Raw genomic sequence first — 55,341 nt, forward strand, 5'->3', positions numbered from 1 at the left:
GGCGCCGCGGCTGGCAAAGCCGGTGGAGGTTTTCACGAAGTCGGCCTCGCCGGCCACGCACAGCTGGCAGGCCAGCTCTATTTCGGCTTCGGTGAGCAGAGCCGTTTCAATGATAACTTTCAATAAGGCCTGGTGTACATGGCACAGGTCGGCCAGGTCCAGAATTTCGGCCTGAATGGCCTCGGTCCTCCCCGACTTCAGGGCCGAAATATTGATGACTACGTCCAGTTCGGTAGCGCCGTCATACAGCGCCACTTCCGCTTCCTTAAACTTGACGCTGGAAGCCGAATACCCCAACGGAAACCCAATTACGGTGCAAATGCCCACCGCTGTCCCGGCCAGCTTTTCGGTAGCCAGTACCACGTAGCATGGGGGCACGCACACGCTGGCAAAGCCGTGGGCGGCGGCTTCTTCGCACAGGTGCACTATCTGTGCTTCGGTGCAATCCGGACGCAGCAGGGTATGGTCTATTTGGGTGGCAAGGGTCATGGGGCAAAGGTAGCGGGTAAGTCTGGCCTACTCCACCACGAGGCGGCAGGTTGCGGCCTTGCCACCGGCGCTTACCTGCACAGCGTACAGCCCGGCGCGTAAGCCGGTCAGGTTTAACTCCAGTCGGCGTTCTGACGCGGGCAGCGCTACGGTTTGGGTATGCACCGCGCGTCCCAGAGCGTCGAGCACGGTGAGCGTGGCCTTGGCAGCCCCAGCAATGGGCGGCAGCTGCACCGTGACGCTCGTGTGCGAGGGATTAGGGAATACCGCCAAGCCATCGGGCAATGCCGAAGACAAAGCGCTTAGACCGGTAATTGTGCTAATGCTGGCCAAATAAGCAACATTGGCCGTAGAGGAAAGCCCCGAGATGCTTTGGCTACCGAAGCTAGCCGGCGGGTTAACGGCGCCCGTCACGTAGAGGGTGGTAGTGCTCAGGGCCACGCTGGTGGCTATATCGGCAAATGCCCCGCCGGCCTGCTGCGCCCAAACGAAGGTGCCCGCCGAACCCGCATCGGTGAGCTTGGTTACAAAAATGTCGGGGTTGACGCCATTGAAACCTACGTTGGTTAAAGCAGTGTTGCCGAAACTGGCAATATCGCTGTTGAACCGGCCCACTAAGTACACACTCGGGCCACTCAGTACCATGTCAGTGACAAAGTCGTCGCTTTCGCCCCCCGCCTGGCGGGCCCAGGTAAAGGTGGCGCTGGTGCCGGCGTCCGTCATTTTCGTCACAAATGCATCGGTGGCAATGCTGCCCGCAGGCGTAGCATTGGTTAAGGCAATGCTGCCAAAGCTGGCTGTGCTTTCAAACGTTCCGGCCACGTACACATTTGGCCCACTTACTTCCACCGCCACGGCGCGGTCGTTTCGCACCCCACCGGCCTGCTGGGCCCACACGAAGCTTGCGGTGGCGCCGGCATCAGCAAGTTTGGCCACAACTACGTCGCTTAGTCCGGCAGTGGTCAAGGTGACGCCGCCAAACGCTGTGGTCGCGCTGTTGGAACTACCAGCTACGTATACGTTCGCCCCGCTCACGGCTACCGCTTGGGAATAGTCGTCGCCGGGGCCGCCAGCCTGCTGAGTCCAGGCAAAGTCAGCGCTCGCGCCCTTGTCAGTCAGTTTGGCCACGTATAGGTCCTGCCCCCCGGCACTACTCAGACGCGCAGTGCCAAAATTGGCCTGCGGCCCTGAAAAATCACCGGTTGTGTACACGCTGTTTCCGATTACAGCTACTGCCTGGGCGTCATCGTCGGTGGCCCCGCCTACCGCCTTGGCCCATTCAAAGTTTGCAGCAGTGCCCCCATCGGCGAGCTTAGCCACGAATCCATCACTTCCGCCGATACTGGTCAGGCTGATATTGCCAAAGCTGGCGGCGTTCCTGAACGAACCCACCAAATACACGGCATTCACTCCCACGGCCACCCCCCGCACCAAAAAGCTACCGCCCCCACCAAAGCGCTGCGCCCAGGCAAACCCGGTGGCGCTATTCCACCTGGCTACAAAGCCGTCTATTTCGTTGCTGGCACCACTGGTTAAAGCAATGCTGCCAAACTGAACCGTGCCGCGAAAAGCCCCGGTGATGTACACATTACCAGCAGCATCGGTTGCAACCGCTCTGGCAGTGGAAAAGCTGCCACTAGCTTGATTGGCACTCACCACTGTTTGCCAGACCGGCGCTTGCCCGCGAGCAGTTGGCCCCATGGCCAGGACCAATAATAATGCGGCAAATTGCCAGCCACGCACCCAAGTGCACATCGTTTTCATCCAAAAAGGGCTTTCCAGCCACGGTACCCGTTTATTTCGGGCTCGGTAAATATACTCTGCCGGCCTGCTCTATCTGGCCCCACCAACAAAAACGCCCCGACCACTTGGCCGGGGCGTTTCCACGTTTATGTCTGGTGTCGTTCGTTAGTCCACCAGCACCGCGCGGCCGCTTTCCACGTCCTGCTCCACGGACTTGTACTTCACGTCGCGTTTCACGGTGCCGTCCATGTACTGCACGTTCACTTTTTCGTTGCGGTTGGCCACTTTCTGGCTGCGTACGGGCACCTGCTTCTCAGCCACCTGGGGCGACTGATAGTCGGGACCCATGTCTTCGGGGCCAGCGCCCAGGCTGTCGAGGTTGCTTTCGTGCTCCACGGTGAGCTGCGGGGCGGGCTCCTCGTCTTCGAGGTAGTAATCCTGCTCCTCGTTGGTGCCCACCATGCTCTGCTGCACCGGCACGTCGGCGTGGAACAGGAACGAAGTTGTTTCCTCGTTCACCTTGCCAATCATGCGCTTGAACAGCTCGAACGATTCGAACTTGTACACCAGCAGCGGGTCCTTTTGCTCGTACACGGCGTTTTGCACCACCTGCTTCAGGTCGTCCATCTGGCGCAGGTGCTGGGTCCAGGCCGTGTCAATCACGCTCAGCACCACCACCTTCTCCATCTGGCGCAGAATGTCGTGGCCGCCGGTGGCCTGGGCACGCTTCAGGTTGGCAATGGCCTGCACCTGCTTCTTGCCATCGGTGAAGGGCACGGCGATGTTCTCGTAGGGCGAGCCGTTGTTCAGCAGGTCGTTCACCAGCGGCAGGGAATTGCTGGCAATGTGCTCGTTCTTGCTCTGGAAGTAGCCCAGGGCTTCTTCGTACAGCTTTTGGGTGAGCGCGGGCAGCTGCAGACTGGTCAAGTCCTGCGCCGTGAGGTAGGTGTCGTAGCCGAACACCCTGATGACGGCCAGCTTGAAATCCTCGAAGTCGCCCGTGATTTTGTGACCGGCGGCAATGTCCTCGCTCACGTCGTAAATCATGTTGAGGATGTCCACCTCCATGCGGTCGCCGTGCAGGGCGTTGCGGCGGCGCTTGTACACCACTTCGCGCTGGGCGTTCATCACGTCGTCATACTCCAGCAGGCGCTTACGGGTGCCAAAGTTGTTTTCCTCCACCTTCTTCTGAGCGCGCTCAATGGAGTTGGTAATCATGGAGTGTTGAATGACTTCGCCCTCTTCCATGCCCATGCGGTCCATCAGCTTGGCTATGCGGTCGGAGCCGAACAGACGCATCAGGTTGTCCTCGAGGCTCACGAAGAACTGCGAGGTGCCGGGGTCGCCCTGGCGGCCGGCACGGCCCCGCAGCTGGCGGTCTACCCGGCGGCTTTCGTGGCGCTCCGTGCCGATGATGGCCAGGCCACCCGACTCTTTCGACGTTTCGCGCAGCTTGATGTCGGTACCACGGCCGGCCATGTTGGTGGCAATGGTTACGGTGCCAGGGAAACCGGCACCGGCCACAATCTCGGCCTCGCGCTGGTTCTGCTTGGCGTTCAATACCTGGTGCTGGATGCCACGCAGCTTAAGCATGCGCGACATCAGCTCCGAGATTTCCACGCTGGTGGTGCCCACCAGCACGGGGCGGCCGGCTTCCACCAGCTTCTGGATTTCCAAAGCCACGGCGTTGTATTTCTCACGCACTGTTTTGTACACCTGGTCGTCGGAGTCTTTGCGCGAAATCACCCGGTTGGTGGGAATCACCACCACGTCGAGCTTGTAGATTTCCCAGAACTCGCCGGCTTCGGTTTCGGCCGTGCCGGTCATGCCGCACAGCTTGTGGTACATGCGGAAGTAGTTCTGCAGCGTGACGGTGGCGTAGGTCTGGGTGGCGTCTTCCACACGCACGTTTTCCTTGGCTTCAATGGCCTGGTGCAGTCCGTCGGAGTAGCGGCGGCCTTCCATGACGCGGCCGGTCTGCTCGTCCACAATTTTCACCTTGCCGTCGTCGCTTAGGATGTACTGGTCATCCTTCTCAAACAGCGTGTAGGCTTTCAGCAACTGGTTCACGGTGTGCACCCGCTCGCTTTTCTCGTTGTAGTCGCTCATCAGCTTTTCCTTCTGATGCAGCTTCTCTTCGGCCGAAAGTGCGGTTTGTTTCTCGATGTCGGCCACGGCCATCCCGATATCGGGCATGATGAACAGCTGCGGGTCTTCGCCCTGAGCCGTAATCAAGTCAATGCCTTTCTCGGTCAGCTCAATCTGGTTGTTCTTCTCGTCAATGGTGAAGAAGAGCGTTTCATCAGCCTTGGGCATCTGGCGCGAGTTATCGGCCAGGTAATGGCTTTCCGTAGCCAGCAGCACAGCGCGGATGCCGGGCTCCGACAGGTACTTGATGAGTGGCTTGCTCTTGGGCAGGCCGCGGTGAGCGCGGAACAGCATCAGGCCGCCCTCGCCGTTCTTATCGCCGGGCTCGGCGCCGGTTTTGCCGGCTGCAATCTGCTTGCGGGCCTCCACGAGGTAGGCTTGCACCACCTTTTTCTGCTCGTCCACGATGCGCTGAATGCGCGGCTTGAGCTGGTAGAATTCGTGCACGTCGCCGCGGGGCACCGGGCCGGAGATGATGAGCGGCGTCCGCGCATCGTCAATCAGCACGGAGTCCACTTCGTCGACCATGGCAAAGTGGTGCTTGCGCTGCACCAACTCTTCGGGGTCGCGCGCCATGTTGTCGCGCAGGTAATCGAAGCCAAATTCGTTGTTGGTGCCGTAGGTGATGTCGGCCTGGTAGGCGGCGCGGCGTTCCGGCGTGTTGGGCTGGTGCTTGTCGATGCAGTCCACGGTGATGCCGTGGAACTCGAACAGCGGCGCGTTCCATTCGGAGTCACGCTTGGCCAGGTAGTCGTTCACGGTCACCAAGTGGACGCCGCGCTTCGACAAAGCGTTCAGGAACGATGGCAACGTCGAAACCAAGGTTTTGCCTTCGCCCGTGGCCATTTCGGCAATTTTGCCCTGGTGCAATACCACGCCGCCAATGAGCTGCACGTCGTAGTGTACCATGTCCCAAACGATTTCAGCGCCAGCGGCCAGCCATTTGTTCGACCACGTGGCTTGGTCGCCCTGAATCACGCAGTTGGCGTGCGTGGTGGCGTACTCCCGGTCGTGGTCGTTGGCCGTCACCACCAACTGGCCGTTTTCCTTGTAGCGGCGGGCAGTGTCCTTCACAATGGCGAAGGCCACCGGCAACACCTCCAGCAGCACAGCTTCGAGGTCTTTGTTGCGCTGCTTTTCCAGCACGTCAATCTGCTCGAAAAACACCTCCTTCTGAGCTACATCGAGCTGGGGCTGGTTGTCAATTTGCGCATGCAAACCGCCAATCTGCTCATCAATGCCAGCCAGACGCTCGGCAATGCGCACCCGGACACTTTGGGTCTGCTCGCGCAGCTGGTCGTCGGTCAGGCCGGCCAGTTTGGCATATTCGGCATTAATGAGCGCCACGTAGGGCACGATTTCCTTTAAATCGCGCTCCGACTTGGAGCCAAATATTTTGGCGACGGTCTTGCCTAGGAAGTCTAACATCAGGTGATTTTTATAGCGAAAGGCGCTGGCGCGCCCCTCAAATTTACGGAGCGTTCCGCTAAAACCGTCCCAAAACAAAAAGCCCCGCCAAATTGGCGGAGCTTAGTTGGACGTCGTGCAAAGCAGGGCGAAGCGACTTTACCATGCAACTAACTCAATTGAAGGAGATAGTATCGATGCAACGGTGCTTCGCTTCGCTCTGCACGACGTTCTGCATTTATCGTTTAGGCAACAGATAACTACTCCTGCTTGGGCGAGCGGCTCACCAGCTTGTCAACCAGCGCCGTGCTGCCCGAGATAGTGGGCAGCACCGGCTTGGCGGCCTTCTCCTTCTCAGTCAATCTCTTATAAAGCGTGAGGGCCTGGGCTACCACCTGGTCCATGTTATAGTACTTGTAGGTGGCCAGGCGACCCACAAAATGCACGTTGGGCGTCTCGTCGGCCAGCTTCTTGTACTTGTTGTACAGCTCGGCATTCTCCTGCATCGGAATGGGGTAGTACGGGTCGCCCTCGGCCTGCGGGTACTCGTATACGATGGCCGTTTTGGGGTGCTCCTGGCCGGTGAGGGCCTTAAACTCGGTGATGCGCGTGTAGAGGTTGTCGTTGGGGTAGTTCACCACGGGCGCGGCCAGGTGTTTTTCCTTGCTCAGCGTCTCGTGCTTGAACTCCAGCGAGCGGTAGGGCAGCTTGCCAAATTTGAAGTCGAAATACTCGTCCACGGGGCCGGTGAAAATCATTTCCTTGAAGGGGATAAAGTCCATTACCTCGTGGTAATCGGTGTTGAGCATCACCTTGATGTTGGGGTGGTCGAGCATTTTCTCGAACATCCGGGTGTAGCCGTGCAGGGGCATGGCCTGGTAGGTGTCAGTGAAGTAGCGGTCGTCGCGGTTGGTGCGGGTGGGCACGCGGCTGGTCACCGACTTGTCGAGCTGCGAGGGGTCGAGGCCCCACTGCTTGTTGGTGTAATTCTTAAAGAACTTGTTGTAAAGTTCGCGGCCTACTTTGCTCACCACCACGTCCTCCGAAGTTTTCACGACGTCCACTTTCTCGGCCACCGACTCAAAAAACTGCTCCACCTCAAAGCTGGTCAGGCTCAGGCCGTAGAGCTGGTTGATGGTGTCAAGATTGATGGGCATGGGCACCATCTGGCCGTCTACCGAGGCCAGTACGCGGTGCTCGTAGGGGCGCCAGTCGGTGAAGTGGCCGAGGTAGTCGAATACGTCCTTGGAATTAGTGTGGAAGATGTGCGGGCCGTACTTGTGCACCAGGATGCCGTCCTCGTTGTAATGGTCGTAGGCATTGCCCGCAATGTGGCTGCGCTTGTCAATAATGAGCACCTTCTTGTTGCTGCGGGTAGCCAGCCGCTCGGCCAGCACGCTGCCGGCAAAACCGGCCCCGACGATGAGGTAATCGAACATAGTATGTGGAAGTATGGAAATGTAGAAGGACTTATTAACTGCGTAGGACTAGCGGGGCGCAGGCGCCACCGGGGTCGTTATTTCAGATACCTTGCTGGCCATCGTGGTGCCCGCGGCGGTGGCCGCATCGGGCGCCTTGGCAGCCAGGCGCTGCTGCATCAGGTTCACCATGTCCTGCCAGGTTTGGTCCCAGGAAATGGTGGCCAGGTAATCGTCGGTGCGCTGGCGCCAGTCGGCGTCGGTGCGCTGGGTGAGCGCCGTGGCAATGGCCTTGCCAAAATCGGCGGCATTGTCGGCAATGTGCACCAGCTTCAAATCGCCGTAGGGGCGCACCACATCACGAATTGGGGTGCTTACCACGGGGTTGCCAGCGGCCAGGTATTCGGGGGTTTTAGTCGGCGAAATGAACTTGGTGCTTTCGTTATCGGCAAATAGCAATGTTGCTACATCCCAACCCTTTAAATAGGCCGGTAGTTCCTTGTAATCTTTGCCCCCGAGGTAATGCACGTTGGCGGTGCGGGGCAAGGTGGCCGGGTCAATCTTAACCACTGGCCCGATGATGACAAATTGCCACCCCGGATGGTTTTGAGACAGCTCACGTAGCAGCTCAATGTCCAGCCGCTCATCCACCACCCCAAAGAAGCCAATGCGCGGGTACGCAATGCCGGCCTGGTCGGCGGGCTCGGGCAGGGGGCCACGGGCCTGGCCGAAGTGGGCCTTGTCGATGCTGCTGGGGAAGGCGTGGGCATCGGGGTGCTGCTCGCGCTTGGCTTCGTAGAGCGTGTGGCCCCCGGTAAATACGAGGTCGGCCTTCTGGAACAACTCCTGCTCGCGCTTCTTCAGCTCGGGCGGGGCAAATTTGAAGTTGGCCAGCTCGTCCATGCAGTCGTACACGGTGAGCAGGGGATGGAAATGCCGCGACTTGCCCAGGGCCATGGGCGTGTAGTACCAAAAAGCGTACTTCGTGACGCTTTGCTCGGCAAAAAAATGGCTGAGCACCTCAAACTGGGCTTGGTCGCTGGCATCTTCGTCGTTGCGGAAGCGCTGGGGCAGGTGCACCACCACCACTTTCACGCCGTTGTCGCGGTCCTTTACTTCAACGTGCGGCTCAACCTCGTCGTCGTTGTGGTAGAAAGCATCTTCAACGTAAAACACCCGGCCGTGCTGGGCAAACCGCGACAGCAAATGCTGTGGCCGCTGCCACACGAAGTCCCAATGCAAGTGCGCAAAGCAAACAAGGTCCGGTAGGGTGTAGGCAGGGGTTTCGGTAGCTGATGCGCTGGGCTGGACAGCGTTGGCGGAGGCACGCAGGGGTGCTTCCGCCGTCGAAGATGGGGGCATGAAAAACAACAAGAAGGTAAGGTTTCGCGCCGCGCCGACACAACAAGCGGGATACACAGCCGGGGCGCTTGCCATCCTATACGCACCCTCTCAACCGAAGGATATAGTTCAGCTTATCCTGCCAATTGCCTCCTAACACCCGCGTTCGTCCTGTTGCTATAAAAGTAAATTATTGTAATAAAGCGCAATTACGTTAGAGCAGGCACTGCCACTCCACGGCATCTTGCCAGCCGCCGGGCGTGCGCAACCACTGCTGCCGGGTGCCTACCCGCCGGAATCCTGCCGCTCGAAACAGCCTCATACTGGGCTGGTTATCCACTCCCACGGTGGCATAGAGCTGGTGCAACCGGAGTGCCTGCCGGGCGTGTTCTCTTATGAGCGCCAGGGCCTGGCGCGCGTAGCCGTGGCGTCGCTCGGTGGCCAGTACGGTGATGCCAATTCCGGCGCGCTGGTGCAGCGGGTCGTATTCAAAGAGGTCGACCACGCCCACGGGCACGCCGCCAATTTCAGTAGTAACCACAAGCCGCAGTTGCCGCACTACGTAGAAATCGGCGGTGGCGTGCGCCAAGTATTCCCGCAAGGCGTGGCGCGACACCGGCGCCATGGTATCCGACACGCCCCAGATGTCCGGGTCGTTTTCCAGGGCGTAAAGAAATTCGAGGTCTTCGGGTTCGAGCGCGCGCAGGTGCATGGGGTAAAGGTATCGGGAAGCGAGTTTAGGTGCAGCCGACTGCGGTGCTACACCTGATTCCGTGTAGCCTGCATGCTTCGTTTCTGCTCTTCCAATAATCATTACAAAACTCACAGCCTCGAGAATACATTGTACACAATTAAACATTACGCAACCATTATCGGTATACTTTATAGAAATCACATGATGCATCCCCCTACCTCTTCTGCTAAGAACTCGCTCCTGAAGCTGGAAAACCAGTTGTGCTTCCCGTTCTATGCCGTGTCGCGGCTGCTCACCAAGGCTTATCAGCCCATGTTGCAGGCCCTCGACCTCACTTATCCGCAATACCTCGTGTTCCTGCTGCTTTGGGAGCACCAGCAGCTCACGGTGAAGGAACTGGGCGAAAAACTGCTGCTCGACTCGGGAACGCTCACGCCGTTGCTCAAGCGCATGGAGCAGCGGCAGTGGCTGAACCGCCGCCGCGATCCACGCGACGAGCGTTCGGTTATCATCGAGCTGCTGCCGGCCGGCCGGAGCCTGGAGGCCCAGGCCTGCGCCATTCCCCAGCATATGCTTGAGAGAGTGCACATGTCAGACGAAGCAATTGCGGCACTGCGCCTTCACCTCACCCACTTACTTACCCAGCTGACTTAAGTGTCGGCTTATTTTTCAAGTTAGCATCTTAACCACTCTGATGAAAATCGAAAAAATCTTCACTGCCCAGGCTTTAGCCAAAGGCGGCCGTGATGGCCATGTTACTTCCAACGACAACGTACTCGCTCTGGCCCTGAGCACGCCCAAGGAGATGGGCGGTCCCGGCAAAGCCGGCGCTACCAACCCCGAGCAGCTGTTTGGCGCTGGCTATGCCGCCTGCTTCGAAGGAGCCTTGGGCGTAGCGGCCCGCCAGGCCAAAGTTCGTTTGACCAATGTGACTGTGGAAGCCCTCATCGGCTTCGGTCAGGCGGAAGACGGCGGCTACGGCATCTCGGCCGATTTGCACGTAAACCTGCCCGGCATTGAGCAGCAGCAGGCCGAGGAACTGGTGGAAGCCGCCCACGGTATCTGCCCCTACTCGCGCGCTACCAAAGGCAACATCGAGGTGAGCCTTACCACCACGACCAACGCCTAAAACGCGGCGGGCTTTCGAGTCAGCCACCTTGGAATAGCCGTGCCGTGACCACGGTGGCACGGCTATTTTTTATTTCTGAACGCAACATTCCCTCCTATGAAAACGCAGGCCATTTTGCTCGCCAGCCGCCCCCAAGGCACGCCTACACCCGAGCAATTTCAGTTCGAGACCCGCGAAACACCCGCCCTCACTACCGGCCAGGTTCTGCTGAAAACGCGCTACGTGTCCGTAGACCCCTACATGCGGGGCCGGATGAGCGCCGCGAAATCGTACGTGGCCCCGTTTGAGGTAGGCCAGCCCATTGCGGGCGGCGTAGTGGCCGAGGTGATTGAAAGCCAGAGCGACAGCCTGCCCGTGGGCAGCACCGTGGTGGGCAACCTGGCCTGGCAGGAGTTCAATGTAGCCGATGCCCAGACCCTAAATTCCGTGCCCGTGGACAAAGCGCCCGCCAGCTACTTCCTGGGCTTGTTGGGCATGCCCGGCCTCACGGCCTATTTTGGCCTGCTCGACATCTGCCAACCCAAAGCCGGCGAAACGGTATTGGTGTCTGGTGCGGCCGGGGCCGTGGGCTTGATTGTGGGCCAGCTGGCCAAAATTAAGGGCTGCCGCGTGGTTGGCACGGCGGGCACCGACGAGAAAGTATCCCACCTCAAAGCCCTGGGTTTTGACGAAGCCATCAACTACAAAACCACGCCCGACATTGCGAAAGCCCTGGCCGCCGCCGCTCCCAACGGCGTGGATTGCTATTTCGACAACGTGGGCGGCGCCATTACCGACGCCGTATACGACCTGCTGAACAAGCACGCCCGCATCGCCCTCTGCGGCCAGATTTCGACTTACAACGCCACTGAAACGCCCACCGGCCCCCGCCCCGAAGGCAAGCTCCTTAAAACAAGCACCAAGCTGCAGGGCTTCATCGTGAGCGACTACCTGAGCCGCTGGCCCGAGGGCATAGCCAAGCTCACGGAGTGGTACGCCGCCGGCCAGCTGAAAGGCGAGGAGACCGTCACCGAAGGCTTCGACCATATTCCGGCTGCTTTCCTGGGCCTGTTTAAGGGTGATAACACGGGCAAGGCCGTGGTGAAAGTGGCTTAAGGGCACATCCCATACAACGCCATGTGTAGCAAATCGGGCCACTGCTGGCCAAGCGCGCCGAGACTTTTTACCAACTGCTGGACTAATTCCGGCATCACTTTTTTCTACAACCACTAAAACCAAAGCACCATGAAAATTGCAATGATTTTGACCTCGCACGATGAACTCGGCAACACCGGCCAAAAAACCGGTTTTTGGCTCGAAGAATTCGCCGCGCCTTACTACACCTTCATCGATGCCGGCGCCGATGTTACGCTTGCCTCTCCCAAAGGCGGCCAGCCGCCCCTCGACCCCAAAAGCGACGACCCCAGCGCCCAGACCGAGGCTACCAAGCGTTTCAAAGCCGACACTTCCGCCCAGAAAGCCCTGGCCAGCACGGTGAAGCTCGACACCATTAAAGCGGAAGATTTTGATGCCGTGTTCTACCCCGGCGGCCACGGCCCCCTGTGGGATTTGGCCGAAGACAAGAAGTCCATCGCCTTTATCGAAGCTATGTACAACGCTGGCAAGCCGGTAGCTGCCGTGTGCCACGCCCCCGGCGTGCTGCGCCATGTAAAAGCCGCCAACGGCGAGCCGCTGGTAAAAGGCAAGTCGGTAGCTGGCTTCACCAACACCGAAGAAGAGGCGGTGCAGCTGACCAACATAGTGCCCTTTCTGGTAGAAGACATGCTGAAAGAAAAGGGTGGCAACTACTCGAAAGGCGCCGACTGGCAGTCCTACGTGGTATCGGCCGGCAACCTGATTACGGGCCAGAACCCCGCCTCCTCGGAAGAAGCCGCTGAGAAACTGCTGGCGATGCTGAAGAAGTAGGGCTTTTTGCCTTTCAGATAGAGCCCAGCCGGACGGTCAGCTATTTCGTTGACTTTCTGGGCAGCCTTATCACAAAAGAGCCTGGCGCGATGCGCCAGGCTCTTTTGCTTCCAAAGAATATGCCCGGAGTACCTCCGGCATCTTTCTATTGGCGGCTTGTGCCAGGCCAAAGGCTATAGCTCGCCGCCGAAGACGCGCGTGGCGGGTCCACTCAGCCACACGTTTTCGAAGCCGCCATCGGGTTGCTGCTCAAAAGCAACCTCTAACTCGCCGCCCATGGTTTGCAACCGCACGGGCGAAACGGCCCCGCGCTGCGAGGCGGCCAGGGCCACGGCCGTCACGCCCGTGCCGCAGCTTAGGGTTTCGCCCTCCACGCCGCGCTCGTAGGTGCGCACGGGCCACGGCTGGCGGGGGTCGGCGGGCACTTCCACGAAGTTTACGTTGGTGCCGGCGGGGCCATAGGCTTGGTGGTAGCGAATGGCCTGGCCAGCAACAAAGATGTTGAGTTCAGCCAGCGACGGCAACTCTGCGGGGCTGAGGAACTGTACGTGGTGGGGCGAACCGGTGTGCAGAAATACATCGCCCTCCCCTACCGCCGCGCGCCGGGGCACGGCCACGTCCTGCATTTTGAGGCGCACGGTGCCGTCGGCTTCAATTTGCGCATCGTGCGGGCCGTCCACGGCCAGGAAGTGGGCCGTGTCTTCCACAATGCCCAGGTATTTGGCGAACGCCACCAGGCAGCGCCCCCCGTTGCCGCACATGGAACTGGGGTGGCCGTCGGCGTTGAAATATACCATTTCGAAGTCGTAGCCACTCAGTTCCCGCAACAGCATCAGCCCATCGGCCCCAATGCCGAAGCGGCGGTGGCAGAGGTGGGCAATGCGGGCGTGGTCGGTTTCGTCGAACTGCATGGCGCGGTCGTCGATGATAACGAAGTCATTGCCGGTGCCTTGGTATTTGTGGAAAGTCATCGCGGGGCTAAACTACTGGCATTATACTTCCCGCCGGTCGGCGGAGCAGCCCGACGGAAGCAGGCGCAAAGGTCGGTAAGTTTGAGCTGTTGCCCTACCTATGCTCACGCTGGTAGCTGGCGGTGCGGTATTTCATGCGCTGCTCCGAGCTTTTGCGCTTGGGAGCAATGTTACCGCGCAGGTATTTTTCGATGACCAGCGCGGCGACGGGCGCGGCGGCGGTGGCCCCGAAACCCGCGTTCTCCAAGTACACGGCTATCGCAATTTTGGGGTTTTGAGCCGGGGCAAATCCCACGAAGGTGGCGTGGTCGTCGCCTTCGTCGTTTTGCACGGTGCCAGTTTTGCCGGCTATGGTAATGCCCACATCGGCCAGGCTGGAGGACTCGGCCGTGCCCCCGCGCTGCATCACGGCTATCATGCCGGGCACCAGGGCTTCCAAATTAATACTGTCGATGAGGGTGTAGCGCTTTTTGGTGAAGCGGGGCAATGGCCCATCGGTGCCCACACTACGCACAAAATGCGGCGTGTAGTACCAGCCGCGGTTGGCGATAATGGCCATCATGTTGGCCATTTGCAGGCCCGTGAGGTTTACTTCGCCCTGCCCCACGCTCAGCGAGTAAATGGAGCGATACTTCCAGTTGCGGGTGCGCCGGGCCTTGTCGTAGTACGCCGGCGTGGGCAGAAAGCCGGCCTGCTCGCGGGGCAAATCCACGCCCAGCAGCGAGTCGAGGCCGAATGAGCGGGCGTAGCGCCGCCAGGTGGCTAGGTTGGCGTGGCGGGCGGCCACGGTATCGGCCACCAGGTTGTCGGGCACGTGGTCGATGAGGTTGCGCATCACCTGGTAGAAATAGGGGTTGCAGCTGTACTGCAGGGCTATAGTCAGGTTGCTGGGCCGGGGGTGGTGGTGCACGCAATTGATGAGCGACTGGTCGCACCGGAAACCGGTAGTAGGCTGAATGGCACCCACCTGCAGCGCAATGGCCGCATTCACCAGCTTAAATACCGAGCCGGGCGGGTTGGCCAGGGTGGCGGGGCGGTTGAGCAGGGGCATGTCTTCGTTTTCCAGCAGCTGCCGGCGCGTACCGGCGCGGTCGGGCGCAGTGAGCGCGCCGGGCGCGAAAGTGGGGGCCGACACCGCGCAGAGCACCTCGCCGGTGCGCGGGTCCAGGGCAACGAGGTAGCCCTTGCGGCCGCCCAGCAGGCTTTCGGCATAAGCCTGCAGCTTGGTGTCGAGGCTCAGGTGCAGGTCCTGTCCTTGCTGAAACGCGGTGTCGGCAGCCCAGCTGCCGCGCTCCTGGCCCATGGAGTCAAGGAGCGGATGCCGGATGCCGCGGCGGCCGTTGAGCAGGCCATTGTAGTAGCTCTCGACGCCGCCGTTGCGCAGGCGGTAGAACCGGCCCCGGCGGTAGCGCTGGGCCGAGCTCAGGAAAGCCTGCGCCTGGTCGGGGGCATAGCCAAGCACGGGCGCACCCGTGCTGGTGGTGTAAGTGCGCATGGTTTGCTGCGTGAGCTTAAGCATGGGCCACTCCTTCTGGCGCTTGCGTATTTTCTCGGCTTCAACGTTGGTTAGCAGCAGCTTCACGCCTGCTTTGGGGCGGGCGCCTTCGTAGGGCAGAGCCGCAGCAATGCGGTCCCGGAGGGCACTCTCGCGCCAGCCCAACAGGCGGTTGAGCCCGGCCGAGTCCAGCGGCGGGCGCACCGGCAGGGTGAGCAGGTACACCGACCGGGTGGCGACCAGCACGGAGTCGTTGCGGTCGAGCACGCGGCCCCGCCGGGGTGCTTCTGAAAGGTCGCGGCGCGGGGTTAGGGGCCCCAGGGAAGAATCCGCCACCAACACCTCGGGCTGCTGGGCCGGCGATGAACAAGCCGTCAGCATTAGCACGCAGGCAAAAAGATAGGTTTTCCAGGGGGCAAGAACCATTAACATCTGCTAAAGCTAGGCGGTAACTGCACGGGTAGCTGATGCTTTTCGATAAACGAGGCCAGCGGCCCTGCAGATGAGGCGTAATTGCCACGTACCATCTTTTGGATGGTTGTACAGGTAGCGGCGCAATATCTTGCGCCGCTACCCCTCGTATTCAATTTTCGCACCGGACTCAGTAGCCGCTGCACCTGACCACAACGGCGGCAATGACAGCCACGGCGAGCAGCGAACCCAGTCGCAGGGCCAGGAACACCCAAGCCGGTAATTCAGGGTCTTTTTGAATTTTGAACATCTGTTTTTCACGCGGAACCAACAACTAATCAGAAGCTGGTTGCAGCCCTATACGGCCCCAAACCCTAAAAGGCTCCGTCTGAGCTACCGCCCAATTAGCTGGCCCTGCCGGGCACGGGCACGGCCCCTACCTTTGCGCATTCTATGTACGATTTCCTCACCACCTCGCCCTGGCCCGATTACGAGCTCATCGACTGCGGCAACTTTCAGAAGCTGGAACGCTTTGGCAAATACGTGCTGGCCCGGCCCGAGCCCCAGGCCATCTGGGACCCGCACCTGCCCCTGAAGGAATGGGAAAAGGCCGATGCCGCCTTCGCCCGCGCCCCCGGCAGCACCGAAAAGGGCCAGTGGCGCCTCAAGCCCGACATGCCCGAGCAGTGGGTGATTGGCTACGAGCGGCCCGACGGCCTGAAGCTGAAGTTCCGGCTGGGTTTGTCGTCGTTCAAGCACGTGGGGCTGTTTCCGGAGCAGGACCCCAACTGGCAGTTCATCTACAACCAGACGCGCCTGCGTCGGGCTAAATTGCCGCGAGTGCTCAACCTGTTTGCTTACACGGGCGCGGCCACGCTGGCTGCCCGCGCCGCCGGTGCCGACGTTACGCACCTGGATTCGGTGAAGCAGGTCAACTTCTGGGCTCGCGACAACATGGAGGCCAGCCAGCTCGACGGCGTGCGCTGGCTGGTGGAAGACGCCATGAAGTACGTGCGGCGCGAAGTGAAGCGCGGCAGCAAGTACCAGGGCCTCATCCTCGACCCGCCCGCTTACGGCCGTGGTCCCAACGGCGAAAAGTGGCAGCTCGAAGACGAGCTGAATGAGCTGCTCAAGCTCAGCCAGCAGCTGCTGGACCCGGAAGACCATTTTTTCGTTGTGAACTTGTACTCCCTGGGCTTCTCGGCCCTGATTCTGGACAACCTGACCACGGCCATCTTCCCGGGCCCGAAAGCCGTGCGGGAGTTGGGTGAGATTTACCTGCACGATGCGGGCCAGCGCAAGCTGCCGCTGGGCACCTTCTGCCGGTTTGCTAACTAATTTTTTCTGTTATCCTCAGCTTGCGAAGGACTTTATCACGCCAATGCCGTTGGTGTTGGTCATGATAGCGCGAACGCGATAAGGTCCTTCGCGAGCTCAGGATGACAGACAAGTAAAACAGCTTTTTTATGCACACCGCACACACCCATCCCCGCCGTCTCGCACTTATTGATCTGGGCACGAACACCTTCCACCTCCTCATTGTGGAGATGCCCACCCAGCCCGGTGAAAAGCCCGTGCCCCTGCTACGCACCAAAGCCGGCGTGCGCCTGGGTGAGGGCGGCATTAGCCAGGGCATTATTGCACCCGAGGCCTACGCCCGGGCCCTGCACACGCTGGCGGGCTTCAAGGAGGAAATTGAGCTGCACGAGGTGACCGAAACCCGCGCCACGGCTACCAGCGCCATTCGCGTCACGAGCAACGGCCCGGACCTGGTGCGCGATATTTTTGTGCAAACCGGTATTCGGGTTGACGTCATTGCCGGCGAGCGGGAGGCGGAGCTGATTTGTGCCGGCATCCGCCAGGCCGTGGCGCTGGGCGCCGAGCCGCATTTGCTCATGGACATTGGCGGCGGCTCCGTGGAGTTTATCATTGCCGACGAGGCTACCATCTTTTGGAAGCAAAGCTTTGAGATTGGCGCCCAGCGTCTGCTGGACCAGTTTTTTCCCAATCCCGAAGGCGTAATGCCTGCTGCGGCGGTGGCCGCCGAACAGCAGTATCTCAACACTGTGCTGGCACCGCTCACCGCGGCCATTGCGCACTACCAACCCGTGGGCCTGGTTGGCGCTTCGGGCAGCTTCGACAGCCTGGCCGACATGCAGCTGGGCGAGCTGCGCACCGAAGCGCAGCTGCCGCCGCACACCGAGCTGGCGATGGCCAGCTTCCAGCAGAGCTACCGGCACCTGCTCAGCGGCAACCACGAGCAGCGCATGGCCCTGCCCGGCATTTTGCCCATGCGGGCCGACATGCTGGTGGTGGCAGCGGTGCTCATCGATTTTGTGCTGGGCATCTCTGGCATCACCCGCATCCGCACCTCGGCCTTCGCCCTGAAAGAAGGCCTGCTGGCGGAAATGCTGGCCGCTTAATCCCTTCCTATGACGTTTTCCTACAACCAGCTTTTCACCTTCACCGAGGCGGTTTTCCGCGGCATTGGCTGCCCGGAGGACGATGCCACGCTGGCCACCGAAACCCTGCTCTCGGCTGATTTGCGCGGCATCGATTCGCACGGTGTGGCCCGCTTGGTGGGTTACGTGCGTCTTTGGGAAGCAGGCCGCATCAACCCGACTCCCCGAGTGGGCGTGACGTACGAAACGCCCAGCACGGCCGTGGTGGACGGCGACGGCGGCCTGGGCCTGGTGGTGGGTCCCAAAGCCATGCGCGTGGCCATCGAAAAAGCCCGGCAAGTAGGCACCGGCTGGGTTTCTGTGAAGAACTCCAACCACTTTGGCATTGCCGGCTACCACGCCATGCTGGCCCTGGCCCACGACATGATAGGCGTGGCCATGACCAACGCCTCGCCCCTGGTCGCGCCCACCCACTCGCTCGACCGCCTGCTGGGCACCAACCCCATTGCCGTGGCCGTGCCCGCCGGCGAACAACCCGATTTTGTGGCCGACCTCGCCACCACCACCGCCGCCAACGGCAAGCTTGAGATAGCCCAGCGCAAGCAGCTGCCCGTGCCCGAAGGCTGGGTACAGAGCGCCGACGGCAGCGCCTCGACCGATGCCAACGCCGTGAAAAATGGCGGCGCCCTGCTGCCCTTGGGCGGCGCCACAGGCTCGCACAAGGGCTACGCCCTGGGCGCGGTGGTTGATATATTTTCGGCGGTGCTTTCGGGCGCCAACTATGGGCCGTGGGTGCCGCCGTTTGTAGCGTTCCTGCAACCACCCACTGACCCCGTGGGCCTGGGCCTGGGCCACTTTTTCGGAGCCATGCGCGTCGATGCTTTTCGGCCCGCCGACGAGTTTAAAGCGCACATGGACAACTGGGTTACCACCTTTCGCAACGCGCAGGCCATTGAGGGCAAAAAGGTACTCATTCCCGGCGACCCGGAGCGCGCAATGGCCGCCGTGCGCCTGCTGGATGGCATCCCGTTGCTGGACGCGGTAATCAAGGACTTAGAAGTCGTCGGGCAGAAATTTGGCGTGAAGCTGTAGCAAAAAACCCTGTCATGCTGAGCGCGAAGCATCTTATCAGGGTAAAACAGGTCGTTTAGCGGGGAAGGATGCTTCCCGGGCTCAGCATGACAGGGACGTTAAAAGCAGTCCAACCCCCAAAGAAAAGGCCCGTCTGGATATCCAGACGGGCCTTTTGTATTACAGCAACTTTATTGACTAGCTGTGGGCGGTGGCCGTGGCCGTGGACACCAAGGCAGTCATGGCCGTTTTCTGATTCAGGTACTTCGAGTCATAGCCGGCATCGGACTTGTTGATAAACAAGCAAGTGCCGCCGTTCACGGCTTCGATGATTTCATCTTTCAAGTCCATGGGCAACGCGGGGCAGCCGAGGCTGCGGCCCAGGCGGCCGTTCTGCTTGATGAAAGCCTCGCTCACATAGTCGGCGCCGTGCATCACCACGGAACGGGCCGCGGCATTAGTATTAAAGCCCTCGTCGAGGCCCTCCAGGCGCAGGCTACGGCCGTGTTTGCCCTGGTACTCCTTGCTGGTAGCGTAGAAGCCAAGGCTGCTCATGTTGCTCTCGTCGGTGTTGGAGAAGTTGGTGGCTTCGTTCTCGCCGGAGTTGTGGCCGTGGGCCACGAGGGTGTGAAACTTGGTTTCGTTGGTGGCCAGGTCGAACACCCACAGGCGCTTTTCGGTAGAAGGCAGGTCGAAATCGACCACCGTCAGCAACTGCTTGTCCTCGGTGAGTTGGCCGGCTTCGCGCAGGTTGAGGTAGCCGGTCATGGCCTTGGCAAACGTTTCGAACTTGAGGCCCTGCTCCTTGGCACCAAGGGCTTCGTAGCTGGAACGCAGCTTCTGGTCGAGCATCGCGGTTGACGAAGTGGACACCTTGGGCATGCGGATTGAGTTGCCCGTGTTACCAGCCATCGACTTGGTTACGGGGGTCGCCATCGGAGTGGCCAGAAACAACGACGCGAGGAAAGGCAACACCCGACGTGCTAATCGGGCCCGTTGCATCTTGCGTTTGCGCTGAATTACGCTGGTCTGGTGCATAGTTTCTTGGAATTGGCAGGTGAGGCAAGCCGAACCAGTTGGCTCGTGCGTAGCTGTTGGTCCGCAACCTTATACGAAGCTTGCGGACTGGTGGCTCACTTATTAACAACTGAGTTGGCCAAAAGATTCCGTTTGGGCTATATTACTTCCCTCCGGCCAGCCTGCCTTTTTCCAGTTTCACTCCCAGCCCCGCGCCAGGAAACGCTTGCCGGCGGCCGCGCCATCGAGCCAACGCGAAGCCAGCCCTGGACCGCTGATTAGCAGCATGCTGCCCACTCGCACCGAGGCAATAATGGCCTTGTACTGCTCGGGTGGCAACGCGGGACAGCCGCGGCTGTAGCCCAGGCGGCCATGCTGCTTGATGTACTTGGGGCTGGCGTAATCGGCGGCGTGCAGCACCACGTAGCGGTTGAAGGCATTGGCGTTCTGGCCCTTGTCGAGCCCCTCGATGCGGCGCGAGTAGCCGTGAATGCCGTCGTACGTATCGGCGGTGCGATAGAAACCCAACGACGTGCAGGCTGACTTCTCCAGGTTGGAAAAGCGCGTGGCGCGCAGCTTGCCCGAACCCTCGCCGTGGGCCACCAGGCTGTGGTGCAGCACCCGGCCCGCGCGCAGGTCCAGCACCCACAGGCGGGGGGTGGTGTTGGGCAGGTCCATGTCGGCCACGGCCAGCAGGCCGGCGCGCTCAATGCGGCCGATGGGGTGCAGCGTGAGGTAGCCCACGCAGGCTTGCTCAAGCACTTCGGGGCGCAGGTTAGCCGCAGCGGGGCCCAGAGCGGCGTGCAGGCGCCGGATGGCTTGGCGCAGGGTATCGGACAGGTGGGGCACTACCGGCACCGGCGTGAGGGCCAACGAATCGGGAAGCGCACTGGCTACCGTTGGAGCCGCATGAACGCTGGTTTTCGGCGGCATGTGCGCAGCGGCGCGGCCGGGCACATCGACGCGGCGCTGGCAACCCGTTATGCTTAGCGCGACGGCCGCAGCCAGCCATTTCCAGTTAACCGCCGTCTTACTCGCGGCCTTCTTCATTTTGTTCAACCAAACCATTGCCTGCAAAGTACGGTGGCTTGAAGCATTACGTCCCCTTGGAACTGCAAAAATCACGTTGCGAAGGCACTACAGGGCCAGTCTTCGCCCCGGCCGCGCTGGCTTACCTTCCGGGAAGCTGGGCTCTGTTCTCTGCCCACAAAAAACCAAGGAGTTCCAGGCGAGAAAAGAGCTTAAAAGATTATGGCTTGCGGGCAGTAAAAACGCGATAAAACAATACCTTACAAACCTCTAAGGCTCAACCAGGCCGGGTGTATCTAGAAAAAGTAAAATAGATGCATTTTGTTCTTTTTTTTATCTCAAATCAATCCTCCTACATGAAGCTTTCTACAAAATTTTCTTTCACCCGCCCTTTGCTACTGCTGGCCCTTTTCCTGGGGCTTGGCACGCAGGCGGCCCGTGCCCAGCAAGTCGTGCTGCAGGGTTTCTGGTGGGACTACTGGAACAGCAACTACCCCAACGGCTGGGCCAACTACATTGCCGACCTGGCCCCGCGTCTGAAAGCCATGGGCATTGACGCCGTGTGGATGCCGCCCACCATCAAAAGCCCCAACCAGGGCAATGGCTACTCGCCCTTCGACAACTACGACCTGGGCGATAAGTACCAGAAGGGCTTCCTGGCTACCCGCGTGGGCAACAAAGACGAGCTGTTGCGCGGCGTGGCCATTCTGCACGCCAACGGCATCGACGTGGTGCAGGATATCGTGCTGAACCACAACGACGGGGCGGGCTCTTCCACCGGGGCAGGCGGCCAGGACCCGGCGGCGTACGAAGACTTCACGACCAGCAAGTACAAGAACTTCCGCTACGTGAGCTACGCCACGCCGGCCACCGCCGAAACCTCGGCCAACTACCTGGCCCGCAGCGGCCGCTTCTCTAAGAACTGGCAGAACTTCAACCCCAACCCCGGCAATAACACCACCAGCGGCGACCTAAACCAAGTACTGTTCGGGCCTGATATCAGCTACTACAATGGCTCCTACGGCCAAAGCTCCAACGCCACCTTCAACCCCGTGCAGGGCGCCGACTACATGCGCAACAAGGAGCGCGAATGGTTGATTTGGTACAAGAAACAGGTGGGTTTCGACGGCGTGCGGCTTGATGCCGTGAAGCATTTTCCGTCCTTCGCCATGGAGGACTTTCTTTACAACATGCAAAGCAGCGCCGGCTGGGCCAACGGCGGCCCCACCATGTACGCCGTGGGCGAATGGGTGGGCGGGGCAGCCCAGCTGGACCAGTGGTGCACCGAGGTGCAGGACCGCGCCGGCACGTTTGACTTTGGCATGCGCGACGGCATCTACTCCATGGTGAGCGGGGGCGGCAATTTCAACATCGGCAACCTGCCCGGCTACCAGCAGGGCCGGCGCGTGGTGCTCACCAACGGCACCTATGTGCACCGCACGGTGCCCTTCGTGAACAACCACGACACGTTCCGGCCGCAGGTAGACGCCACCGGCAACTACACCGGCTGGAACACCGGCTCGGAGCTGGCCCCGCACATCGACCCCTTCGACCCACGCCTTTCGGCAGCCTACGCCGTGCTGCTGTCTGTAGACGGCTCGCCGCAGCTGTTTTTCGAGGACTTGTTCAACATTGGCAGCACCGGCAAGCGCTACTCGCACAGCCCCAAAAGCACCGTGGATTTGCCCGTGCGCTCCGACATTGAAAACCTGATTTGGTGCCACCAAAACCTGCGCTTTAAGGAAGGGGCCTATAAGGTGCGCTGGCAGGCTGCCGACCACCTCGTGATTGAACGAAGCACCAAGGCCATCATCGGCATCAACGACAACTTCAGCACCTGGCAGAACAGCACCGTAAGCTGCGACTTCGCGCCCGGCACCGTGCTCAAGGACTACTCCGGCGCCAACGGCACGGCCACCGTTACGGTAAGCGGCTCGCAGACGGTGGTGATTAACACGCCGCCCTGCAACGGCACCGCCGCCGGCGGGCGCCGCGGCTACTCGGTGTGGGCCCCCACCACCGCCGTGACCAACTACGCCAAAGTGGGCCGCGCCACCACCCAGGAATGGGAGCTGGCCGACGACCTGGGCGACTCCGACGCCCGCTCCCTGCAGCAGGGCGGGCAGCTGCCGGCTTCCTCCACGGCTTACCGCACGGCGGGCCGCATCTACGTGGCCGCCAACAAGAGCATCAGCTACACCCTCTTTCCCACCGATGCCACCCGCAGCCTCACCGTGGCCGTGCTGAACAGCGCCGGCACGGTAGTGAGCAGCAGCACCGGCACCGGCAACCGCGTGGGCACCTATACCCCCATCGCCGAGGGCTGGTACACGCTCAAAGCCAAAAACGCCGTGACCACCAACCCCGCCCAGCGCGCCTTTGTGAAGGTGACCTACACCGCCCCCACCGTGGTAACCGGCGCCATGACCGGCCGCCGCGACGCGGTGGTAACCAAGGCCGCCGAAGAACTGACCGCCGCTGAGGTTTCGGTGTTTCCTAACCCTACCACGGCCGACCGCATCGACGTGGTGCTGCAAACCAACCGCCAGCAGAACGTGACCGTGCGCCTCCACGACCTCACCGGCCGCCTGGTGCACGAAGAGACCCTGCGCCTCTACCCCGGCTCCAACGAAGCGCGCCTCAGCGTGAAGCGGGCCCTGGGAACCGGCCTGTACCAGCTGACGGTGCCAGAGTTCAAAATCAGCCGTAAAGTGGCGCTGCGGTAACCTCAGCAATTTCCTTACAAATCAAAAAGGCCTCTTCATAATAATGGAGAGGCCTTTTTCGCACATTCACTTTGCCTCGACTGCGCTCGGCATGACGTTTTTGCAGGAAGCTTTCGGAGGTTATAATTTAGAAAAACACGCTGGCATTCAGCTTAATGAAAAACGGCGTGCCGGGCGTGAAATGCAGCTGTTCCTCTACGGGCGTGGTTTGGCCGCGCAGGCGGCTGGGGTTGGCAAACTGGGCCTCATTCCAATCCACGTTGAGCAGGTTTTCGGCGGTGGCACCGATTTGGAAACGAGGTTGGGTGTAGTTCAGCACGCCGTCGAACAGGAAGTAGCCGCGGGCGCGGATGGAGTTATCCTCGTTGGCCGCGCGGCTGTCGAGGTGGCGGTAGCGCAGGCTGGCGCTGAAGCCCTGCGGGTTTTTGAGGGTGAGGCCGCCCACGCTGGTGAAGCGCGGTGCCAGGGGAATGAAGTTCTGGCCTTCGGCTACGCCCACCAGGCGGCCGTGATTGTAGTTCAGGTCCACATCGGCAAACAGGGCGCGGGTGAGTTGGTAGCGCACCGACAGGTCGGCACCATAACGGCGGGTGCGGCCGGCGCTTTCCACCACGGCCTCATCGCCCACGTACACCAGTTCATCTTCCAAATGCAGGGCCCAGAGCACGGCGTTCACCACCACGCTCGGCAGGGGCTTGAAAGTGCTACCCGCTTCGTAGCCAATGGCACGGGGCAGGGCGTTATCGTTCACCGTGCCGCGCACCACGCCGCGGGCGTCGTTGGAATGAAACCCAAAGCCGGAGCGCGCAAACAGCTGCACCTTGGGTGCTAGCTGGTAGTACAAATTCAGCTTGGGCGATACGCGGGCGCGGATTTTGCGGCCCCGCAATGGCTCTAGGTTGCCATCGTCGTTGGTGGTGATGCCCCGGAAATCGAACACGAACACGTCGGCCCGCACGGCGGCGTTCAGCGTGAGGCGGTCGGTTAGGGTCAGGGTTTCGTCGAGGTAGGCGTTGAAGTTGCGCTCCTGTACCCGGCCGGCCGTGGTGGTGTCGGTGATGGTGCGGCGCACGGCGCGGCGCAGGGTAAGGTCCGTGTCGTCGATGCGGGTGCCCACGCCGAAGGTGGTGTGCACATTGCGAGCGCCCAGTTGGTCGTCGCGGTCGTAGGTGCCGGTGTAGCCGTAAATGTTGCGGTCATCGGTCTGGTTGATTCCGTCTCCGTTTTCCTGGTCATTCAGAAAAAAGGTAAAGTTGGAAAACAGGTTGAAGTTGTAGCGCGAATAGTAGAGCTGCTGGCGAAGCACGGCGTCGCCGGGCAGGCCCGTGGCGAGTACCGCCGAGGCATTGGTGCGGTTGGTGTTGCCGCCCTCACTAGGGTCAATGCTGCCAAAACGCGAGATGATGCCCTCGCGCACCGCGCTTTCGGGAATCTGGCCGCTGGCGTCCCAGCTGGAAGTAAAGTGCGAGGCCAGCAGCGTGAGCGAGGTGCGGTCCGATAGCTGGCCGGTGTACTTGGCCAGGCCATTGAAGCGCCGAAAATCCTGCTTTTGGTCGAAGAAAGCGTTGGTAAAGTTGTACTCGGCGGCCACGTAAGCGCTTTCGGGCTTTTTGGAAAAGAGGTGGCGGTTGTTGTTTTCCAGCAAGTCCAGCATCACCAAGGCGCGGTAGGTGTCGAAGCGCCCCACTTCCAGCTTCACCTGGCTGGCATCGAGGCGGGCTTTGGTGCTAAACTCGCCCGCGCCGGCCGTAGCAAAATCGCCAAACCGCGCCGTGTACGGGCCTTTGTACACCTTCAGCTGCTCCACCGTTTCAGGTATCACGAAGTGGAAGTCGGCGTAGCCCTGGCCGTGGGCGTGGCTCACCATGTTCACCGGCAAGCCGTCTACGCTCACCGCGAAATCGGTGCCGTGGTCCACGTCGAAGCCGCGCAGGAAAATCTGCTCAGCTTTGCCGCCGCCCGCGTGCTGGGCAATAAACAGGCCCGGTACCAGCCGCAGCAAGTCCTGAGCCGAGTTCACGGGCCGCAGCACTTTATCAATCTGACTGATAGCCGCCAGGCTTTGGTTGGGGTCGCTCGGCTGGCTCACGGTTACTTCCGCAAGGCTTAGGGCCACGGGCGCAATAGTGAATGGCATGGCGCGGGTTTCGCCGGGCGCCAGCGTCACGGTCTGGCTGGCGGCGCGGTAGCCCAGCGCGCCCACGCGCAGCGTGTAGGTGCCGGGGGCCACGCTCGCGAGCCGGAAGTTGCCCAGCGCATCGGTGGCAGTGCCGCCGGGCTGGCCTTGCAGGCCCACGCTCACGCCCGCCAGTGGCTGGCCGGAGAGCGAGTCGGCCACGCTGCCGCGCAGCGTGGCCGTGCCCTGCGCGTGCACGAATTGCCCCATCAAACACAGCCCCAGGAGCAGGCTGCACGCAGCTTGTTGAGCGGTAAGTAGAAATTTCATCTATAAGGAAAGAATGCGGAGTATTGGAACCTGGCCGTAGCAAGGCCCCAATCAGCAAGTCCGGATTGATAAAAGAGGGTTCGCCAGTGCCAGCCGGCTTAGAAGTTTGCCTTGCTCATGCAGTTGGCCCGGCACTGGGCGCGGTGCTGCGCCCGGTGCCGGGCCAGGCCGGTGCGCTGGCTGCTGCCCGATGGCGCCGCCTGGCTCAAAGGCAGGCCGCGAACATTGGCTAGGCAGGAAACGGCCAGGCGGCCCGCAGCCGGCAATTGCACGCGGGAAGAAGCGCCCGTAGCGCCTGCTACGGATTGGAGGGAATTGGTCCAGAAATGCATAAATAATCGGGTACAGACGCGACGGGGCTCGTGGCCACGCCGGCAGCGTCAGGTTGTGGATAAGACGAAACGGCCCGAACGCAGGGCGCCCGGTACCACCCGGGCCCGCAGGCCCGCGCGCGACTTATCCCCGACAGGGCGGCAACTCAATCTGGCCGTGGTGGCCCATGGGCACAGCAACCTCACAGACGGCCACTCGGGGCTGCGGGAGCCGAAAAACAGGCGCACTCGCCACCATCCGCGCTTCGGGCAGGCAGTGCTTGTCAAGGCCTTTAAGCGTATTGAGCAGCTGTTGTAGTGGCGGCCGCGCGCCGGTCTTTTTCACTTGGTACTGCACGCCGTTGCAATCATCGAAGCAGGCCAAACGCAGCGTGTGCTGCAATTGGCAGTCGTGGCTGTGCACGTAGGCAAAAGGCCGGTCGATTACCCGCACCGGACGCTCCACGAGGCCAACCCCAATCACCAGCAGGTAATTGAGCAGCAGTAGCAGCGTGAGATGCGAGCGGATGGCCACGGGTACAACTAATTATTCGGGTTGTTCAATTTACGGGTAGCAGCCAGCGTTGGATGCCGACTACGCTTAGCAATTTGCTTTATTTTAAGGGCTCTATGTTGCTATTATTTTTCAGGTAAAAAATACGCGCTCCACCGTCCAGTACGCCGCTACCAGCCCGATGACCACGGACGCCGGAACTACCACGCGTTGCTTGTACCAGGTTTTGTGAGCGGCCCAACGCCCCACCAATGCCCAGCACAGCAATATTACCGCAACCTGGCCCAGCTCCACGCCCACATTAAAAGAAATAAGCGAGCCGAAATAGTCCTTGGCCGGCAGCCCCAGCCCCGTGAGGGCGCTGGCGAAGCCCATGCCGTGCACCAGCCCGAAGCCGAACACGATAGCCACGCGCCACGGATTCAGCCGGTCGGTGATGATGTTTTCGATGGCCACAAACAGGATGGACAGCGCAATGATGGGCTCGATGATGTGCGAGGGCGGTGAAATCAGCCCGTACATGGCCAGTCCCAGCGTGATGGAGTGCGCCACCGTGAAGGCCGTGGCTTGCAGCAGGACCGGCTTGAGGCGCGGCTCCAGAATATACAGGCTGACGATGAACAAAATGTGGTCGAACCCCAGCGGGATGATGTGCGTGAAGCCCAGCTGCAGATACGTCCCGAATATTTCGGTGCGCGAAAGCTTGCTCAGGTCCGTGTTGAGCACGTGGCCCGCGGCAGGCACGGCCAGCAGCACCAGCAGCGGCAGCACCGCCAAGCTGCGGCGGGCCGCCTTTCTTACCCAAACCAGTGGGCCAGGAGCGGGCATACTAGCGCGCAGCAAGCAGCTTTCTGCCTTCCGCTTCAATTTCCGGGTCGAGGTAAGCCGCGGTTTTGAGCGAATTCTCAATCAGGGCCTGGCCTTCGGCCAGCTTGCCCATTTTGGTCAGGATAAACCCGGCCCGACCCAGCAGCACGGGATTCTTGGAGCCGGTGCGGCGGGCCACCTGCATGTACTTGTGCGCCTCGGCGTAGTTGCCGCGTTTGTAGAGCACCCAAGCCATGGTTTCGTTCACGTCAATGTTGTCGGGTCGGCGGTCGTACTCAATTTTGGCGTGTTCCAGGGCCTTGTCCAGCTCATTGGTTTTGAGGTAGGCGTACGCCAACTCGCGGTCGGCGTAGTGGCCCATCTGCTCGTCAGCGTCAGCTTCTTCGGCAGCGCTGGCGAGCATGGCAATAGACTCCCGAGCCATTTTCTTTGATTCCTCGGCCTGTCCGTTCAGCCGGTACAGGTCGGTCAGCTCGTCGGTGAAAGCGTAGTCCTTCACCGTGGCACGGGCCTGCTCGTGGAATTTGATGGCGGTAGCGTAGTCTTTCCGAGCGGCGGCAATGCGGCCTAGGCCGGCAATGGCGTAGGCATAGCCGGGCCGCGCCGCCAGCGCCATTAGGTAGTAGCCGTGGGCACTGGCTGTGTCGCCGCTTATCTCGTGCAGACGACCCAGGCCCACGCGGGTCCATTCGGTTTGCTCAAGGCCGATAAAGCCTGCTTTGGTGGCCATGTCCATGGCCTGAATAGCGCCGGGCACGTCGCCGTAAATCTCCCGCAGATAGCTTATGCGGGCATAGGCGGGCAGGTCGGGGCGCACGGTGTTCATCTTGTCAGCCATTTTCACAGCCTCGTCGTAGTGGCCCATCTCTACGTTGGCGTCCGTCAGCAGGCCATACACGAAGCCACTGCTGGGGTTGATTTTCTGGGCTTGCTGAGCAATGCCGAGGCCCTGCGCAAAATGGTGTTGCGTGAGGCTCAGCGCGGCTTTGCAGCACAGGGCTTCAAAGTTTTCGGGGTCGGCCTGCAGCACTTCTTCCAACAGGCCCATGGCGGCCCCGTCGTAGTACGGGTGGTTGCCGGTTACGCGGCCCTCCTGCATGTAGGCCTGCGCCAGCAGCAGGCGGCTCTTCTGGTCGTTAGGATTGGAGCGCAGGTTGGCTTGCAAGCCTCCAATGGCCGCTTTGGTATTTAGCCATTCGCCGCCAGCGGCCAGGTCGCCGTTGCGCTCCATAAGCGCAGGAACGCGCATGTCAGGCTTTTTAAATAGAAAGATGGCAGCCGCCAAACCGGCGAATACCACAAGCAAGGCCGGATATAAGTACTTTTTCAAAGCAGATGAAGCGTAATAGTTAAAAGTAGATGTGAAACAGCAGTAAGTGGAATGGTAAGGTCGAACGGTGAAAATAAGTTGCCGTTCAGCAAGTAATGCGTTGTTGGTTATTGGGTAAATTATTGCCTGCATGTAGATAACGGGCAATTACCAACAACTAAAAGAGCCGCCGCCGGACCTGACAGGACCAACCGGCGGCTCTTGTTAGCATTCAGTCATTTTAGCGACGCTCAACCCGCGTCGAAGTCACCATTGTTGTGCCGCTATACAGCGTCACAATGTACTGTCCGGGGACCACATCGCGGCCGGGCTGCCACACAATGTCGTGCTGGCCAACGGCAAACCGCTTAGCCGAAGCGAGGGTAGCCACCTTGCGGCCGGTTGCGTCGCTCACAATCATGCTCACGTTAGAAGCAAGTTGCAGGTCCATCCGCATGGTAATGCGGTCCACGAAGGGGTTGGGGTAGCCCTGCACCGAGGCCAGCTTGGACTGCATGCCCAGGCCGCTGCCGCTACGCTGCGCCAGCACCTGCTTCTGAGCGTTGGTACCGCTCCAAGGCGTCTGGGAGTACGGGAACGCGGCTTTGAAGGTCGTGTCGTTGCGCTCGATGTTGGTGGTGAAACCAAGCACTTTGCCCAGTTGGGCGGTTACGGGGTTGGCACCACCGGCAGGATAGTCGTCGTACCACAGGCCGATGGCGGCCAGTACCACACCGCCCACGGCCTGCAACTCAATGCGGGTCACGTCATCCTCGAGGCGGCGTCCGTTGGGGAAGCCGTCCATGTTCGGAATGAGCTGTAGGTTGGCATTGGCGTTGTAGCGCGGGTCGGTCAGGCCGAGCACGGCGGCGGCCAGTAGGCCTTCCGAGCTGAAATCAGCCGAGTTGCGGGGCGTAGGGGGCACGGCCATGTTCAGGCGCAGCATGTCGCCAAAGGTGGGCAGGAAGTTGTTGATGAACGGCTTGCCAGCGGCCAGGGGGTTGCCGGCTTTGCCGGTAGCCAGCTGGTAAGGAGGCAAGTTGGGCACGCCCGTGTGGAAGATGGGCAGCAGGTCAACCGAACGGGGCTTGCCGGGACGCAGCAGGTACTCGCCAAAACCATTAGGAGCGGGGGCCAGGGCAGTGCCCGTTACGGCCGAAGAACCAGCCAAACCAGACAAGCCAGCGGCGCCGTTCCGGAAGTCGAAACCACCGGCGGGCAAGCCAGCCGTACCAGCCAGCGACTTCGTCTGTATGCGCAACGGACCGAGGCCGGGTACGGCTTCGCCGAAGTACGTCTGGCCAGCGGGCTTGGGAGCCGCGCCGTTTACCGGCGTGTTGTCGGCCATGTACAGGCCCAGTTCGGGGTTCATCAGGTTCTCGTCGAAGCGGAACTGCTGCGAGCCGGAAGCGGGCAGCGCCACGCCGTAAGGCGAACCGGCGTTCCACTCGTCTTTCTGACCAATGGGAATAACCACCTCGTTGGTGAGGGGCATGCCCAGGCGCGACACCTGCACAAAATTGCCGGTGTGCGTCCGCGTGCCATCGGTGTTGATGACGCGCATGGCCTGGCGGCTGGCTGAAGCCCACACGCCAATGATGAAGTTGGAATCAAGAATATTGGTGGCGGCCGTCAGCGCGGGAGCACTCGTCTTTGCCAGCAGCGCAACCGGAATCTGCATGGCAATAGCATGCGTGTTTTTGCGGGCCAAACCGTCGCGGGCAGTGCCGTTATTATTGCCCGTAGGCGTTTGGCGGCCGCGCACACCACCCAAGTCAAAGATGGCACCCAGGTCCGTGAAGAACGGGTCGTCAGTTGGGCCGCAGAATACTTTGATGCCGTTGCTCAGCGTCCGCACGGCGCTGGCCATATAGGCGGTGTAGCCGGCAGCCTGGTTCAGGCCAGCAGCACCTTCAATAGAACGCGGGCCGATGTTTGGCGCGGGCACTATGCCCCCCGTAACGAGGTTGGTAGTATTACCCCCGCGGATTACGTCCATGCGGTAGGTAGTCTTTTGGTTTTCCTTACCCAAACGCACCCGGAAAAAGGTGGTGGGGTCCTCGTTCGTTTTGGTGAACGTAAACCGGTAAATGATATCATCACCAGTCGTTGTCGCGTCGTTCTTGACGTGGATGTCGTACTGGATATTCTCGCCGAACGTGTTGTAGATAGGGCCGCCCTGGGGTAGCTCCAACGGCACATAGTTGGCAATGATGGTCACCGAGGCGTTGGCGTCGTTGGCCAACGCGTCCGGGCTGCGGAAAGCGTAGACGTCCACGTTGTCAGCCAACGGGTCGTCGGCGATGAGCGGCGCTTCGCGGTGGCTGGAGGCCTCCAGTGTGTTGTGCTGGCCACTCCAGGCTAGCATTCCCCCTACCGAGGTTGCGAGTAGCGCAACGTGGAACAGAGGACGAGTAAGCAGATTTTTCATAAGAAACAGAATGGGGTTGAAAGGAAAAAAACGAAACACAGCTTCTCAAATCGGCACACAGTAACGCCAGGAAAATCTGACAAATACCAATTGCTACAGTGGCTGGTAGCTTCGTACGAGAGTAAGCATCTTTTCGGTTTTAAAAATCAGAATATTAATTTAAAAACATTCTGGCATGCGGTAGCCATCCATTTCCAATCCGCACTGTTCTACTCCCACGGGGGTTTAACAACTACTTTTGTGGTGCGAGGCCGGCCGTTCTTTTTTATCCTTTATTCCTGAGCTGCCACGCTGCGCAGCTCCTACTCCAGACCATGGCCACTGTCGCTATCAATCTTGCCACCGGCACGTTTCAACAAGAAGAAATCATTGTCGGCATCGACCTGGGCACCACCAACAGCCTGGTGGCCTACGTGCACCCCGACAGCCGCCAGCCCCTGGCCATCAACGACCAGGGCCGCGGTAGCATAGTGCCCTCGGTGGTGCACTTTCCCACCGACGGGGCCGACCCGCTGGTGGGCAACGACGCCCGCGAGTTCCTGCTCACCGACCCGCAGCGCACCGTGTACTCGGTGAAGCGCCTGCTGGGCAAAAGCTACCGCGACCTGGGCAGCCACGCCGACCAGCTCGGCTATAAAATCATCGACGACAACTCCGAAGGCCTGGTCAAAATTCGCGTCGACGACCGGTTCTACTCCCCCATCGAGCTATCGGCCGATATTCTGCGGGAGCTCCGTGCCCGCGCCGAGCACGCCCTCAAAACGCCCGTAAACCGCGCCGTTATCACCGTGCCCGCCTACTTCAACGATTCCCAGCGCCAGGCCACGCGCGACGCGGGCCGCCTGGCCGGCCTGGAGGTGCTGCGCATTGTGAACGAGCCCACTGCCGCCGCCCTAGCCTACGGCATCGGCCTGGACCCCAGCGACGAGAAAACGGTGGCCGTGTACGACCTCGGTGGTGGCACCTTCGACATCAGCATCCTGCGCATTCAGCAGGGCATTTTTGAGGTCCTGAGCACCCACGGCGACACCTACCTTGGCGGCGACGACCTGGACCGCGTAGTGGCCGAGCACTGGACCAGCGCGTTCCAGCTGCCCGCCACGTTCCACTCCGACCCGCACCTGCAGCAGCAGCTGCGCTTGGCGGCCGAAATGGCCAAGAAGTACCTCAGCCAGCACGACGACTTCACCACCCACCTCACCGTCGAGGCTGGCCAGAACATCTCCGTCACGCTCACCCGCCTGCAGTTCGATGACCTCATCCGGCCGCTCGTGGAGCGCACCATCGCGGCCTGCCGCCAGGCCCTCACGGATTCTACCCTCGCTGCCACTGACCTCGACGCTGTGCTGCTGGTGGGAGGTTCCACCCGCGTGCCCCTGGTGTACGATTCGGTGTCCGAGTTCTTTGGCCAGCCCGCCAACAAGTCCCTAAACCCCGACGAAGTGGTGGCCCTCGGCGCGGCCATTCAGGCCGACATCCTGGCCGGCAACCGCCGCGATGTGCTGTTGCTCGACGTGACCCCGCTCACGCTGGGCATCGAAACGCTGGGCGGATTGCTGGACCCCATCATCCCGCGCAACTCCAAAATCCCCACCAAAGCCGGCCGCCAGTATACCACCAGCGTCGATGGCCAGGTCAACCTGAAAATTGCCGTGTACCAGGGCGAGCGGGACCAGGTGAGCCAGAACCGCAAGCTGGGCGAATTCGTGCTCACCGGCATTCCGGCCATGCCCGCGGGCCTGCCCAAAGTCGACGTCAACTTCCTGCTGAACGCCGACGGCATCCTTCAGGTTGAAGCCGTCGAGCTGCGGTCCAACACGCGCCAGCAGGTCGAAATTAAGCCCCAGTACGGCCTCACCGACGAGCAAGTAGAGCAAATGCTGATGGATTCACTGGTGAATGCCAAGGAAGACGTGGCCGCTCGCCTGCTCATCGAGGCCCGTACTGCCGCCGAGCAGCTGCTGTACCAGGTGGGCAATTTCACCCGCAAAAACCAGCAGCACCTCACCGAAGAGGAGCTAACCGCCACCGAGGCCCAGGTAGCAAAAGTCCGCAGCGCCCTCACCGGCACCGACCGTGACCCTATTCTGAAAGCCATGGACGAGCTCGACGAGCTAACCCGGCCCTACGCAGAACGGGTGATGAACATATCCATCCAGCAAGCAATGGCGGGCAAGAAAATCAGCTAAAGCACAGCCGGTGAGCATTTCCCCAGCTCACTGGCTGTGCTTCCTTCCTGGCACGGTCCCAAACCTGTCAGGTTTTTGCTCTTTGCTCACGCAGCAGTGTTTCATTCTGGTTAACCTGACGTTATAGGCAAGCTTACCTGCTTTAGCGCCGCAGTTTTGTGCGATTACCCACCGGGGCCAGGTGTGCCGGGGCCTTGGTTGGCCCTGGCCGCAGGCCGAAGCCAAGGACCACTCGTGATGTGGTATCCCTAAACGTTACCTCCAGCACCGCCGGTGGCGGAGTAGTGGCTGAGTCGGAGGAGAAGGTGAACGCATAGAACAAGCGTGAAGAAGGGCCTGCCAGCCGCACGCCCAGCTTGTAGAGCTCTATGTGCTGCCCACGCCGCTGTCCGCTGCGCCACAAAGGCCGGGCAGCAACCTCGAAACGCTCCCGGGTCACGGCCCGCCGCACCTCCGGCGCTAGGCGCGTGTAGGCCGCAGCATAATCCCCGCGCAACACAAACCGGAGGAACTGCCGGGCCACCTGGGCCTGGCTGGCCTTGCGCGGCACCGGAGCTACCTGCGCCTGTCCCGCTCCAGCAACCAGTAGCCAGAGCAGCATCGCTACCCCAAATGCCGGCCCCCATGCCCACGCTGCCCGAAATGAGCAGTGGCCAGCTTCGGAAGCCGCCATCAGTGCGAATGCTTATCCATACGCTATTCCTCCGTGGCAGGCACCAGCACGAATACGTCTTCGCCGGGCCGCTTCATCAGGTACTTTTCCCGCGCAAACTTCTCCAGCAGGGCCGGCGAGCTCATCAGCTCGGCCCGCTCCCGTTTCACCACGTCAATATTGTCGAGGTAATACTGTTTCTCGTTGCGCAGCTCTTTCCACTTTTGGTAGATGTCGAACTGCTTGCTCAGGTCATTGGCATCAAACACCACCATCCACACCACGAAGCCCATGCCCGCAAGGAAGTAAAAGCTGCGGACCACGCGCAGCACAGGGCTAATAAAAGTCGGTAATTGCATCAGGGTAAAGGTAATACAAACGGCCAATTCTGCTGGTGCAAAATTGGCGTTTGGCTGTGCTGCTTTAGTTCAGATTACATCTTGCGGCCGGGGTAGTAGGCCACTTCGCCCAGCTCTTCTTCAATGCGGAGCAGCTGGTTGTATTTGGCCATCCGGTCCGAGCGCGAAGCCGAGCCGGTCTTAATCTGGCCGGTGTTCAGAGCCACGGCCAGGTCGGCAATCGTGCTGTCCTCCGTCTCACCCGAGCGGTGGCTCATGATGGATTTGTAGCCGTTGCGGCGGCCCAGGTTCACGGCTGCGATGGTTTCGGTCAGAGTACCAATCTGGTTTACCTTGATGAGAATGGCATTGGCGATGTTTTCATCGATACCGCGCTGCAACCGGTCTACGTTGGTCACGAACAAGTCGTCGCCCACCAACTGTATTTTGTTGCCCAGGCTCTCGGTGTGCAGCTTCCAGCCGGCCCAGTCGTCCTCGTCCATGCCATCCTCAATGCTGATGATGGGGTATTTGCTTACCCAATCGGCCCAATAGTCGGCCATTTGCGAAGAGGTCAGCTTATCGCCGGTGCTTTTCTTGAAGTGGTACATGCCATCCGAGTAGAATTCCGAAACAGCTGCATCCATGGCAATCATCACGTCCTCGCCGGGGCGGTAGCCGGCCACCTCAATGGCCTGCAGCACCACCTTAATGGCTTCTTCGTTCGATTTAATGTTCGGCGCGAAGCCGCCCTCATCGCCCACGTTGGTGCTCAGCCCCTGCTTCTTCAGCACCCCTTTCAGCGTGTGAAAAATCTCTGAGCCCCAGCGCATGGCCTCCGTGAACGACGAAGCGCCCACAGGCATAATCATGAACTCCTGGAAGTCAATCGAATTGTCGGCGTGCGAACCACCGTTGAGGATGTTCATCATGGGCACGGGCATGGTGGAAGCACCCACGCCGCCCACGTAGCGGTAAAGTGGCATGTTGGCATCCAACGCAGCGGCGCGGGCCGCCGCCAGGCTCACCCCCAGAATGGCATTGGCCCCCAGGTTAGCCTTGTTAGGCGTACCATCCATCTCCAGCATAATCTTGTCGAGCAACGACTGCTCGTATACCGAGAAACCCACCAATTCTTCAGCAATGCGGGAGTTGACGTTTTCCACGGCCTTCAGGACGCCCTTGCCCATGTACTGGGTGTTGTCCTCGTCGCGCATCTCCACGGCCTCGTGCTTGCCCGTGCTGGCACCAGAAGGCACTGCGGCCCGGCCCATCACGCCCGAATCAAGCGTTACATCCACTTCTACCGTGGGGTTGCCACGGGAATCAAAAATCTGGCGGGCGTGAATCTGCGAAATGAAGCTCATAGCGTCTCGGTTTTTAAATCAGGTTACGTTGCCACAAACCTACGGGAATCAACCGGCATAAGCACGGTTTTCCAGCACATTCATCTTAGTTCAAGCCAGCCCCAATTGGTAGTGCCGATAACCAACCCCATTAATTGGCTTTGTAAATGCGACGCAAAAAAAGGGGACACACCTCGCGGTGCGTCCCCTTTTTTTTACCAACAGGCGATGTTACTTAAGCGTCAGCCTTAGCTTCATCACGGCTCTCGCCATCTTTGACAGTTTCAGTAGCGGTATCAGCCGGTGCCGACTCCTCTACAATGGCAGCAGGAGCAACCGCTTCGCCTTTAATTTCGGTAGCCGAAGTAGCAGCTTCGTCGGTCGTAGCCTTCTTACCACCACGGCTGCGCGAGCGGCGGGTAGTAGTCGACTTCTCAGCAGCCGCCGATTTAGCCTCAAGCATGGTCTCGTTGAAGTCCACCAACTCAATGATGCACATCTCAGCGTTGTCACCCAGACGGGTATCGCTCAGCTTGATGATACGGGTATAACCACCGGGACGGGTAGCAATTTTGCTCGAAATATTACCGAACAACTCTTTGATGGACTCCTTGTCCTGCAATGAGGCGAACACCATACGACGCGAGTGCGTCGTGTCTTCCTTCGACTTGGTCAGCATCGGCTCCACGTACTTGCGCAGGGCTTTGGCTTTGGCAACCGTAGTCGTAATGCGCTTGTGCAGGATGAGCGACGAAGCCATGTTCGACAGCATCGCGTGACGGTGGGCGGTAGTCCGGCCCAGGTGGTTGATTTTTTTTCCGTGTCTCATTGGACGTTTGAAAAGATGTGCACTTGCGGGCGGCGACCACGGCGGGCCAAAATGGCCTCATTAGAACCGCTGCCCCTGGGGCGCACTGTGGGTAAAATGTGAGAAATGTATTCAAAAGAAATGTGGAGATGTGAAGCTGAAAACCGAGCATTAAAGCTCACATTTCCATACCATCACATCTCCACATTACAAACGCTAGTCTTCTTCGAGGCGGTACTTGCCTAGGTCCATGCCGAACTCCAGGCCACGCTCCTCAACGAGGTTTTCCAATTCAGTGAGGCTCTTCTTGCCGAAGTTGCGGAACTTCATCATGTCCGCAATTTCCAGCGTCACCAGTTCGCCCATCGTCTTAATGTCGGCTGCCTTCAGGCAGTTCTTAGCGCGTACGCTGAGCTCCATGTCCTCCAGAGGAGTCTTGAGCATCTTGCGCATCTGCATGGTTTCCTCATCAATCGGCTCGTCTTCGGTCACGCGAGGACCTTCGAGGGTCATCGTGTTATCCGAAAACAGCATGAAGTGCTGAATGAGAATATTGGCCGCACCTTTCAGTGCTTCCTCCGGGTGAATCGAGCCGTCCGTCTGAATCTCGATAAGGAGCTTCTCGTAGTCAGTCTTTTGCTCCACACGGGTATTTTCAATGCTGTACTTCACGTTTTTGATAGGCGTGTAGATAGCATCAATCGCAATCTGACCGAAAACCTGGTCAGCTGGCTTATTCTCATCGGCGGGCACATAACCACGGCCACGAGCAATGGTCAACTCAAACTCCAGCTCGGTGCTGGGGTCCAGGTGCGCAATCACATGGTCGGGGTTCAATACCTCGAAACCACTGGCAAACTTGCCAATGTCGCTGCCCGAGAAGGTCTCCTGACCTTTCACGCGCACCGTAATTTTATCAGCAATGGCGTCGCTGGTCTTCTTAAACCGGACCATTTTCAGGTTCAGGATGATTTCGGACATGTCCTCAATCACACCTTCGATGGTCGAAAACTCGTGCAACACGCTGTTCGTGCGAACCGACGTGATGGCGAAACCCTCCAGCGACGACAACAGAATGCGACGCAGCGCATTGCCGATGGTGACGCCGTAGCCCTTCTCGAGCGGCTTGAATTCAAACGTCCCGGTGAAGTCGTCGGATTTCTCCATCACCACTTTCTCCGGCATCTGAAAAGCTAAGATTGACATATGTGGGGCGTAAAAAATTTGAAAAAATGAGGTGAAGTATAAGCACAAGAGCGGCCCGACAAACTGCCGGGCCGCTACCAGTAGCGTTACTTACTTCGAATACAGTTCGACGATGAGCTGCTCGGTGATTTTCTCCGGAATCAGCTCACGGGCGGGAGCGTTGATGAACTTGCCGGCCATTTCCTTGCCGTCCCACTCCAACCAGGAAAACTGGCGCGAGTTGCGAACTGACAGGCTGGTAGCAATAGCTTCCAACGACTTCGACTTCTCGCGCACACCCACCACGTCGCCAGCCCGCAGGTGGTACGAAGGAATGTTCACAACTTCACCGTTCACAGTGATGTGCTTGTGACCCACGAGTTGGCGAGCTGCGCGACGCGTCGAGGCAATGCCCAGGCGGTACACGGCGTTGTCCAGACGAGCTTCCAACAGCGCGAGCAGGTTGTCACCGGTGATACCGGGGAGGGCTGCTGCTTTGTGGAACAGGTTTTCGAATTGCTTCTCCAACATGCCGTACATGTATTTCACCTTCTGCTTCTCCATCAGCTGGACGGCGTACTCCGACTGCTTCTTGCGCCGGCCGCGGCGTGCTGGCCCGGAGGATAAGCTTTCTTGTTGAGCGCTTTGTCGGGGCCGAAAATCGGCTCGTTGAAGCGACGGGCAATTTTTGAGGTAGGGCCGGTATAACGTGCCATCTTAATCTACTATCTGAAGTGAAAAACTAAACGCGACGACGCTTGGGAGGGCGGCAGCCGTTGTGGGGCAGCGGCGTTACGTCGCGGATGGTGGTCACCTCAATACCCACGTTACCGAGGGCGCGGATGGCCGACTCACGACCCGAACCCGGGCCTTTTACGAATACTTCGGCTTTGCGCATGCCCAAGTCGTGGGCTACTTTACCGCAGTCGCTCATCGCCATTTGGGCGGCGTAGGGCGTATTTTTCTTCGAACCACGGAAGCCCATTTTGCCGGCCGAAGCCCACGAAATAACTTGACCGTTGTTATTGGTAATGGAGATGATGATGTTGTTGAACGAGGCACGAATGTGTACCTGGCCCACCTGCTCCACCACGACAACGCGCTTCTTGGCTTTGTCTTTTCTTTTTTGTGCCATTTGGTTATCGCAAAAAATGCGGGAGGTGTTGGCGCTTGCCGCGCAAGTACATTACTCGCAGCCGCCAGCGCCGATTCCCGTGTGAGATTATTTAGTTGCCTTCTTTTTGCCGGCCACCGTCTTACGCTTGCCCTTACGGGTACGCGAGTTGTTCTTGGTACGCTGACCGCGAACTGGGAGACCTTTGCGGTGACGCAAGCCACGGTAGCAACCGATGTCCATCAAACGCTTGATGTTGGTGGTTACTTCCGAGCGCAGAACGCCTTCCGTCTTGTGCTCAGCAGCAATGATGGCGCGGATAGCACCCGACTCTTCGTCGGTCCAGTCCTTAACCTTCTTGTTGATGTCAACCCCAGCTTTAACTAGGATTTTCTGAGAATTGCTACGGCCAATGCCGAAGATGTAAGTCAGGGCGATTTCGCCGCGCTTGTTGTCCGGGATATCAACCCCTGCGATACGAGCCATTGTGTGTGGTTATGTGTTTGCGGACAGAAACCCGGCAACTGCTTGGAAGGCGGGAAGAAGGCTTTTAACCAGCTTCTCAGTACCCAAGGTTCCGGGATTCTAAAAATTAGGATTAACCCTGACGCTGCTTGAAGCGGGGGTTCTTCTTGTTGATGACGTAGAGCTTGCCATTACGGCGGACCAGTTTGCAGTCCACGCTACGCTTTTTCACCGAGGTTTTTACTTTCATGACCTGTGAAGGAAAACGGGTTTATTTATAACGATACTTAATCCGGCCCTTCGACAAGTCGTAGGGCGACATTTCCAGCTTAACCTTGTCGCCGGGCAGAATCTTGATGTAGTGCATCCGCATCTTACCCGAAATGTGGGCAATCAGCTGGTGGCCGTTTTCCAGTTCCACGCGGAACATGGCGTTGGAAAGGGCTTCGAGGATGGTACCGTCCTGCTCAATCGAGGCTTGTTTTGCCATAAGGGCTACTGCTGCAATGCTTTTTCTATGTACTCAAAGGAGGTGAGAATCTCCGCCTTATCTTTTCTAACAACAATTGTGTGCTCAAAGTGCGCCGAGGCCTTGCGGTCTTTGGTGCGAATAGTCCAGCCATCCGCTTCCTGCACCACATCCTTCTTGCCAAGGTTAACCATCGGCTCAATGGCCAACACCAACCCGGTTTGAAGGAGCGGCCCGGAACCCCGCTTGCCATAATTAGGCACTTCGGGCTTCTCGTGCAGCTTTGCACCCACACCGTGACCAACCAACTCCCGAACCACTCCGTAGCCCAAAGAGGCCACGTGGTTCTGAATAGCGTAGCTGATATCGCCAACGCGGTTGCCGCTCACGGCTTGTTCAATGCCTTTGTACAGCGACACTTTGGTTTCAGCCAATAGCGTCAGTATTTCGGGCGCCACCTCCCCTATTGGGTAAGTGTATGCACTATCTGAATGAAAACCATTCAGAAAAACCCCGCAGTCTACCGAAAGAATATCGCCACTTTGCAATGGCTCATCGGTAGCGAATCCGTGCACCACCACCGAGTTAGGCGAAAGGCACAGGCTGAAGGGAAACTTATTATAGCCTTTAAAAGAAGGTACTCCACCATGGTCTCGGATGAATTCCTCTGCGCGCTTATCAAGCTGTCGCGTCGTCACTCCTTCCTTAATCATACTCGCGACTTCGCCGTGAGTCTTAGCCAGCACAAGCGCGCTGGCACGAATGAGGTCAATCTCTTCTTCGGTTTTGTATTGAATGCTACCGCTTGCCATTGCTGGTTACGAGGCTACCGAAATGGGCTGGGCCGTGCGACCGCGCAGCTTGCCCGATTTCATCATGCCATCGTAATGCTGCATCAACAAGTAGCTCTGTACCTGATTCACAGTATCTAATACCACACCCACCATGATAATGAGGGACGTGCCACCGTAGAAAGCAGAGAATGGACGAGTTACCCCAAGCAACAAAGCAATAGCTGGGAAGATGGCAATCAACGCTAGTGCAACAGCACCAGGCAAAGTTATGCGGGTCAGGATTTCATCAAGATACTCCGAGGTATCGCGACCTGGCTTTACACCCGGCACAAAACCACCGCTACGCTTTAAGTCATCAGCAATCTGATTAGGATTGACGCTGATGGCCGTGTAGAAGTAAGTGAAGATGATGATGAGCAACGCAAAGGTAACATTGTACTGCCACGAGGTATAGTCAGAAAACTTCACACCGATGTAGGTAGCCAAATCACTCTGATTCTGCCAAACGGAAGCCACAATAGCAGGCACAAACATCAACGACTGAGCGAAGATGATGGGCATCACACCGGCAGCATTAACCTTGAGAGGAATAAACTGACGCTGAGCATCAAGTTGCGTGGTGCCACCTACTTGCTTAGCATACTGTACTGCAATGCGACGTACAGCTTGAGTCAAGACGATAACGGCCATAACTACAAGGAATAGAACCACCATTTCCAAGAGGAAAATGAGCGACTTATTTACTCCTTTAGCGGCTGCTTCACCGATAATAGCGCCAGGTAAACGGGACACGATGCCAATCATGATTAGCATCGAGATACCGTTGCCGATGCCTTTATCGGTAATTTTTTCGCCCAACCACATGCAAAACAAGGTACCAGCCGTCACGATAATCATTGACGATACCGTGAAGAAAGTACCCGGATTGATAATAGCATCCGCGTTGATAGTAGCGATGAAGCCAACCGACTGCGCCAACACAATTGGAATCGTGAGAATGCGCGTGTACTGGTTAATCTTCTTCCGACCTGACTCTCCTTCTTTCTGCAGTTTCTGAAAGTATGGTACGGCAATGGTCAACAGCTGAAGCACAATACTCGCCGAGATGTAGGGCATAATACCCAAAGCAAATATTGAAGCATTGCTGAAGGCACCGCCAAGCAACGTATCCAGGATGCCAAACAGACCTTCGGCACCGGTCTTCAGGCGCGTCGGGTCTACACCCGGCAACACCACGTAGGAACCGAGGCGGTAGATGGCAATGAAAAAAAGCGTATTGAGGATTCGCGTACGCAAATCCTCAATCGCAAAAATGTTTTTTATCGAAGTGATAAACTTATTCATTGCCGAAGGTAGGCTTTAAAGCGTTACGGCTTTGCCGCCGGCCTTCTCGATGGCTTCAACAGCCGACTTCGAGAACGCGTGAGCGTGCACTTCCAATGCCGTGGCTACTTCACCACGACCGAGGATTTTGATTTTGGCGTTCTTGGACACCAAGCCATTCGAGATGAAGTAAGCAGCATCCATAGTGGTAGCGCTGTTCTTCTCGAGCAGGGTAGCCAACACATCAAGATTGATGGCTTTGTACTCTACACGGTTGATGTTCGTGAAACCGAACTTAGGCACACGGCGCTGGAGGGGCATCTGGCCACCTTCAAAACCGGACTTGCGCTTGTAGCCCGAACGCGACTTGGCGCCTTTGTGACCACGGGTCGACGTGCCACCGCGCGTGGAGCCTTCGCCCCGGCCAATCCGCTTCTCGTTTTTAGTCGAGCCGTAGGCGGGCGATAGATTGCTGAGATTAAGCATGACGATATATAGTCTTACAGTTCGGTTACTTCTAGCAGGTGCTTCACGCTGTTCACCATGCCCATAACGGACGGGTTTACTTCGTGCTGCGCGGTGCTGTTCATTTTGTTCAGGCCCAGGGACTGAACGGTGCGCTTCTGACGCTCGGGGCGGTCAATTGCGCTGCGCACGAGCTTTACTTGAATTTGTGCCATGTCAATTAACCGTTAAAAACGCGGGCAAGAGAGATACCACGTGCCTGTGCAATTTGCAACGGGTCACGCATTTTGGCTAAGGCGGCAAAAGTAGCCTTCACCACGTTGTGGGGGTTCGACGAGCCTTTCGACTTCGCCAGCACGTCTTTGATACCAGCGCTCTCGAAAACAGCGCGCATGGCACCGCCGGCGATTACACCCGTACCAGCTGCAGCGGGCTGGATAAGCACGAAACCACCGCCGTAGCGGCCTTCCATGAGGTGAGGAACGGTGTGCTTGTACATCGGCACTTTCACCACGTTCTTCTTAGCGTCGTCAATGCCTTTGGCAATGGCATCGGTTACTTCGTTGGCTTTGCCAAGGCCGTAGCCTACGTTGCCGTTGCCGTCGCCTACTACCACGATGGCAGAGAAGCTGAAGCGGCGACCACCTTTCACCACCTTTGCTACGCGGTTGATGGCTACTACTTTTTCTTTGAAGTCAGAGTCAGCACCCATGCGGGAGTTGTCCTTGTTCCGGTCGCGGTCGTTGCTGCGCTGACGGTCTCCGCCAGGACGATTGTTGTCGCGTTCTTGAGCCATGATATTTTAGAAATTAAGGCCGCCTTCGCGGGCACCTTCAGCCAATGATTTTACGCGACCGTGGTAGAGGTAACCCGAGCGGTCGAACACCACTTTGGTGATGCCTTTCTCTTGGGCGACGGCGGCAATTTGCCGACCTACGGCAGCAGCCAGAGCTACACCGTTGCCACCCTCGGCGGTTACTTTTTTAGACGTAGCAGCAGCCAGCGTGCGGCCAGTGGTGTCGTCAATAATCTGAGCGTAAATGCCCGTATTGCTACGGAACACCGACAGCCGGGGCCGCTCGGAGGTGCCAGCCACCTTGGTGCGGATGATGCGCTGAATCCGCTTGCGGCGAGTTGCTTTATCAAAAGCCATGATGCGAATTTATTTAGAGGCCGTTTTACCAGCTTTGCGACGGATGATTTCGCCCACGAAACGTACACCTTTGCCTTTGTAAGGCTCGACTTTACGCAACGAACGAATTTTGGCGGCCACCTGGCCCAGCAACTGATTGTCGATGCTGTTAAGCGTAACAATCGGGTTCTTACCCTTTTCGGTAACAGCGGTAGCGGTTACTTCCTTTGGCAGAGAAATGAAGATGTTGTGCGAGTAGCCCAGGGCCAGCTCCAACGTAGTGCCGGCAAGCGAGGCTTTGTAACCCACACCCACCAGTTCAAGCTTCTTCTCGAAACCGTTGCTCACACCGAGCACCATGTTATTGATGAGCGAGCGGTACAGGCCGTGCATGGCCTTGTGACGCTTCTGCTCAGTGGGACGGGTTACCAAAAGGGAACCGTCTTCGATGGCAACGTTGATGTCGCGGTCCACTTGCGTGGTTAGCGTGCCCTTAGGGCCTTTCACCGTTACCACGTTGTCTTTCTCAACCGAGATAGCGACCCCAGCTGGGACGGAAATCGGGAGTTTACCAATACGTGACATAATTGAATTTGCTAAAGCGGTTCCGGACTAGTACACGTAGCACAGCACCTCGCCGCCCACGTTCTCGGTTTTGCACTCCTTCTCCGTCATCACACCTTTGGAGGTGGAGATAATGGCTACACCCAGGCCGCTCAGGACGCGGGGCAGGTTGTCGGAGGCCACATACTGACGCAAACCGGGCGTCGAAACGCGCTGCAGCTTGGTGATGGCGGGAGCCTTCGTGGTCGGGTTGTACTTCAGAGCAATCTTGATGATGCCCTGAACCGACGAATCATCAAAACGGTACGACTGGATGTACCCTTTATGGTACAACACTTTCGTGATTTCCTTTTTGATGTTGCTGGCCGGGATTTCTACCACCCGGTGATTCGCCTTGATGGCGTTGCGTACCCGGGTCAGGTAGTCGGCAATGGGGTCAGTGTTCATTATTCAGTAAATACGTCCGCTTTTTCGGAGCGCAAAGATAAGAAAATTTCGCCGGGCACCCAACGGGACCAACGAAACTTCGGTTAAGACTACTTGGCACGTCCGGCGACGATACGGCCAATGGTTTCTTTTGGCAACCTGCCAAATGGTTTTGAGGCAAGCCTCAGGTTTTGGGAGTGCAAAGGTAGCAGGCTTACAGGGCTTTTGCAAGGACATTGTAGAAAATGTCCGCCAAAGTGCCCCAGCCAATGACAAATTCGGAACCGCCCTTCGGTGCTAAGCCCGCTCCAAATACTTAAATATGGCCATAACGTCCTCGTCCCCGAAAGATGCTTCGGCTTGTTGGAATGTCTTGTTCACAACCTCTGCCAAGGGCGTGGCCGAACCCTCGGCGGCAGCTAAGCGCAAATCTTTAGCCAGCAGCTTCAGCGCAAATGCCGCATCATAGTTGTTATTGAGTATTACCTGCCCTTTGGTGTTGATGAACACGCTGGCCAACGCACTATTTTGAATAAGGGTGAGCAAGTCTGAAGTATTAATGCCGCGTTGTTGGGCAAAGAGTACTGCTTCAGCTAGGCCCTGCGCCTGAAACCCGAGTAGCGTGTTCATAGCCAGTTTGGCAGTATTGCCAGCACCGGCTTCTCCCAGGTGCAGTGCGAGCTTACCAATTTTCTCTAATATCGGCTTAGCACGTTCAAATGCGGTTTCTTTCCCTCCAACCATAATGGCCAACTGCCCTGTCTCAGCCTGCTTCACGCTGCCCGACACGGGCGCGTCGAGGTACTCGTGCTTGTGCTCCTGGCATAATGTGGCCATCTCGCGGCTTATACCTGGTGAAACCGTACTCATGTTCACAATCAACTTACTGGTAGCGGGTGACTGAAGCAGCCCTTGCTCACCAGTGAACAGGTCCCTGATTGCCTGGTCGTCGGATACCATCAGGAAAACTACTTCCGCTACCTGCAACATTGCAGCAGGAGATTCAGCGCTATTGGCTCCCTCTGCCAATATTAGCGCCTCTTTTTCCTTGTGCCTATTGTAGACAGTGACAGGGTAGCCGGCGGTTAGCAATTGACGCACCATTGGCACGCCCATATTGCCCAAACCAATCCAACCTATTGTGGTATTAAAATTCATAATTTTCAGGAGTGACATAGTGAGTCTTGCATTACCTCTTAGTGCATTGATTTATTGACTATAAGCTGGCTAAATAGTCTTGAGTCCGTTTGCACAATCATTTTAATTAGCCACCCTAAGGTGGCAACCTAGATTATGTAGCTTCCGATCAAGCATAAAAAAAGCCTCTGATTGATCAGAGGCTTTTTTATCTGTCCTAAACTGGATACTACCAGCTCGACTTGGTCACACCGGGAATCTTCCCGGCCAGAGCCATTTCGCGGAAACGCACGCGGCTGATGCCAAACTTGCGCATGTAGCCGCGGGGGCGGCCGTCAATCATGTCGCGGTTGTGCAGGCGCACGGGCGAAGCGTTTTTGGGCAGCTTGTCGAGACCTTCGTAGTCGCCGGCAGCTTTCAGAGCCTTGCGCTTCTCAGCGTAGCGGGCCACGGTGGCAATGCGCTTGCGCTCCCGTGCTTTGATGGATTCTTTAGCCATAAGAGGTAGGGATTAAGCGTCTTTTTTAGCGTTGGCGAAAGGCATACCGAAAGCCTTGAGCAGCTCGTAGCTCTGCTCGTCATTCTCGGCGCTGGTCACAAACGTGATATCCATGCCCGAGATGCTTTTGATTTTGTCAATCGAAATTTCAGGGAAGATGATTTGCTCCTTCACGCCGAGCGTGTAGTTGCCACGACCATCGAAGCCTTTATCGTTGATGCCTTTGAAGTCACGTACGCGGGGCAGGGCTACCGTCAGAAGACGGTCCATGAACTCGTACATTTTTTCACCACGCAGCGTCACTTTGGCGCCGATAGGCATGCCTTCGCGAAGCTTGAAGTTAGAAACCGACTTTTTGGCAATCGTTGCAATGGCTTTCTGACCGGTAATGGTCGTCAGCTCTTCCACACCGTTGTCAACCAACTTCTTGTCAGCAACTGCGGCACCGATGCCACGGTTGATGCAGATTTTGGTGACTTTGGGTACCTGCATGATGCTCTTGAACTGGAATTTCTCCTGGAGCGCGGGTACGATGTCTTTTTTATAAATGTCTTTGAGACGGGCCATGATGCAGGGGGCTGTTACGCCGTTTTCTTGGCAGTGGCACGCTTAGCCTTAGCAGGAGCAGCAGCCGGGGCTGCGTCAGCTGCGGCACCTTTGCGCACACGCTCACCAGTGGTGGGGTTGATAGCCTGCACGTTGCTCACGTGCATGGGCGCCTCCATCTTGGTGATGCCGCCCTGGGGCGATTTGGCGCTCGGCTTGTTGTGTTTCGTTACCAGGTTCAACCCCTCAACGGTTACGCGCTGGGTTACCCGGTTTACCGACACGATTTTGCCGGTCTTGCCCTTTTCGTCGCCTGCAATCACCTTCACGGTATCGCCCGACTTTACGTGCAGTTGCACGGGGTCTGCTTTCTTGATAGCCATGGCTTAGAGTACTTCGGGGGCTAGGGATACGATTTTCATGAACTGACGCTCACGCAGCTCACGGGCCACTGGGCCGAAGATGCGCGTGCCGCGAGGCTCGTCGTTGTTGTTAAGCAACACAGCAGCGTTGTCGTCGAAGCGGATGTACGAACCGTCCTTGCGGCGCACTTCTTTCTTTACGCGAACTACTACGGCTTTGCTTACGGTGCCTTTCTTAGCGTTGCCCGAAGGGATAGCCGATTTGATGGCTACCACAATCTTGTCGCCAACGCTGGCATATTTCTTGCCCGTGCCACCCAAAACGCGGATGCAGAGGACTTCCTTGGCGCCGCTGTTGTCGGCCACCGTCAGGCGGGATTCTTGCTGTATCATCGAATTAGATTATTTAGCGCGTTCAATAATTTCCACCAGGCGCCACCGCTTGGTTTTGCTCAGCGGACGGGTGCTCATGATGAGAACCGTATCGCCTTCGCCGCACTCGTTGTTCTCGTCGTGGGCGTGGAATTTCGTGGTCTTGGTCACGAACTTGCCGTACATGGGGTGCTTTTGCTTCTGCACCACAGCCACGGTGATGGACTTATCCATCTTGTTGCTCGTCACCTTGCCGGTGATTTCCTTGCGCATGTTGCGCGAGGCTTCATCAGCAGCGGTTTGGTCTTGGGTTGTTACGTCGGTTGCCATCGGAATTAAGCGGGGTTAGAGGCCTGCTCGTTGTTCCGACGAGTCTGCTCGGTGAGCAAGCGGGCGACGTTTTTACGGTTGGCCTTGAGGCGGGCGGGGTTTTCGAGGGGCGAAATCGCATGAGCGAAACGCAACTGCTGGCCCGAAGCCTGCTCAGTGGTAAGTTGCTCTTTCAGCGCTTCAGCGGAAAGGCCTTTGAGGTCGGTCTTGTTTTTCATCTTAGGCGGCGTCGGTGTAATCGCGGCGAACCACGAATGAAGTACGAACCGGCAGCTTCTGAGCCGCGAGACGCAGCGATTCTTTGGCTACTTCCAGCGATACGCCGTCCGACTCGAACATGATTTGACCCGGCTTCACACAGGCTACCCAATACTCGGGCGAACCTTTACCTTTACCCATACGCACTTCAGCAGGCTTTTTGGTAATTGGTTTGTCGGGGAAAATGCGAATCCATACTTGCCCTTCGCGTTTCATGGCGCGGGTCATGGCAATACGGGCAGCCTCAATTTGGCGAGCCGTAATCCAAGAAACCTCCAGCGACTTGATAGCGAACGAACCGAAGTCTATGGAGCTGCCGCGGTAGGCGAGGCCTGTTACGCGACCCTTTTGCATCTTGCGATACTTGGTCCTTTTCGGTTGTAACATTTGATTTTAATAAAAGAAAGTGTTCTATAAGAGAGAGGGGCGAACAGCCGAACATTTCGCTTCGTTCACCAAAGAGGCAAACGAAGCGAAATGACTTGACTCTGTTCTAGCGACGTGGGCCGCGAGCAGCACCACCGGCAGCTCCGCCACCTTGGGCGGGGCCGTTGCGACGGGGACCGGCGTTGTCGCCTGCGCCACGGGGGGCACGGTCGCCAGCACCACGACCAGCACCGCCATCACGACGCGGGCCACGGTCGCCATCACGACGCTCGCCACGAGGGCCACGGTCGTCACGACGTCCACCGGCATCGCCACCTGGGTTGGTGAGCTGCTGGTTAGGCGAGAGGTCGGGCTTGCCGAACACCTCACCACGCATAACCCATACCTTAATGCCGATTTTGCCATACACGGTCTGAGCTTCCGACAAAGCGTAATCGATATCGGCGCGCAACGTGTGCAGCGGGGTACGACCTTCTTTGTACTGCTCCGAACGGGCAATTTCAGCACCGCCGAGACGGCCACCGCATTGAATCTTGATGCCTTCGGCACCAACACGCATTGCAGCCTGAATCGACATCTTCATGGCGCGACGGAAGGAGATACGAGCAGCCAGCTGCTGGGCGATGCTCTCGCCTACCAGTTTGGCATCCAACTCCGGACGCTTAATTTCAAAGATATTGATTTGAACGTCTTTGCTGGTGATTTGCTTCAGCTCGTCCTTAATCTTATCAACCTCCTGGCCGCCTTTACCGATTACCACACCCGGACGAGCCGTGTTGATGGTGATGGTGATGCGCTTCAGGGTGCGCTCAATCACAATGCGGCTGATGCCGCCTTTCTGAATGCGAGCGTTGATGTACTTGCGGATTTTTTCGTCCTCCACCAATTTCTCGGCGAAGTCCTTGCCGCCGTACCAGTTCGAGTCCCAGCCTTTAATAACTCCCAAGCGGAAGCCAACTGGATTTACTTTCTGTCCCATATTAAATTAGGATTTGGCGTCGGCCTTAGGTTTTTCGGTAGTACCAACTTGCTTCGCGTGCTCGGTGGTATCCTTTTTGAGCTTCTCCACTTTCGTGTCGATTTTCAGCGTTACGTGGTTGCTGCGCTTGCGAATGCGGTGGCCACGGCCCTGGGGGGCGGGGCGCAGGCGCTTCAGCTGGCGTCCTTCGTCCACGAAGATTTCGCTGATGTAGAGGTTTGCGTCCTCAATCCGCTCTTCTTCGTTGTGCTGCTGCCAGTTGGCCAAGGCCGAAAGGAGCAGTTTCTCAATCTTCTCGGCGCCGATATTGGCTTCGAAGCGCAACAGGCCGAGGGCCTGGGTCACTTTCTTGCCGCGCACGAGGTCGGCCACCAGTCGCATCTTACGAGGCGAGGTCGGCACATTGCGGAGTTTTGCTACTGCTTCCATCTTAGCGCTTGCCTTTATCTTTTTTGGCGACGTGACCACGGAAGTTACGCGTTGGGGCAAATTCGCCCAACTTGTGTCCTACCATGTTCTCGGTCACATACACCGGGATGAACTTATTGCCGTTGTGAACAGCGAACGTGTGGCCAACGAAATCCGGGGAAATCATCGAGCGGCGCGACCAGGTCTTTACCACCGATTTCTTACCCGCCGTTTCGAGTGCCGAGACTTTCTTTTCCAGCCGGAAGTCAATGTACGGCCCTTTTTTGAGTGAACGTGCCATATATTACTTCTTGCCTTTGCGGCTCACAATCAGGTTCTCCGAATACTTGTTCTTGTTACGGGTCTTCTGGCCCTTAGCCAAAATACCGTTGCGGCTCCGTGGGTGACCACCCGACGACTTGCCTTCACCACCACCCATGGGGTGGTCGACAGGGTTCATGGCTACACCACGAACGCGAGGACGACGACCAGCCCACCGGTTACGGCCAGCCTTACCCATCCGGGTGTTCATGTGGTCACCATTCGAAACGGTACCAACCGTAGCCATGCAGGTCACGAGGACCATGCGCATTTCGCCGGAAGGCAATTTCAACGTGGCGTAACGCTCTTCGCGGGCTACGATTTGGGCGTAGGTACCGGCCGAGCGAGCCATGGCCGCGCCCTGACCGGGCTGCAACTCAATGTTGTGAAGAATGGTACCGAGGGGAATCTCGCGCAGAGGCAAGGTATTGCCCACTTCGGGAGCCGAACCGGTACCCGATACAACCTTCGTACCCACGGTCATGCCGGCGGGTGCGATGATGTAACGCTTCTCGCCGTCAGCGTAGCTGAGCAGGGCGATGCGGGCGGTGCGGTTGGGGTCGTACTCAATGGTCTTCACCGTGGCGGGCACACCGGCCTTGTCACGCTTGAAGTCCACGATACGGTACTGGGTTTTATGACCACCGCCGATGTAGCGGTTGGACATTTTACCGGAGGAGTTCCGGCCACCCGATTTGGGGAGGGAAGTCATCAAAGACTTCTCCGGCGTCGACGTTGTAATCTCGTCGAACATCGGCGCAACGCGGTGGCGTTGCCCTGGAGTTGTTGGTCTGAGTTTTTTAAGTGCCATTACTAGCTAGTTGTGCTTTTGCGGCGGAAGAATTGAGGCGAAGCCTAGAGGTTGCTATAGAAGTCGATTACGTCGCCTTCTTTCACAGTAACAATGGCTTTTTTGCCGTGGGCACGACGACCGGAAACCTGGCCGCCTTTGGTGCCTTTCGACTTCATTTTGCCAATGGTGCGCATCGTGTTGATGTCGGTTACCGTCACGCCGTACAGCGATTCGATGTCCTTTTTGATTTGCACTTTGTTGGCGGTGCGCTCCACTTCAAAAGTGTAGCGACCTTTCTCGTTCAGGCCGGTGGCCTTTTCGGTAACGATGGGGCGTTTCAGCGTGCTCATTATTCGGCGGTGCTATAGAGTTGAACCAACGAAGCCATGCCGTCTTCCGAAATCAGGAGCGTATCCGTGTTCAGCAGGTCGTGCGTGTTGAGGCCGATTGGCGTCGACACTTTCACTTTCTGCAGGTTGCGGGCGCTAAGGATAACGTTCTTGTTTACCTCACCGGTAACCAGCATGGTCTTCTTGCCATTGTTCAGCTTGAGGCCGTCCATAATGGCGACGAAGTCCTTGGTGCGGGGAGCTTCCATGGCAATGTTCTCCACGATGGAGATTTTGCCATCTTTCGCCAGGCTCGACAGAGCCGAGAGACGCGCTACACGCTTGGTCTTCTTATTGAGCTTGAAGTGGTAGTCGCGGGGCTGAGGACCGAACATCCGGCCACCACCTACGAACACACCCGACTTCATGCTACCAGCACGGGCACCGCCCGTACCTTTTTGCTTCTTCAGCTTCTTGGTGGTGCCGTGCACCTCGTTGCGCTGCTTGGACTTGTGCGTGCCCTGGCGCTGATTGGCCAGGTACTGCTTCACATCCAGGTACATCACGTGCTCGTTTACTTCGAGACCGAAGATGGCGTCAGACAAGGTCACCTTGCGGCCGGTGTCTTCGCCTTTGAGGCTATATACTGCGAGTTCCATCGTATAGTCTATTTCTCGATTACCACGTAAGAATTCTTAGCACCGGGAATCGAGCCGCTCACCAGAATCAGGTTCTTGTCGCCTACTACGCGCATCACCTTCAGGTTCTGCACTTTCACGCGGTCGTTGCCCATCCGGCCACCCATGCGCATTCCTTTGAATACACGCGAAGGCCAGGAGCAAGCACCAATCGAACCGGGGTGACGCAGGCGGTTGTGCTGACCGTGGGTCTGGCCACCAACACCCTGGAAGTTGTAACGCTTTACAACACCCTGGAAACCCTTGCCTTTGGAAGTGCCTACTACGTCTACAAACTCGCCTTCCTCGAAGAGGGTAGCGTCGATGGTAGCGCCAGCGGCGTAGGTCGATTCAGCGTCGAGGCGGAATTCAACCAATTTTTTCTTGGGGGTAGTACCAGCTTTAGCGAAGTGACCAACCAAAGCTTTGGTGGTGTTCTTGGCTTTTTTCTCGCCGTACCCAATTTGAATGGCGGTGTAACCGTCATTCGCGATAGTCTTAACCTGCGTCACTACGCACGGACCCGCTTCAATGAGCGTGCAGGGAATGTTTTTCCCATCCGGAGTGAAGAGGCTTGTCATACCGATTTTCTTACCGATGATGCCAGGCATTCTGTTAATGATTAAATGACACAAAAAGAAAACGACCGAGTGCCGTTTTCGCTAAGGGAGTGCAAAGATAGGAAAAAAGGCTTGGGAATCACAACGACGGCTAGAAATATTTTCTGGGTGAGGCTGTTAGCTCAGCCCAACCAGCGTTCTGCCTTTCCGTTTCATCCCGGTAGGCACACCATCACGCGGGACGCCAGCAGGCGTCATCCTCTTCATGTGGAAGTGAGCCTTGCAGGGCCAGCATGATGAAAAACACGACGAAGGCTAAGCCAATCTGTGTCTCTAATGTGTACTCAACCAAAAATGATAATGCAACGCTTACATACTGCGCCAGCAGCAACGGCGCGTGTTTACCCCAAGCCCACCACGCTGGGTAAAACATGCCAATCAGGAAAACAACCAGGCCAAGTTCTCCATAAGCGGCCAGGTTATACAAATATTGGTTGTGCGGCAGGATGTAGTATTTTGACCCTATTTCAGGATACAAAATGGCATAGTGCTTCGCCATCTCGTCCTTTAAATCGGGCTTGCCTACACCCATCGCCTTGTTGTTATTCCACACGGCCAAGGCAGCCCGATACGAATACACGCGCGCCGCAATGGAATAGGTCCTGCCCTCTCGCGCAGATTCCTGCTGGACTTTACTCACGTCCTGCTGGGTGTTCTCAACCTTGTTGTTGAAGGTGGGGAACACCACATAGCTAATTGCAGGCAACAGGACCAATACTGCAGCCAATGCAACGGCCTGCTTCCACATCCTCTTCTTCCAAACCAACCATACTACTGCCAAGCTGCCCAAGGCATAGAACGTCATTTGCCCACTTCGTACCGCCAGCAGGTGCAGGAATATTATTAGAAATGCAGTTGTCGCAATCACCCAAAAACGCCAGGCTTTCTTCACTGCGCCGTGAACCAACAACAGTACCCCGGCCGCAACCGCCATTGTGATAATTAAGCTGAATCGAATGTGGTCCGGCTCTGTAGGCATCACCTTTGAGTGGAGATACATTTCGTTTATAGCACGGAAATGCAGGATGTAATTAATGGTGGCTCCTGCTGCTGCTATTACTGTTGCGCCAATAAGTAACAACCACAGCCGTCGCAGATAACGGCCAGGCAAAGCAGGAAGCAGCCAGAAGCCCAGGATGAGGGCTAGGAATGGAAGTTGCAGCACTAAGTCTTCCCGGTAAGAGTCCATATTGGCCGCAGTGGTATTGAACCCCTGAAGAAGGTGTAGTAGGAACACCAAAGCGCCACTGCCAAACAGCGGCCAATAAGACCAATGAGCGACGCGCCGGTACGTGATGCTGTATACGATGCCCGTTGCGGCAATGCCTGCCATCCCAATGCTTGGCAGAACGCGAACCCAACCAGCAACGAAAATGCCGACGATGACACAAGCGGAGAAGATAAACGCAGCTTGGTGCAAGCGGACAAGTGTGAACACTGATTGCATGAAGGCAGAGTAGTAGCGCTGCAAGTTCCAAAGAAAAAGCCCCACCGCGACGAATCACAGTGGGGCTTTTCTCAATTAATACTGAAATCGAATCCTCAGACTTTGATTTCTACGTCAACGCCGCTGGGCAATTCCAGCTTCATCAGGGCATCAACGGTCTTCGACGAAGTCGAGAAGATGTCCACGAGGCGCTTGTAGGTGCAAAGCTGGAACTGCTCCCGGCTCTTCTTGTTCACGTGGGGCGAGCGCAACACGGTGAATTTCTCCTTTTGGGTCGGCAAAGGAATCGGGCCGCTTACGATGGCACCGGTGGCCTTCACAGCTTTCACGATTTTCTCGGCCGACTTGTCTACGAGGTTGTGGTCGTAGGACTTCAGCTTAATGCGAATTTTCTGGTTCATTGGGGGTTTTGGTCCGATTGACCAAGTTAGTGACCGGTATTATTTACTTCCTTTTACTTTGGCAATGATGGCATCGGCCATGTTGCTTGGCACCTGCTCGTAGTGCGAGAACGTGAGCGAAGCCGAAGCCCGACCCGACGAAATCGTACGGAGTGCAGTTACGTAGCCGAACAGCTCCGACAGGGGCACGTCGGCTTTAATGAGCTGGGCACCGCCTTTGGTGTCCATGCCTTTCATCAGACCACGACGACGGTTCAAGTCACCGGTTACGGGACCCGTGTACTCGTCGGGGCACACCACTTCGACGCTCATGATGGGCTCGAGCAATTTCGGGCCAGCCTGGCGGGCAGCTTCGCGGAAACCACCACGGGCAGCGAGTTCAAACGACAGGGCGTCCGAGTCAACGTCGTGGAAGGAACCATGGTACAAGCGCACTTTCATGCCCTCGATTGGGAAGCCGGCCAGCGGACCTTGCTTCATCGCTTCTTCAAAACCCTTCTGGATTGGCTGGATGAATTCGCGAGGAATTACGCCGCCCACAATGGCGTTGTCGAACTCGAAGCCGGGCTTTTCCGGGTCGGTCTCTTTCGGACCGAGTTCAAACACGATGTCGCCGAATTTACCGCGGCCACCGGTCTGCTTCTTGTAGGTTTCGCGGTGGTCGACCTTCTTGGTGAGAATCTCCTTGTAGGCCACCATTGGGGCACCCTGGTTGATTTCCACTTTGAATTCGCGACGCATGCGGTCGATGATGATTTCCAAGTGCAGCTCGCCCATGCCGCGCAATACCGTCTGACCGGTCTCGGGGTCGGTGTGAACTTTCAGCGTGGGGTCTTCCTCGATGAGCTTGGCGATGGCCATGCCCATTTTGTCAACGTCAGCCTGCGTCTTTGGCTCAATGGCATAGCCGATTACCGGCTCAGGGAAGCTCATCGACTCGAGGACGATGGGGTTCTTCTCTTCGCTCAGC

General features: G+C 58.1%; 60 protein-coding genes and 1 pseudogene (2 of these 61 cut by a window edge). 9 read left to right on the forward strand and 52 right to left on the reverse strand.

Features of this window, described 5'->3' with window-relative positions; genetic code table 11:
* The 6 genes from deoC to BEN48_RS14000 all read right to left on the reverse strand — a co-directional run.
* Positions 1-489, reverse strand: the 5' portion of a protein-coding gene (deoC, locus tag BEN48_RS13975; protein WP_070735542.1) for a deoxyribose-phosphate aldolase. It extends 180 nt beyond the left edge of the window; 489 of the gene's 669 nt are visible here — the first part of the coding sequence; the start codon lies at positions 487-489; its stop codon lies off the left edge, out of view.
* 27 nt (positions 490-516) lie between these two features.
* Complete coding sequence (locus tag BEN48_RS13980) at positions 517-2,190, reverse strand: T9SS type A sorting domain-containing protein (protein WP_158010200.1); 1,674 nt, start codon at positions 2,188-2,190, stop codon at positions 517-519.
* 207 nt (positions 2,191-2,397) lie between these two features.
* Complete coding sequence (gene secA / locus BEN48_RS13985) at positions 2,398-5,808, reverse strand: preprotein translocase subunit SecA (protein ID WP_070735629.1); 3,411 nt, start codon at positions 5,806-5,808, stop codon at positions 2,398-2,400.
* A 239-nt stretch (positions 5,809-6,047) separates the two neighbouring features.
* Positions 6,048-7,226, reverse strand: a complete 1,179-nt coding sequence (gene glf, locus BEN48_RS19445; protein ID WP_070735544.1) for a UDP-galactopyranose mutase — start codon at positions 7,224-7,226, stop codon at positions 6,048-6,050.
* 48 nt (positions 7,227-7,274) lie between these two features.
* Positions 7,275-8,567 carry a glycosyltransferase family 1 protein gene (locus BEN48_RS19450; RefSeq protein WP_083321075.1) on the reverse strand — a complete coding sequence of 431 codons (1,293 nt, stop codon included), beginning with the start codon at positions 8,565-8,567 and terminating at the stop codon, positions 7,275-7,277.
* 193 nt (positions 8,568-8,760) lie between these two features.
* Entirely contained in the window at positions 8,761-9,258 is a 498-nt protein-coding gene (locus BEN48_RS14000) for a GNAT family N-acetyltransferase (RefSeq protein WP_070735545.1), read from the reverse strand.
* A gap of 183 nt (positions 9,259-9,441) precedes the next feature.
* On the opposite strand from BEN48_RS14000, the gene BEN48_RS14005 reads away from it, so the two are divergent.
* From BEN48_RS14005 to BEN48_RS14020, 4 genes are all read left to right on the forward strand, one after another.
* Positions 9,442-9,894, forward strand: a complete 453-nt coding sequence (locus BEN48_RS14005) for a MarR family winged helix-turn-helix transcriptional regulator (protein WP_241502280.1) — start codon at positions 9,442-9,444, stop codon at positions 9,892-9,894.
* Between the two features lie 40 nt (positions 9,895-9,934).
* Positions 9,935-10,369: an organic hydroperoxide resistance protein gene (locus tag BEN48_RS14010; RefSeq protein WP_070735546.1), complete on the forward strand. Its 435-nt coding sequence runs from the start codon at positions 9,935-9,937 to the stop codon at positions 10,367-10,369.
* Between the two features lie 96 nt (positions 10,370-10,465).
* Positions 10,466-11,464, forward strand: a complete 999-nt coding sequence (locus BEN48_RS14015; RefSeq protein ID WP_070735547.1) for an NADP-dependent oxidoreductase — start codon at positions 10,466-10,468, stop codon at positions 11,462-11,464.
* 129 nt (positions 11,465-11,593) lie between these two features.
* On the forward strand, positions 11,594-12,274 hold the full coding sequence (locus BEN48_RS14020; RefSeq protein ID WP_070735548.1) for a type 1 glutamine amidotransferase domain-containing protein: 681 nt from the start codon (positions 11,594-11,596) through the stop codon (positions 12,272-12,274).
* A gap of 173 nt (positions 12,275-12,447) precedes the next feature.
* Here BEN48_RS14020 and dapF read toward each other — a convergent pair whose 3' ends face one another.
* Together dapF and BEN48_RS14030 are read right to left on the reverse strand one after the other, a co-directional pair.
* Positions 12,448-13,245, reverse strand: coding sequence for a diaminopimelate epimerase (dapF, locus tag BEN48_RS14025; RefSeq protein ID WP_070735549.1), 798 nt, complete (start codon positions 13,243-13,245; stop codon positions 12,448-12,450).
* A gap of 94 nt (positions 13,246-13,339) precedes the next feature.
* Positions 13,340-15,166, reverse strand: a complete 1,827-nt coding sequence (locus BEN48_RS14030; RefSeq protein WP_070735550.1) for a peptidoglycan D,D-transpeptidase FtsI family protein — start codon at positions 15,164-15,166, stop codon at positions 13,340-13,342.
* A gap of 438 nt (positions 15,167-15,604) precedes the next feature.
* Between BEN48_RS14030 and BEN48_RS14035 the strand changes: the two genes are divergently transcribed.
* The 3 genes from BEN48_RS14035 to BEN48_RS14045 all read left to right on the forward strand — a co-directional run bounded on the left by BEN48_RS14035 (position 15,605) and on the right by BEN48_RS14045 (position 18,645).
* Positions 15,605-16,489 carry a class I SAM-dependent methyltransferase gene (locus BEN48_RS14035; RefSeq protein ID WP_070735551.1) on the forward strand — a complete coding sequence of 295 codons (885 nt, stop codon included), beginning with the start codon at positions 15,605-15,607 and terminating at the stop codon, positions 16,487-16,489.
* Between the two features lie 128 nt (positions 16,490-16,617).
* Entirely contained in the window at positions 16,618-17,574 is a 957-nt protein-coding gene (locus BEN48_RS14040) for a Ppx/GppA phosphatase family protein (protein ID WP_070735552.1), read from the forward strand.
* Positions 17,575-17,583: 9 nt separating this feature from the next.
* A complete protein-coding gene (locus tag BEN48_RS14045; protein WP_070735553.1) occupies positions 17,584-18,645 on the forward strand; it encodes an Ldh family oxidoreductase in 1,062 nt (353 codons plus the stop codon).
* 177 nt (positions 18,646-18,822) lie between these two features.
* Here the strand turns inward: BEN48_RS14045 and BEN48_RS14050 are convergent, their stop codons facing one another.
* Together BEN48_RS14050 and BEN48_RS14055 are read right to left on the reverse strand one after the other, a co-directional pair.
* Positions 18,823-19,662, reverse strand: a complete 840-nt coding sequence (locus BEN48_RS14050; protein WP_070735554.1) for a murein L,D-transpeptidase catalytic domain family protein — start codon at positions 19,660-19,662, stop codon at positions 18,823-18,825.
* Between the two features lie 177 nt (positions 19,663-19,839).
* Positions 19,840-20,691 carry a murein L,D-transpeptidase catalytic domain family protein gene (locus BEN48_RS14055; protein WP_158010201.1) on the reverse strand — a complete coding sequence of 284 codons (852 nt, stop codon included), beginning with the start codon at positions 20,689-20,691 and terminating at the stop codon, positions 19,840-19,842.
* Positions 20,692-21,026: 335 nt separating this feature from the next.
* On the opposite strand from BEN48_RS14055, the gene BEN48_RS14060 reads away from it, so the two are divergent.
* Entirely contained in the window at positions 21,027-23,396 is a 2,370-nt protein-coding gene (locus BEN48_RS14060; protein ID WP_070735556.1) for an alpha-amylase family glycosyl hydrolase, read from the forward strand.
* Between the two features lie 127 nt (positions 23,397-23,523).
* Here the strand turns inward: BEN48_RS14060 and BEN48_RS14065 are convergent, their stop codons facing one another.
* From BEN48_RS14065 to BEN48_RS14090, 6 genes are all read right to left on the reverse strand, one after another.
* Entirely contained in the window at positions 23,524-25,842 is a 2,319-nt protein-coding gene (locus BEN48_RS14065) for a TonB-dependent receptor (RefSeq protein WP_070735557.1), read from the reverse strand.
* Positions 25,843-25,940: 98 nt separating this feature from the next.
* Complete coding sequence (locus BEN48_RS14070) at positions 25,941-26,174, reverse strand: hypothetical protein (protein ID WP_070735558.1); 234 nt, start codon at positions 26,172-26,174, stop codon at positions 25,941-25,943.
* A gap of 124 nt (positions 26,175-26,298) precedes the next feature.
* On the reverse strand, positions 26,299-26,688 hold the full coding sequence (locus tag BEN48_RS14075) for a hypothetical protein (protein WP_070735559.1): 390 nt from the start codon (positions 26,686-26,688) through the stop codon (positions 26,299-26,301).
* Between the two features lie 111 nt (positions 26,689-26,799).
* Positions 26,800-27,495, reverse strand: a complete 696-nt coding sequence (locus BEN48_RS14080; RefSeq protein ID WP_241502281.1) for a HupE/UreJ family protein — start codon at positions 27,493-27,495, stop codon at positions 26,800-26,802.
* 1 nt (position 27,496) lies between these two features.
* Complete coding sequence (locus BEN48_RS14085) at positions 27,497-28,744, reverse strand: tetratricopeptide repeat protein (protein WP_125932660.1); 1,248 nt, start codon at positions 28,742-28,744, stop codon at positions 27,497-27,499.
* 301 nt (positions 28,745-29,045) lie between these two features.
* Complete coding sequence (locus tag BEN48_RS14090; protein ID WP_070735632.1) at positions 29,046-31,235, reverse strand: DUF4331 family protein; 2,190 nt, start codon at positions 31,233-31,235, stop codon at positions 29,046-29,048.
* A gap of 314 nt (positions 31,236-31,549) precedes the next feature.
* Between BEN48_RS14090 and hscA the strand changes: the two genes are divergently transcribed.
* Entirely contained in the window at positions 31,550-33,424 is a 1,875-nt protein-coding gene (gene hscA, locus BEN48_RS14095) for a Fe-S protein assembly chaperone HscA (RefSeq protein ID WP_070735561.1), read from the forward strand.
* A 142-nt stretch (positions 33,425-33,566) separates the two neighbouring features.
* Here the strand turns inward: hscA and BEN48_RS14100 are convergent, their stop codons facing one another.
* The 36 genes and pseudogenes from BEN48_RS14100 to fusA form a co-directional block, all read right to left on the reverse strand.
* A complete protein-coding gene (locus tag BEN48_RS14100; RefSeq protein WP_070735562.1) occupies positions 33,567-34,025 on the reverse strand; it encodes a hypothetical protein in 459 nt (152 codons plus the stop codon).
* A 95-nt stretch (positions 34,026-34,120) separates the two neighbouring features.
* The gene (locus BEN48_RS14105) at positions 34,121-34,435 is read right to left on the reverse strand and encodes an FtsB family cell division protein (RefSeq protein ID WP_070735563.1); all 315 of its coding nucleotides are present in this window, start codon (positions 34,433-34,435) and stop codon (positions 34,121-34,123) included.
* Positions 34,436-34,509: 74 nt separating this feature from the next.
* Positions 34,510-35,781 carry a phosphopyruvate hydratase gene (gene eno, locus BEN48_RS14110; protein ID WP_070735564.1) on the reverse strand — a complete coding sequence of 424 codons (1,272 nt, stop codon included), beginning with the start codon at positions 35,779-35,781 and terminating at the stop codon, positions 34,510-34,512.
* Positions 35,782-35,995: 214 nt separating this feature from the next.
* Complete coding sequence (gene rplQ / locus BEN48_RS14115) at positions 35,996-36,589, reverse strand: 50S ribosomal protein L17 (protein ID WP_070735565.1); 594 nt, start codon at positions 36,587-36,589, stop codon at positions 35,996-35,998.
* A 195-nt stretch (positions 36,590-36,784) separates the two neighbouring features.
* Complete coding sequence (locus BEN48_RS14120; protein WP_070735566.1) at positions 36,785-37,774, reverse strand: DNA-directed RNA polymerase subunit alpha; 990 nt, start codon at positions 37,772-37,774, stop codon at positions 36,785-36,787.
* A gap of 90 nt (positions 37,775-37,864) precedes the next feature.
* Positions 37,865-38,469, reverse strand: a pseudogene (rpsD, locus tag BEN48_RS14125) (30S ribosomal protein S4).
* A gap of 26 nt (positions 38,470-38,495) precedes the next feature.
* Positions 38,496-38,888, reverse strand: a complete 393-nt coding sequence (rpsK, locus tag BEN48_RS14130) for a 30S ribosomal protein S11 (protein WP_035567868.1) — start codon at positions 38,886-38,888, stop codon at positions 38,496-38,498.
* Between the two features lie 87 nt (positions 38,889-38,975).
* Complete coding sequence (gene rpsM / locus BEN48_RS14135) at positions 38,976-39,353, reverse strand: 30S ribosomal protein S13 (protein ID WP_046246596.1); 378 nt, start codon at positions 39,351-39,353, stop codon at positions 38,976-38,978.
* A 112-nt stretch (positions 39,354-39,465) separates the two neighbouring features.
* The gene (gene rpmJ, locus BEN48_RS14140) at positions 39,466-39,582 is read right to left on the reverse strand and encodes a 50S ribosomal protein L36 (protein WP_046246595.1); all 117 of its coding nucleotides are present in this window, start codon (positions 39,580-39,582) and stop codon (positions 39,466-39,468) included.
* 21 nt (positions 39,583-39,603) lie between these two features.
* A complete protein-coding gene (gene infA / locus BEN48_RS14145; RefSeq protein WP_035567874.1) occupies positions 39,604-39,822 on the reverse strand; it encodes a translation initiation factor IF-1 in 219 nt (72 codons plus the stop codon).
* A 5-nt stretch (positions 39,823-39,827) separates the two neighbouring features.
* Positions 39,828-40,613, reverse strand: coding sequence for a type I methionyl aminopeptidase (map, locus tag BEN48_RS14150; RefSeq protein WP_070735567.1), 786 nt, complete (start codon positions 40,611-40,613; stop codon positions 39,828-39,830).
* Between the two features lie 6 nt (positions 40,614-40,619).
* The gene (gene secY, locus BEN48_RS14155) at positions 40,620-41,939 is read right to left on the reverse strand and encodes a preprotein translocase subunit SecY (RefSeq protein WP_070735568.1); all 1,320 of its coding nucleotides are present in this window, start codon (positions 41,937-41,939) and stop codon (positions 40,620-40,622) included.
* A 15-nt stretch (positions 41,940-41,954) separates the two neighbouring features.
* Complete coding sequence (gene rplO, locus BEN48_RS14160) at positions 41,955-42,404, reverse strand: 50S ribosomal protein L15 (RefSeq protein ID WP_070735569.1); 450 nt, start codon at positions 42,402-42,404, stop codon at positions 41,955-41,957.
* Between the two features lie 14 nt (positions 42,405-42,418).
* On the reverse strand, positions 42,419-42,598 hold the full coding sequence (gene rpmD / locus BEN48_RS14165) for a 50S ribosomal protein L30 (protein ID WP_070727286.1): 180 nt from the start codon (positions 42,596-42,598) through the stop codon (positions 42,419-42,421).
* Between the two features lie 5 nt (positions 42,599-42,603).
* Positions 42,604-43,095 (reverse strand): 30S ribosomal protein S5, encoded by a 492-nt coding sequence (rpsE, locus tag BEN48_RS14170; protein WP_035567955.1) that lies wholly within the window; start codon positions 43,093-43,095, stop codon positions 42,604-42,606.
* A 90-nt stretch (positions 43,096-43,185) separates the two neighbouring features.
* On the reverse strand, positions 43,186-43,536 hold the full coding sequence (gene rplR / locus BEN48_RS14175; RefSeq protein ID WP_070727284.1) for a 50S ribosomal protein L18: 351 nt from the start codon (positions 43,534-43,536) through the stop codon (positions 43,186-43,188).
* Positions 43,537-43,545: 9 nt separating this feature from the next.
* Positions 43,546-44,100 carry a 50S ribosomal protein L6 gene (rplF, locus tag BEN48_RS14180; RefSeq protein WP_070735570.1) on the reverse strand — a complete coding sequence of 185 codons (555 nt, stop codon included), beginning with the start codon at positions 44,098-44,100 and terminating at the stop codon, positions 43,546-43,548.
* Between the two features lie 27 nt (positions 44,101-44,127).
* On the reverse strand, positions 44,128-44,526 hold the full coding sequence (gene rpsH, locus BEN48_RS14185; protein ID WP_070727280.1) for a 30S ribosomal protein S8: 399 nt from the start codon (positions 44,524-44,526) through the stop codon (positions 44,128-44,130).
* Between the two features lie 276 nt (positions 44,527-44,802).
* Positions 44,803-45,663, reverse strand: coding sequence for an NAD(P)-dependent oxidoreductase (locus BEN48_RS14190; protein ID WP_070735633.1), 861 nt, complete (start codon positions 45,661-45,663; stop codon positions 44,803-44,805).
* Between the two features lie 208 nt (positions 45,664-45,871).
* Complete coding sequence (rpsN, locus tag BEN48_RS14195; RefSeq protein ID WP_035567891.1) at positions 45,872-46,141, reverse strand: 30S ribosomal protein S14; 270 nt, start codon at positions 46,139-46,141, stop codon at positions 45,872-45,874.
* Positions 46,142-46,153: 12 nt separating this feature from the next.
* Positions 46,154-46,708: a 50S ribosomal protein L5 gene (gene rplE / locus BEN48_RS14200; RefSeq protein WP_070735571.1), complete on the reverse strand. Its 555-nt coding sequence runs from the start codon at positions 46,706-46,708 to the stop codon at positions 46,154-46,156.
* Positions 46,709-46,722: 14 nt separating this feature from the next.
* Complete coding sequence (gene rplX / locus BEN48_RS14205) at positions 46,723-47,070, reverse strand: 50S ribosomal protein L24 (protein WP_083321080.1); 348 nt, start codon at positions 47,068-47,070, stop codon at positions 46,723-46,725.
* A 3-nt stretch (positions 47,071-47,073) separates the two neighbouring features.
* Positions 47,074-47,442, reverse strand: coding sequence for a 50S ribosomal protein L14 (gene rplN / locus BEN48_RS14210; protein WP_035567895.1), 369 nt, complete (start codon positions 47,440-47,442; stop codon positions 47,074-47,076).
* A gap of 9 nt (positions 47,443-47,451) precedes the next feature.
* Positions 47,452-47,751 carry a 30S ribosomal protein S17 gene (rpsQ, locus tag BEN48_RS14215; protein WP_070735572.1) on the reverse strand — a complete coding sequence of 100 codons (300 nt, stop codon included), beginning with the start codon at positions 47,749-47,751 and terminating at the stop codon, positions 47,452-47,454.
* A gap of 5 nt (positions 47,752-47,756) precedes the next feature.
* A complete protein-coding gene (rpmC, locus tag BEN48_RS14220; protein ID WP_070735573.1) occupies positions 47,757-47,969 on the reverse strand; it encodes a 50S ribosomal protein L29 in 213 nt (70 codons plus the stop codon).
* A 1-nt stretch (position 47,970) separates the two neighbouring features.
* Positions 47,971-48,396, reverse strand: coding sequence for a 50S ribosomal protein L16 (gene rplP, locus BEN48_RS14225; RefSeq protein ID WP_035567899.1), 426 nt, complete (start codon positions 48,394-48,396; stop codon positions 47,971-47,973).
* Positions 48,397-48,502: 106 nt separating this feature from the next.
* The gene (gene rpsC / locus BEN48_RS14230; protein ID WP_070735574.1) at positions 48,503-49,375 is read right to left on the reverse strand and encodes a 30S ribosomal protein S3; all 873 of its coding nucleotides are present in this window, start codon (positions 49,373-49,375) and stop codon (positions 48,503-48,505) included.
* Between the two features lie 6 nt (positions 49,376-49,381).
* Positions 49,382-49,804 (reverse strand): 50S ribosomal protein L22, encoded by a 423-nt coding sequence (rplV, locus tag BEN48_RS14235; RefSeq protein ID WP_070735575.1) that lies wholly within the window; start codon positions 49,802-49,804, stop codon positions 49,382-49,384.
* A 1-nt stretch (position 49,805) separates the two neighbouring features.
* Positions 49,806-50,084: a 30S ribosomal protein S19 gene (rpsS, locus tag BEN48_RS14240; protein WP_070727268.1), complete on the reverse strand. Its 279-nt coding sequence runs from the start codon at positions 50,082-50,084 to the stop codon at positions 49,806-49,808.
* 3 nt (positions 50,085-50,087) lie between these two features.
* Complete coding sequence (rplB, locus tag BEN48_RS14245; RefSeq protein WP_070735576.1) at positions 50,088-50,915, reverse strand: 50S ribosomal protein L2; 828 nt, start codon at positions 50,913-50,915, stop codon at positions 50,088-50,090.
* Between the two features lie 44 nt (positions 50,916-50,959).
* Positions 50,960-51,247, reverse strand: coding sequence for a 50S ribosomal protein L23 (rplW, locus tag BEN48_RS14250; RefSeq protein WP_070735577.1), 288 nt, complete (start codon positions 51,245-51,247; stop codon positions 50,960-50,962).
* Positions 51,247-51,885 (reverse strand): 50S ribosomal protein L4, encoded by a 639-nt coding sequence (gene rplD, locus BEN48_RS14255; protein ID WP_070735578.1) that lies wholly within the window; start codon positions 51,883-51,885, stop codon positions 51,247-51,249. Before rplD ends, rplW begins: the two co-directional genes overlap by 1 nt.
* Before the next feature lie 8 nt (positions 51,886-51,893).
* A complete protein-coding gene (gene rplC, locus BEN48_RS14260; protein WP_068191721.1) occupies positions 51,894-52,514 on the reverse strand; it encodes a 50S ribosomal protein L3 in 621 nt (206 codons plus the stop codon).
* A 181-nt stretch (positions 52,515-52,695) separates the two neighbouring features.
* Complete coding sequence (locus BEN48_RS14265) at positions 52,696-53,994, reverse strand: O-antigen ligase family protein (protein WP_070735579.1); 1,299 nt, start codon at positions 53,992-53,994, stop codon at positions 52,696-52,698.
* Between the two features lie 71 nt (positions 53,995-54,065).
* A complete protein-coding gene (gene rpsJ / locus BEN48_RS14270; RefSeq protein WP_035567915.1) occupies positions 54,066-54,371 on the reverse strand; it encodes a 30S ribosomal protein S10 in 306 nt (101 codons plus the stop codon).
* Positions 54,372-54,410: 39 nt separating this feature from the next.
* Positions 54,411-55,341, reverse strand: partial view of an elongation factor G gene (gene fusA, locus BEN48_RS14275; RefSeq protein WP_070735580.1) — the 3' end only. 1,208 nt of this gene lie beyond the right edge of the window; the window shows 931 of its 2,139 coding nt (coding positions 1,209-2,139); its start codon lies off the right edge, out of view; its stop codon occupies positions 54,411-54,413.

The sequence above is a fragment of the Hymenobacter glacialis genome, assembly GCF_001816165.1.
Taxonomy (GTDB): Bacteria; Bacteroidota; Bacteroidia; order Cytophagales; family Hymenobacteraceae; genus Hymenobacter; species Hymenobacter glacialis.

Bases quoted from the DNA above. Each gene is read 5' to 3' on its own strand.
- rplD (WP_070735578.1), bottom strand. From the start codon at position 51,885: ATGGAACTCGCAGTATATAGCCTCAAAGGCGAAGACACCGGCCGCAAG.
- rplX (WP_083321080.1), bottom strand. From the start codon at position 47,070: ATGGCTATCAAGAAAGCAGACCCCGTGCAACTGCACGTAAAGTCGGGC.
- BEN48_RS14040 (WP_070735552.1), top strand. From the start codon at position 16,618: ATGCACACCGCACACACCCATCCCCGCCGTCTCGCACTTATTGATCTG.
- BEN48_RS14105 (WP_070735563.1), bottom strand. From the start codon at position 34,435: ATGCAATTACCGACTTTTATTAGCCCTGTGCTGCGCGTGGTCCGCAGC.
- hscA (WP_070735561.1), top strand. From the start codon at position 31,550: ATGGCCACTGTCGCTATCAATCTTGCCACCGGCACGTTTCAACAAGAA.
- rplW (WP_070735577.1), bottom strand. From the start codon at position 51,247: ATGAGCACGCTGAAACGCCCCATCGTTACCGAAAAGGCCACCGGCCTG.
- BEN48_RS14060 (WP_070735556.1), top strand. From the start codon at position 21,027: ATGAAGCTTTCTACAAAATTTTCTTTCACCCGCCCTTTGCTACTGCTG.
- BEN48_RS14020 (WP_070735548.1), top strand. From the start codon at position 11,594: ATGAAAATTGCAATGATTTTGACCTCGCACGATGAACTCGGCAACACC.
- rpsS (WP_070727268.1), bottom strand. From the start codon at position 50,084: ATGGCACGTTCACTCAAAAAAGGGCCGTACATTGACTTCCGGCTGGAA.
- BEN48_RS14080 (WP_241502281.1), bottom strand. From the start codon at position 27,495: ATGCCCGCTCCTGGCCCACTGGTTTGGGTAAGAAAGGCGGCCCGCCGC.
- rplE (WP_070735571.1), bottom strand. From the start codon at position 46,708: ATGGCCCGTCTCAAAGACATTTATAAAAAAGACATCGTACCCGCGCTC.
- rplO (WP_070735569.1), bottom strand. From the start codon at position 42,404: ATGCTTAATCTCAGCAATCTATCGCCCGCCTACGGCTCGACTAAAAAC.
- BEN48_RS14030 (WP_070735550.1), bottom strand. From the start codon at position 15,166: ATGGTTCTTGCCCCCTGGAAAACCTATCTTTTTGCCTGCGTGCTAATG.
- BEN48_RS14010 (WP_070735546.1), top strand. From the start codon at position 9,935: ATGAAAATCGAAAAAATCTTCACTGCCCAGGCTTTAGCCAAAGGCGGC.
- rplR (WP_070727284.1), bottom strand. From the start codon at position 43,536: ATGGCTTTTGATAAAGCAACTCGCCGCAAGCGGATTCAGCGCATCATC.
- rplQ (WP_070735565.1), bottom strand. From the start codon at position 36,589: ATGAGACACGGAAAAAAAATCAACCACCTGGGCCGGACTACCGCCCAC.
- rpsC (WP_070735574.1), bottom strand. From the start codon at position 49,375: ATGGGACAGAAAGTAAATCCAGTTGGCTTCCGCTTGGGAGTTATTAAA.
- rplN (WP_035567895.1), bottom strand. From the start codon at position 47,442: ATGATACAGCAAGAATCCCGCCTGACGGTGGCCGACAACAGCGGCGCC.
- rpsM (WP_046246596.1), bottom strand. From the start codon at position 39,353: ATGGCTCGTATCGCAGGGGTTGATATCCCGGACAACAAGCGCGGCGAA.
- rpsJ (WP_035567915.1), bottom strand. From the start codon at position 54,371: ATGAACCAGAAAATTCGCATTAAGCTGAAGTCCTACGACCACAACCTC.
- secA (WP_070735629.1), bottom strand. From the start codon at position 5,808: ATGTTAGACTTCCTAGGCAAGACCGTCGCCAAAATATTTGGCTCCAAG.
- BEN48_RS14085 (WP_125932660.1), bottom strand. From the start codon at position 28,744: ATGCGCGTTCCTGCGCTTATGGAGCGCAACGGCGACCTGGCCGCTGGC.
- BEN48_RS14000 (WP_070735545.1), bottom strand. From the start codon at position 9,258: ATGCACCTGCGCGCGCTCGAACCCGAAGACCTCGAATTTCTTTACGCC.
- BEN48_RS14015 (WP_070735547.1), top strand. From the start codon at position 10,466: ATGAAAACGCAGGCCATTTTGCTCGCCAGCCGCCCCCAAGGCACGCCT.
- map (WP_070735567.1), bottom strand. From the start codon at position 40,613: ATGGCAAGCGGTAGCATTCAATACAAAACCGAAGAAGAGATTGACCTC.
- rplP (WP_035567899.1), bottom strand. From the start codon at position 48,396: ATGTTACAACCGAAAAGGACCAAGTATCGCAAGATGCAAAAGGGTCGC.
- rpsE (WP_035567955.1), bottom strand. From the start codon at position 43,095: ATGGGTGCTGACTCTGACTTCAAAGAAAAAGTAGTAGCCATCAACCGC.
- BEN48_RS14190 (WP_070735633.1), bottom strand. From the start codon at position 45,663: ATGAATTTTAATACCACAATAGGTTGGATTGGTTTGGGCAATATGGGC.
- BEN48_RS19450 (WP_083321075.1), bottom strand. From the start codon at position 8,567: ATGCCCCCATCTTCGACGGCGGAAGCACCCCTGCGTGCCTCCGCCAAC.
- BEN48_RS14070 (WP_070735558.1), bottom strand. From the start codon at position 26,174: ATGCATTTCTGGACCAATTCCCTCCAATCCGTAGCAGGCGCTACGGGC.
- BEN48_RS13980 (WP_158010200.1), bottom strand. From the start codon at position 2,190: ATGGGGCCAACTGCTCGCGGGCAAGCGCCGGTCTGGCAAACAGTGGTG.
- BEN48_RS14100 (WP_070735562.1), bottom strand. From the start codon at position 34,025: ATGCTGCTCTGGCTACTGGTTGCTGGAGCGGGACAGGCGCAGGTAGCT.
- rplV (WP_070735575.1), bottom strand. From the start codon at position 49,804: ATGGAAGCAGTAGCAAAACTCCGCAATGTGCCGACCTCGCCTCGTAAG.
- BEN48_RS14045 (WP_070735553.1), top strand. From the start codon at position 17,584: ATGACGTTTTCCTACAACCAGCTTTTCACCTTCACCGAGGCGGTTTTC.
- BEN48_RS14090 (WP_070735632.1), bottom strand. From the start codon at position 31,235: ATGAAAAATCTGCTTACTCGTCCTCTGTTCCACGTTGCGCTACTCGCA.
- rplF (WP_070735570.1), bottom strand. From the start codon at position 44,100: ATGTCACGTATTGGTAAACTCCCGATTTCCGTCCCAGCTGGGGTCGCT.
- BEN48_RS14065 (WP_070735557.1), bottom strand. From the start codon at position 25,842: ATGAAATTTCTACTTACCGCTCAACAAGCTGCGTGCAGCCTGCTCCTG.
- rpsK (WP_035567868.1), bottom strand. From the start codon at position 38,888: ATGGCACAAAAAAGAAAAGACAAAGCCAAGAAGCGCGTTGTCGTGGTG.
- rplB (WP_070735576.1), bottom strand. From the start codon at position 50,915: ATGGCACTTAAAAAACTCAGACCAACAACTCCAGGGCAACGCCACCGC.
- infA (WP_035567874.1), bottom strand. From the start codon at position 39,822: ATGGCAAAACAAGCCTCGATTGAGCAGGACGGTACCATCCTCGAAGCC.
- eno (WP_070735564.1), bottom strand. From the start codon at position 35,781: ATGAGCTTCATTTCGCAGATTCACGCCCGCCAGATTTTTGATTCCCGT.
- rpsN (WP_035567891.1), bottom strand. From the start codon at position 46,141: ATGGCTAAAGAATCCATCAAAGCACGGGAGCGCAAGCGCATTGCCACC.
- rpmD (WP_070727286.1), bottom strand. From the start codon at position 42,598: ATGGCACAAATTCAAGTAAAGCTCGTGCGCAGCGCAATTGACCGCCCC.
- BEN48_RS14035 (WP_070735551.1), top strand. From the start codon at position 15,605: ATGTACGATTTCCTCACCACCTCGCCCTGGCCCGATTACGAGCTCATC.
- rpsQ (WP_070735572.1), bottom strand. From the start codon at position 47,751: ATGGCAACCGACGTAACAACCCAAGACCAAACCGCTGCTGATGAAGCC.
- BEN48_RS14055 (WP_158010201.1), bottom strand. From the start codon at position 20,691: ATGAAGAAGGCCGCGAGTAAGACGGCGGTTAACTGGAAATGGCTGGCT.
- dapF (WP_070735549.1), bottom strand. From the start codon at position 13,245: ATGACTTTCCACAAATACCAAGGCACCGGCAATGACTTCGTTATCATC.
- rpmJ (WP_046246595.1), bottom strand. From the start codon at position 39,582: ATGAAAGTAAAAACCTCGGTGAAAAAGCGTAGCGTGGACTGCAAACTG.
- rpmC (WP_070735573.1), bottom strand. From the start codon at position 47,969: ATGAAAAACAAGACCGACCTCAAAGGCCTTTCCGCTGAAGCGCTGAAA.
- glf (WP_070735544.1), bottom strand. From the start codon at position 7,226: ATGTTCGATTACCTCATCGTCGGGGCCGGTTTTGCCGGCAGCGTGCTG.
- secY (WP_070735568.1), bottom strand. From the start codon at position 41,939: ATGAATAAGTTTATCACTTCGATAAAAAACATTTTTGCGATTGAGGAT.
- BEN48_RS14005 (WP_241502280.1), top strand. From the start codon at position 9,442: ATGATGCATCCCCCTACCTCTTCTGCTAAGAACTCGCTCCTGAAGCTG.
- BEN48_RS14050 (WP_070735554.1), bottom strand. From the start codon at position 19,662: ATGCACCAGACCAGCGTAATTCAGCGCAAACGCAAGATGCAACGGGCC.
- rpsH (WP_070727280.1), bottom strand. From the start codon at position 44,526: ATGAACACTGACCCCATTGCCGACTACCTGACCCGGGTACGCAACGCC.
- BEN48_RS14120 (WP_070735566.1), bottom strand. From the start codon at position 37,774: ATGTCAATCTTAGCTTTTCAGATGCCGGAGAAAGTGGTGATGGAGAAA.
- rplC (WP_068191721.1), bottom strand. From the start codon at position 52,514: ATGCCTGGCATCATCGGTAAGAAAATCGGTATGACAAGCCTCTTCACT.